44 protein-coding genes, 1 tRNA gene and 10 pseudogenes (1 of these 55 running past the window's edge) are annotated in these 57671 nt (G+C 68.7%); 25 read left to right on the forward strand and 30 right to left on the reverse strand.

The genetic code is table 11. The features are described from left to right. The coding region (gene ychF, locus BW737_RS01085) for a redox-regulated ATPase YchF (protein WP_086614915.1) at positions 1–870 on the reverse strand (870 nt) is incomplete at its 3' end. A gap of 69 nt (positions 871–939) precedes the next feature. On the opposite strand from ychF, the gene BW737_RS01090 reads away from it, so the two are divergent. After that, entirely contained in the window at positions 940–2223 is a 1284-nt protein-coding gene (locus BW737_RS01090; protein ID WP_086614858.1) for a DNA recombination protein RmuC, read from the forward strand. Between the two features lie 159 nt (positions 2224–2382). Next, complete coding sequence (locus BW737_RS01095; RefSeq protein ID WP_180271973.1) at positions 2383–2886, forward strand: hypothetical protein; 504 nt, start codon at positions 2383–2385, stop codon at positions 2884–2886. A gap of 258 nt (positions 2887–3144) precedes the next feature. On the opposite strand, the gene BW737_RS01100 is transcribed toward BW737_RS01095, so the two are convergent. Beyond that, positions 3145–4209, reverse strand: a complete 1065-nt coding sequence (locus tag BW737_RS01100; RefSeq protein WP_086614859.1) for a 4-hydroxy-3-methylbut-2-enyl diphosphate reductase — start codon at positions 4207–4209, stop codon at positions 3145–3147. A gap of 78 nt (positions 4210–4287) precedes the next feature. On the opposite strand from BW737_RS01100, the gene xseA reads away from it, so the two are divergent. The 3 genes and pseudogenes from xseA (at position 4288) to BW737_RS01115 (ending at position 7105) form a co-directional block, all read left to right on the forward strand. Further along, a complete protein-coding gene (xseA, locus tag BW737_RS01105; RefSeq protein ID WP_180271984.1) occupies positions 4288–5613 on the forward strand; it encodes an exodeoxyribonuclease VII large subunit in 1326 nt (441 codons plus the stop codon). Between the two features lie 184 nt (positions 5614–5797). Continuing rightward, complete coding sequence (locus BW737_RS01110) at positions 5798–6088, forward strand: exodeoxyribonuclease VII small subunit (RefSeq protein WP_086614861.1); 291 nt, start codon at positions 5798–5800, stop codon at positions 6086–6088. Between the two features lie 61 nt (positions 6089–6149). Beyond that, positions 6150–7105, forward strand: a pseudogene (locus tag BW737_RS01115) (carbohydrate kinase family protein). Between the two features lie 109 nt (positions 7106–7214). Here the strand turns inward: BW737_RS01115 and BW737_RS19700 are convergent. The 4 genes from BW737_RS19700 to uppS form a co-directional block, all read right to left on the reverse strand. Continuing rightward, positions 7215–7943 carry a PhoH family protein gene (locus tag BW737_RS19700; protein ID WP_257210326.1) on the reverse strand — a complete coding sequence of 243 codons (729 nt, stop codon included), beginning with the start codon at positions 7941–7943 and terminating at the stop codon, positions 7215–7217. Then, entirely contained in the window at positions 7934–8068 is a 135-nt protein-coding gene (locus tag BW737_RS19705; protein ID WP_257210327.1) for a hypothetical protein, read from the reverse strand. Before BW737_RS19705 ends, BW737_RS19700 begins: the two co-directional genes overlap by 10 nt. Before the next feature lie 50 nt (positions 8069–8118). Next, a complete protein-coding gene (locus tag BW737_RS19710) occupies positions 8119–8547 on the reverse strand; it encodes a PIN domain-containing protein (RefSeq protein ID WP_257210328.1) in 429 nt (142 codons plus the stop codon). A 198-nt stretch (positions 8548–8745) separates the two neighbouring features. Beyond that, a complete protein-coding gene (gene uppS / locus BW737_RS01125) occupies positions 8746–9618 on the reverse strand; it encodes a polyprenyl diphosphate synthase (protein ID WP_086614862.1) in 873 nt (290 codons plus the stop codon). A 177-nt stretch (positions 9619–9795) separates the two neighbouring features. On the opposite strand from uppS, the gene trhA reads away from it, so the two are divergent. The 4 genes from trhA to msrA all read left to right on the forward strand — a co-directional run bounded on the left by trhA (position 9796) and on the right by msrA (position 13483). Further along, complete coding sequence (gene trhA, locus BW737_RS01130) at positions 9796–10494, forward strand: PAQR family membrane homeostasis protein TrhA (RefSeq protein WP_086614863.1); 699 nt, start codon at positions 9796–9798, stop codon at positions 10492–10494. Between the two features lie 242 nt (positions 10495–10736). Then, positions 10737–11771, forward strand: coding sequence for a PPK2 family polyphosphate kinase (locus tag BW737_RS01135; protein ID WP_086614864.1), 1035 nt, complete (start codon positions 10737–10739; stop codon positions 11769–11771). Between the two features lie 82 nt (positions 11772–11853). Further along, positions 11854–12348: a GreA/GreB family elongation factor gene (locus tag BW737_RS01140; RefSeq protein WP_086614865.1), complete on the forward strand. Its 495-nt coding sequence runs from the start codon at positions 11854–11856 to the stop codon at positions 12346–12348. A 388-nt stretch (positions 12349–12736) separates the two neighbouring features. Then, entirely contained in the window at positions 12737–13483 is a 747-nt protein-coding gene (gene msrA, locus BW737_RS01145; protein ID WP_086614866.1) for a peptide-methionine (S)-S-oxide reductase MsrA, read from the forward strand. On the opposite strand, the gene BW737_RS01150 is transcribed toward msrA, so the two are convergent. Beyond that, positions 13390–14346, reverse strand: coding sequence for a LysE/ArgO family amino acid transporter (locus BW737_RS01150; RefSeq protein WP_257210329.1), 957 nt, complete (start codon positions 14344–14346; stop codon positions 13390–13392). The two genes, msrA and BW737_RS01150, sit on opposite strands and share 94 nt — an antisense overlap. A 213-nt stretch (positions 14347–14559) precedes the next feature. Between BW737_RS01150 and BW737_RS19270 the strand changes: the two genes are divergently transcribed. The 3 genes and pseudogenes from BW737_RS19270 to BW737_RS01160 all read left to right on the forward strand — a co-directional run. Then, positions 14560–15204: a hypothetical protein gene (locus BW737_RS19270; RefSeq protein WP_086614867.1), complete on the forward strand. Its 645-nt coding sequence runs from the start codon at positions 14560–14562 to the stop codon at positions 15202–15204. After that, a pseudogene (locus BW737_RS19275) lies at positions 15174–15302 on the forward strand (hypothetical protein); the annotation flags it as partial. The gene BW737_RS19270 and the pseudogene BW737_RS19275, both read left to right, overlap by 31 nt. A gap of 501 nt (positions 15303–15803) precedes the next feature. Then, positions 15804–17110 (forward strand): annotated as a pseudogene (locus BW737_RS01160) (P-loop domain-containing protein); the annotation flags it as partial. Between the two features lie 290 nt (positions 17111–17400). On the opposite strand, the pseudogene BW737_RS01165 reads toward BW737_RS01160, so the two are convergent. Next, a pseudogene (locus BW737_RS01165) lies at positions 17401–17957 on the reverse strand (NADPH-dependent FMN reductase). 165 nt (positions 17958–18122) lie between these two features. Here BW737_RS01165 and ilvA point away from each other — a divergent pair. The 3 genes from ilvA to BW737_RS01180 all read left to right on the forward strand — a co-directional run bounded on the left by ilvA (position 18123) and on the right by BW737_RS01180 (position 22088). Continuing rightward, positions 18123–19697 (forward strand): threonine ammonia-lyase, biosynthetic, encoded by a 1575-nt coding sequence (gene ilvA / locus BW737_RS01170; RefSeq protein ID WP_086614868.1) that lies wholly within the window; start codon positions 18123–18125, stop codon positions 19695–19697. 608 nt (positions 19698–20305) lie between these two features. Continuing rightward, complete coding sequence (locus BW737_RS01175; RefSeq protein ID WP_086614869.1) at positions 20306–21001, forward strand: ABC transporter ATP-binding protein; 696 nt, start codon at positions 20306–20308, stop codon at positions 20999–21001. A 19-nt stretch (positions 21002–21020) separates the two neighbouring features. Next, positions 21021–22088: a hypothetical protein gene (locus tag BW737_RS01180; RefSeq protein ID WP_086614870.1), complete on the forward strand. Its 1068-nt coding sequence runs from the start codon at positions 21021–21023 to the stop codon at positions 22086–22088. A gap of 72 nt (positions 22089–22160) precedes the next feature. On the opposite strand, the gene BW737_RS19715 is transcribed toward BW737_RS01180, so the two are convergent. Beyond that, positions 22161–23249: a dihydroxy-acid dehydratase domain-containing protein gene (locus BW737_RS19715; protein ID WP_420835690.1), complete on the reverse strand. Its 1089-nt coding sequence runs from the start codon at positions 23247–23249 to the stop codon at positions 22161–22163. Next, positions 23246–24054 (reverse strand): annotated as a pseudogene (locus BW737_RS19720) (dihydroxy-acid dehydratase domain-containing protein). The gene BW737_RS19715 and the pseudogene BW737_RS19720 overlap by 4 nt, the downstream one beginning before the upstream one ends. Positions 24055–24401: 347 nt before the next feature. On the opposite strand from BW737_RS19720, the gene BW737_RS01190 reads away from it, so the two are divergent. Next, positions 24402–25037, forward strand: coding sequence for an amidase family protein (locus tag BW737_RS01190; protein ID WP_086614871.1), 636 nt, complete (start codon positions 24402–24404; stop codon positions 25035–25037). Between the two features lie 5 nt (positions 25038–25042). Next, positions 25043–25459, forward strand: a complete 417-nt coding sequence (locus tag BW737_RS01195; protein ID WP_086614872.1) for an amidase family protein — start codon at positions 25043–25045, stop codon at positions 25457–25459. A gap of 210 nt (positions 25460–25669) precedes the next feature. Here the strand turns inward: BW737_RS01195 and BW737_RS01200 are convergent, their stop codons facing one another. Next, positions 25670–26077 (reverse strand): FKBP-type peptidyl-prolyl cis-trans isomerase, encoded by a 408-nt coding sequence (locus BW737_RS01200; protein ID WP_086614873.1) that lies wholly within the window; start codon positions 26075–26077, stop codon positions 25670–25672. 152 nt (positions 26078–26229) lie between these two features. Then, positions 26230–27217 (reverse strand): annotated as a pseudogene (locus tag BW737_RS01205) (Bax inhibitor-1/YccA family protein). Positions 27218–27477: 260 nt separating this feature from the next. Here BW737_RS01205 and BW737_RS01210 point away from each other — a divergent pair. From BW737_RS01210 to BW737_RS01225, 4 genes are all read left to right on the forward strand, one after another. Beyond that, positions 27478–28419 (forward strand): ABC transporter ATP-binding protein, encoded by a 942-nt coding sequence (locus tag BW737_RS01210; RefSeq protein ID WP_086614874.1) that lies wholly within the window; start codon positions 27478–27480, stop codon positions 28417–28419. A gap of 86 nt (positions 28420–28505) precedes the next feature. Continuing rightward, a complete protein-coding gene (locus BW737_RS01215; RefSeq protein ID WP_086614875.1) occupies positions 28506–29438 on the forward strand; it encodes an ABC transporter permease subunit in 933 nt (310 codons plus the stop codon). Between the two features lie 148 nt (positions 29439–29586). Next, entirely contained in the window at positions 29587–31149 is a 1563-nt protein-coding gene (locus tag BW737_RS01220; RefSeq protein WP_086614876.1) for an ATP-binding protein, read from the forward strand. Further along, positions 31131–31880 (forward strand): response regulator, encoded by a 750-nt coding sequence (locus BW737_RS01225; RefSeq protein WP_086614877.1) that lies wholly within the window; start codon positions 31131–31133, stop codon positions 31878–31880. Before BW737_RS01220 ends, BW737_RS01225 begins: the two co-directional genes overlap by 19 nt. Positions 31881–31933: 53 nt before the next feature. Here BW737_RS01225 and pth read toward each other — a convergent pair whose 3' ends face one another. The 13 genes and pseudogenes from pth to BW737_RS15860 all read right to left on the reverse strand — a co-directional run bounded on the left by pth (position 31934) and on the right by BW737_RS15860 (position 47281). Then, a complete protein-coding gene (pth, locus tag BW737_RS01230) occupies positions 31934–32530 on the reverse strand; it encodes an aminoacyl-tRNA hydrolase (protein WP_086614878.1) in 597 nt (198 codons plus the stop codon). A 25-nt stretch (positions 32531–32555) separates the two neighbouring features. Then, positions 32556–33167: a 50S ribosomal protein L25/general stress protein Ctc gene (locus tag BW737_RS01235; protein WP_086614879.1), complete on the reverse strand. Its 612-nt coding sequence runs from the start codon at positions 33165–33167 to the stop codon at positions 32556–32558. A gap of 324 nt (positions 33168–33491) precedes the next feature. Then, positions 33492–34361, reverse strand: a complete 870-nt coding sequence (locus BW737_RS01240) for a type I 3-dehydroquinate dehydratase (RefSeq protein ID WP_180271974.1) — start codon at positions 34359–34361, stop codon at positions 33492–33494. Between the two features lie 148 nt (positions 34362–34509). Next, positions 34510–35564: pseudogene (locus BW737_RS01245) on the reverse strand (Ppx/GppA phosphatase family protein). A 65-nt stretch (positions 35565–35629) separates the two neighbouring features. Next, entirely contained in the window at positions 35630–36136 is a 507-nt protein-coding gene (locus tag BW737_RS16495; RefSeq protein WP_257210340.1) for a DUF501 domain-containing protein, read from the reverse strand. A 231-nt stretch (positions 36137–36367) separates the two neighbouring features. Beyond that, positions 36368–36823: pseudogene (locus BW737_RS19280) on the reverse strand (FtsB family cell division protein); the annotation flags it as partial. A gap of 480 nt (positions 36824–37303) precedes the next feature. After that, a complete protein-coding gene (eno, locus tag BW737_RS01255; protein ID WP_086614882.1) occupies positions 37304–38590 on the reverse strand; it encodes a phosphopyruvate hydratase in 1287 nt (428 codons plus the stop codon). A gap of 231 nt (positions 38591–38821) precedes the next feature. Further along, on the reverse strand, positions 38822–39376 hold the full coding sequence (locus tag BW737_RS01260) for a hypothetical protein (RefSeq protein WP_086614883.1): 555 nt from the start codon (positions 39374–39376) through the stop codon (positions 38822–38824). A gap of 188 nt (positions 39377–39564) precedes the next feature. After that, positions 39565–43325, reverse strand: a pseudogene (mfd, locus tag BW737_RS01265) (transcription-repair coupling factor). 43 nt (positions 43326–43368) lie between these two features. Continuing rightward, positions 43369–44649, reverse strand: a complete 1281-nt coding sequence (locus tag BW737_RS01270) for a Coenzyme F420 hydrogenase/dehydrogenase, beta subunit C-terminal domain (RefSeq protein WP_086614884.1) — start codon at positions 44647–44649, stop codon at positions 43369–43371. Positions 44650–44676: 27 nt separating this feature from the next. After that, a complete protein-coding gene (locus tag BW737_RS01275) occupies positions 44677–46134 on the reverse strand; it encodes a lipopolysaccharide biosynthesis protein (RefSeq protein WP_180271976.1) in 1458 nt (485 codons plus the stop codon). Between the two features lie 59 nt (positions 46135–46193). Next, complete coding sequence (locus BW737_RS01280) at positions 46194–47096, reverse strand: polysaccharide pyruvyl transferase family protein (protein WP_180271977.1); 903 nt, start codon at positions 47094–47096, stop codon at positions 46194–46196. Positions 47097–47104: 8 nt separating this feature from the next. Further along, positions 47105–47281, reverse strand: a complete 177-nt coding sequence (locus BW737_RS15860) for a hypothetical protein (RefSeq protein WP_180271978.1) — start codon at positions 47279–47281, stop codon at positions 47105–47107. A gap of 514 nt (positions 47282–47795) precedes the next feature. On the opposite strand from BW737_RS15860, the gene BW737_RS01285 reads away from it, so the two are divergent. Both BW737_RS01285 and BW737_RS01290 read left to right on the forward strand, forming a co-directional pair. Further along, positions 47796–48188: a YveK family protein gene (locus BW737_RS01285; protein ID WP_086614887.1), complete on the forward strand. Its 393-nt coding sequence runs from the start codon at positions 47796–47798 to the stop codon at positions 48186–48188. 111 nt (positions 48189–48299) lie between these two features. Continuing rightward, the gene (locus BW737_RS01290; protein WP_086614888.1) at positions 48300–49508 is read left to right on the forward strand and encodes a hypothetical protein; all 1209 of its coding nucleotides are present in this window, start codon (positions 48300–48302) and stop codon (positions 49506–49508) included. Between the two features lie 120 nt (positions 49509–49628). Here the strand turns inward: BW737_RS01290 and BW737_RS01295 are convergent, their stop codons facing one another. Both BW737_RS01295 and BW737_RS01300 read right to left on the reverse strand, forming a co-directional pair. Then, on the reverse strand, positions 49629–52727 hold the full coding sequence (locus tag BW737_RS01295; protein ID WP_338063825.1) for a LamG domain-containing protein: 3099 nt from the start codon (positions 52725–52727) through the stop codon (positions 49629–49631). A 182-nt stretch (positions 52728–52909) separates the two neighbouring features. After that, on the reverse strand, positions 52910–53533 hold the full coding sequence (locus BW737_RS01300) for a hypothetical protein (protein ID WP_086614890.1): 624 nt from the start codon (positions 53531–53533) through the stop codon (positions 52910–52912). A gap of 140 nt (positions 53534–53673) precedes the next feature. Between BW737_RS01300 and BW737_RS01305 the strand changes: the two genes are divergently transcribed. Both BW737_RS01305 and BW737_RS01310 read left to right on the forward strand, forming a co-directional pair. After that, the gene (locus BW737_RS01305; protein WP_180271979.1) at positions 53674–54660 is read left to right on the forward strand and encodes a glycosyltransferase family 2 protein; all 987 of its coding nucleotides are present in this window, start codon (positions 53674–53676) and stop codon (positions 54658–54660) included. Between the two features lie 2 nt (positions 54661–54662). Continuing rightward, positions 54663–55295, forward strand: a complete 633-nt coding sequence (locus tag BW737_RS01310; protein ID WP_218961724.1) for a polysaccharide deacetylase family protein — start codon at positions 54663–54665, stop codon at positions 55293–55295. Positions 55296–55417: 122 nt separating this feature from the next. Here the strand turns inward: BW737_RS01310 and BW737_RS01315 are convergent, their stop codons facing one another. The 3 genes and pseudogenes from BW737_RS01315 to BW737_RS01325 all read right to left on the reverse strand — a co-directional run. Then, positions 55418–56392, reverse strand: a complete 975-nt coding sequence (locus BW737_RS01315; RefSeq protein WP_086614892.1) for a ribose-phosphate diphosphokinase — start codon at positions 56390–56392, stop codon at positions 55418–55420. 65 nt (positions 56393–56457) lie between these two features. Further along, positions 56458–57452 (reverse strand): annotated as a pseudogene (locus BW737_RS01320) (bifunctional UDP-N-acetylglucosamine diphosphorylase/glucosamine-1-phosphate N-acetyltransferase GlmU). Between the two features lie 157 nt (positions 57453–57609). Next, a tRNA-Gln gene (locus tag BW737_RS01325) sits at positions 57610–57671 on the reverse strand (it continues 10 nt past the right edge of the window).

Consider the following 57671-nt stretch of genomic DNA (forward strand, 5'->3'; position numbering starts at 1 on the left):
GGCGCGCGACTCCTTCTCCCCCGCCGTCAGGAAGGTCTGCAGGCCGAGGGTGTCGAAGCCGACGCGCGCCAGCTTGTCCAGGCCGGACTCGTCCTGGCCGTTCTCGTGCAGCATCTCGGCGGCCTCCTCGGGTTCCAGCTCCACCAGCTCGGCCTCGAACTGGGCGTCCAGGAATACCGCCTCCGCCGGCGCCACCAGCGCGCCGAGCTCCTGCTGGCGGGCGGCGTCGTGCATGCCGGCGTCGTCCATGTTGAACACGTAGATGAAGGGCTTGGTGGTCATCAGCTGGAACTCGCGCAGAATCTCGGTGTCCAGCCCCTTGCCCGCCGCGGCGGCCGACAGCAGCTCGCCGTCCTCCAGCACCTTCAGCGCGGCCCGCGCGGTCTCCAGCACGGCGGCGTCGGTCTTCTTGCCCCGCACCTCCTTCTCCAGACGCGGGATCGCCTTCTCCAGGGTCTGCATGTCCGCCAGGATCAGCTCGGTGGCGATGGTTTCGATGTCCGAGGCGGGGTTGATCTTGCCGGACACGTGGACCACATCGGGGTCGTCGAAGGCGCGGGTGACGATGCAAATGGCGTCGGCCTCACGGATGTTGGCGAGGAACTGGTTGCCCAGACCCTCTCCCTCGCTGGCGCCGCGCACGATCCCGGCGATGTCCACGAAGGAGACGGTGGCGGGCACGATCTTCTGGGAGTTGAACATCTGCGCCAGCGCATCCAGTCGCGCATCCGGCAGGGGCACCACACCAACGTTCGGCTCGATCGTGGCGAAGGGATAGTTCGCCGCGAGTACGGTCGCCCGGGTCAGGGCGTTGAACAGGGTTGACTTGCCGACGTTGGGCAGTCCAACGATTCCAATAGTGAGTGCCACGGGGCGAGTGTAGCGGCCCACCGTTAAGCAGCCGGAATTCGTGTCGGCGGCTCGTGACATGGTGGAACCATGTCCACAGCGCTCCCCATCCTGCTCCTGCTCATCGGCCTGCTCGTCGGGGCGGTTTCCGGCTACGCCCTGGCGGTAGCCGCTCGGCTGCTGCCCGCGCCGGCGGCCGCGATGAGGTCGCCGCCCTGCGCGCTGAGGGCGGCCCAGTGGCGGGCGCGCGCCGAGGAGCTGACCGCCCGCACCGCCGCGGCCGAGGAACGCGCCGAGCGCGACGGCTCGGTGCTGCGCGCCCTCGCACCGGTCCGTTCCCAGTTGGAGCAGGTTGGCGCCCGGGTGGAGCAGATGGAGCAGCAGCGCGCCGCCGAGCACGCCACGCTAACCGAGCAGCTGCGGGCAGGGGCCGAATCCGATCGCGAGCTGCGCCGCACGACGACGGCGCTCGAGGGTGCTCTGCGCTCGCGTTCCTCCCGCGGGGTGTGGGGCGAGGTCGAGCTAGCCCGCGTGCTCGAAGCCTCCGGAATGATGCGGCATATCGACTTCTCCGAGCAGCGTTCGGTGGCCGCCGTGGTCGGTCGCCGCAACGGCGCCAGCGGCACAAGCGCCAACCCGAAGTCGCGGCCCGACGTCGTCGTGCACCTGCCCGGCGACGGATTCCTGGCGTTGGATGCCAAGGTGCCGCTGGACTCCTATCTCAGGGCCTGCGCGGTCGAAGCGGATCCCGACGGCGCCGCACCCGCCATGGCCGCCTCGCCCGGCCGCCCCTCCCCCGAGGGCCGCGCCCCCGGCGGGCCCGCACCGCAAGAACTCCGAGCCCGACTGCTGGCCAAGCACGCCAAGGCGCTGCGCGCGCACGTCGACGCCCTGGCCGACCGCCACTATGCGCGCACGCTCCAGGACTCTCCGGAATTGGTGGTGTTGTTCGTGCCGGCCGAGCCGATCCTGGCCGCGGCGCTGGAGGCCGATCCCACGCTCATGGAACACGCGCTGGACCGCGGGGTCGCCTTGACCACGCCCGCCTCACTGCTGGCACTGCTGCGGACCTGCGCGACCGCGTGGGCCCGCACCGCCGTCAACGATGACGCACGCGAGCTGGTGGAACTGGGTCGCACGCTGTACGAGCGCCTCGGCACGGTCGCCAAACACCTCGACGCCCTGGGCGCCGCTCTAACGCGCTCCGTGATCGCGTACAACCAAGCCGTTGGGTCCATCGAGTCGCGGCTGCTGGTAACGGCCCGCTCCTTCGAGACCTTCGGCGACGGCCTGGCCGCACCGCAGCCGGTGCCGCCGGATCATGCGCAGGTCAGACGCTTCGCCAGCGCCGAGTTGACGACGCCCTCCGAGTAGCGGCAGGATTCCACCGCACCGATGATTCGCAACGATGGGGTTACATATACACTTTCATTCGCATAAACTAGTTGCACATGATATCTCACAGCAACCTTCCAGGCGCGCACCCTAGCGTACCTGGCAATCTCTGAACCTACCCGTGGAGGTCCTTCCTACATGGCAGCCGCAACCACCAGCAGTCCCCCGTCCAGCGTCGACGCCGCCCACCGCAAAGCCTCCTCCGCACCCGGCGCAAGCGCGGAGGAGGTGCTCGATCACCTGGACGCACTCGCCTCCAGGCAGCAGCAGCTGCAGGACCAGCTCAACACGCTGCGCGATGAGCGCGACAGCCTCATCCTGCGCGGACTCGCCAACGGGCTGAGCTCAACCGAGTTGGCCGAGACAGCCCACCTGACCGGCGCACGCGTACGCGCCATCGCCGACGCCGCGGCGGACTCCTCCGCCCGTGAGCGCATCTCGCGCGCAATGTCCATGCTGGTCGCCCACCGTCCTGCAGTCTGCACCACCTACGGCGCGCTCGCAGAAGCCGTAGGCATTGGTTCGGCGAAGGGAGTCGCCTCCTCACTGGCTACCAACCCGAGGTCCCGGCGCGCGCCGGCGCCCGCGTCCTCCTGCTGCGCTGGGCGAACCCGGCGCTGGGAGCTACGTCATTCCCAGTGAGGAACCCTCATGGCAGACACAGGGCAACGACACCGCCTCGCGTCTGGACTGCCTTAAGGCCGAGCACCTGGTGGTGCAGGTTGGCTCCCCGAGCGGCCCGGTATGGCTGGTCCCCTTCGATCGGGTCGTGGCCGACGCCGAAGCCCTGGCCGGCATCATCGGCTGACCCGCGAGCCGAACCCGACGCCCGGTCACGAGACAACCGCGCACTTAACCGCTGAAGTACCGACCGCACCCCTCACCGGCACGGTCGGTGCTTCAGCGAGTGTGGTCATGCGTGGGACGCTCTCGCTCTGGGGCGCGGCCACCGGCAGCGGCCTTGAGGTCGGCACGCAGGTTCTTGGGCAAGGAGAAGGCGATCTTCTCCGTCGCGGTACGCACCTGCTCGACGTCGGTAAAACCCAGCTCCCCCAGGCGCTCGATCACTTCGCGCACCAGAATCTCCGGTACCGAAGCCCCAGAGGTCAGTCCCACGGTGTTCGCGCCGTCGAACCAGGAGGGATTCAATTCGCGGGCGTAGTCGACCCGATGCGCGGCGGGCGCGCCGGCCTCCAGAGCGACTTCCTTCAACCGCACGGAGTTGGAGGAGTTGCCGGAGCCGACCACGATCATCACGTCCACCTGTGGGGCAATGTTCTTGACAGCCCCCTGCCGGTTCTGGGTGGCGTAGCAGATGTCATCACCGGGCGGGTCGATCAGGCTCGGGAAGCGCTCCCGCAGACGCCGCACCGTCTCCATCGTCTCGTCCACGGACAGGGTGGTCTGACTGATCCACACCACCTTGTCGGGGTCGCGCACCTGTACGGAGCCGACCTCATCGGGCCCATTGACCACCTGGATATGGTCGGGCGCCTCCCCCTGGGTCCCCTCGACTTCCTCATGGCCGGAGTGACCGACCAAGATGATGTCGTAGTCCTCCTTGGCGAAGCGGATTGCCTGTTTGTGCACCTTGGTAACCAGCGGGCAGGTCGCATCGATCGTCTGCAGGTGGCGGGCGGCCGCCTGCGCGTGTACGGCTGGGGAAACGCCATGGGCGGAGAAGACCACCCGCGCCCCCTCGGGCACCTGGTCGGTCTCGGAGACGAACACCGCGCCCCGCTTCGACAGCGCCTCCACCACGTACTTGTTGTGCACGATCTCCTTGCGCACGTAGATCGGCGCCCCATACAGGGCCAGAGCCTGCTCCACGGCGTCAACGGCGCGATCCACGCCGGCACAGTAACCACGCGGAGAGGCCAACAGAATGCGCTTTCCGGGCCGGCCGGCAGGATCCGGCGCACCCGCAGCAGCTTGAGCAGTCGTCACGCTCCCACTGTGCCACATGAGCCTGCCCGGCGAACACGCACGGGCAGCGTTTAACGTGGCACAGTGGAGCCCGTGACCGACCCCTCGCCCCGCCGCATACCCGCGCAGGCGCCACCGAACCCACCCGCCGCCCAGGCCGATGGCGCCGGCACGAGCCGGCCCCTGGCCCGTCTGGCGCGCGAGACCACTCCGGAAAACCCCTGGCCGCTGCGGCTGCTGTCCACCAAGATCGACGAGTACGTCAACAAGATGACCTTCGTGTGGGTCGAGGGACAGATCGTCCAGTTCAACCGCCGTCCCGGTTCGGGCATGCAGTACCTGACCCTGCGGGACGCAGACGCCGACATGTCCATGTCCGTATCCGTGTTCACCCGTGAACTGACCGCCATCGAGCGAGCGACCGGCACGCAGGTCACCGAGGGGGCCCGCGTCGTCGTCCACGCCAAACCGCGCTTCTGGACCAAGCGCGGCAGCCTGGAGTTGCGCGCCGATGACATCCGTCCGATCGGCATCGGCGACCTGCTGGCCCGCATCGAGCAGCTGCGCCGGATCCTGGCAGCCGAGGGCCTGTTCGACGCCGAGCGCAAACACCCGCTGCCGTTCCTGCCCCGCAAGGTCGGGCTGATTTGCGGCCGCAACGCCAAGGCCAAGGACGATGTCGTCGTCAACGCGCGTCTGCGCTGGGCCGGACTGCCCTTCGAAATCCGCGAGGTCGCCGTGCAGGGGGCGCAGGCGGTGCGGGAGGTCACCGCCGCCATCCGCGAACTCGACGCCGACCCGGGCGTGGACGTGATCGTCGTGGCGCGCGGGGGCGGGGCCGTAGAGGACCTGCTGCCCTTCTCCGATGAGGGACTGGTGCGGGCCGCGGCCGCCGCCCGCACCCCGATCGTCTCCGCAATCGGACACGAGACCGACTGCCCGCTGCTGGACCTGGTGGCCGACTATCGGGCCTCCACCCCCACGGACGCGGCCCGTCGCATTGTGCCGGACCTGGCGGAGGAAGTGATGGGCCTGGACCAGGCCCGCGAGCGCATGCGCTCGGTGCTGCGCGCTCGCCTGGACGCCGAGCAGCGGGGCCTGGACCAGGTACTGGCCCGTCCGGTGATGGCCGATCCGACGCTCATCGTGCGCGACCGCATTGCCGAGTTGGAGCAGGCCCGCGCGCGCATGCGCCGGGCACTGTCCGCCACTTTGTCCCTGGCCGACGCCGAACTGCGCGCCGACCGCGCCCACCTGCGGGCCCTGTCCCCCCAGGGCGTGCTCGACCGCGGCTATGCGATCCTGCGCAGCCCGAGCGGCGGCATCATCACCTCCGCCCAGCAGCTTAAGAAGGGCGACCTGATCGAGGGCGTGCTGGCCTCGGGCCGCCTGGTGGCGCAGGTTGTGGGCACCACCAAGCCCACCTCCGGCTCTCCCGAATAACGGGACGCGACCCGCGCCGGCGCGAGGCGCACCGGCGCGGAGAGCCTGCCTCATCAATTGGGATGCAGCGCGGCGGCAAGCCGGTTCCCGGGGTGACTGCGCCCGAATCCGATATGGAGCTGCCGCCGCTAACTGGGCGCGCAGACCCGGCGCGTAGCGAGCGCACGCATGTAAGAATCGGGGCATGAGCGTGTCCTCCCCCGCTGAGCCAATCGGTGCCGCAGACGCCAACGCCGACGTTGCCTCCCTGCCCTACGAGCAGGCCCGCGAGCAACTGGTCGGCGTCGTCCAGCGCCTCGAGGCAGGCCAGGTGCCTCTGGAGGAGGCGCTGAAGCTCTGGGAGCGCGGCGAAGCCCTGGCCGCCCGCTGCCAGTCCTGGCTCGACGACGCACGCGCCCGTCTGGCCGCCGTCGCCGGCGATAGCGGCGAGTCCGCCGACTCCGCCGGTCCCGACACCGACTCCACACCCTTCTGACCCGTACTGGCTCATCTCCGTCCATTGTCGCCACCGCCTATCAACCATGAGGAGCCCCAACATGTCCGCACCCGGCCCCGCAGGCACCGCCTCGTCATCGGCGAGGCGCTCGTCGACGTCGTCATCCACCCCGGCCAGCCCGCCCAAGACATCCCCGGCGGCTCTCCCGCCAACGTCGCGCTCGGACTCAGCCGCCTGGGCCGCGACGCCGAATTGGACTGCTGGATCGGCACCGACCCGCGCGGTCTGGCGGTAAAGGCGCACCTCGAGGCCTCCGGGGTGCGGTTGACGCCGGGCTCCGACGGCGCCGAGCGCACCTCGACGGCACAGGCCACCATCGGCGCCAACCGGGCCGCCACCTACGTATTCGACCTGGACTGGAATCCGCCCTACCCGCAGCGTGATGAAGGCACGGCGGCGCCGCTACTAGTGCACACCGGTTCGATCGCCGCGATCCTGGAGCCCGGAGCCGCCACGGTCGAGCAGGTGCTATCCGACTTCCGGGCCACCTCCACGATCTGCTATGACCCCAACGCCCGGCCACAGCTGATGGGCACGCCCGAGCAGGCGCGCGCCCAGGTCGAGCGGCTGATCTCCCTGGCCGATGTGGTCAAGTGTTCCGATGAGGACATCGAGTGGTTCTACGGCGAGGACGCGGATGTCGAGGCCGTGGCGCGCGGCTGGCTGCAGCTGGGCGCGGCCGTCGTCGTAGTCACCCGCGGCAAGCAGGGCTCGCTGGCCGTGACCGCCTCAGGGCTGCGCATGGAGGTGCCCGCCGACCCCACCGTGGTGGTCTCCGACACCGTCGGCGCAGGCGACTCCTTCATGGGCGGACTCGAGGATGGCATCTGGACCGAGGGCCTGGTGGGCGCCGAGCAGCGCGAGGCACTGCGCAACATCAACGCCGCCGCGCTGGAGCGCGTCCTGCGGCATGCGGCCGCCATCGCCGACATCACCGTCTCCCGCGCCGGCGCCAACCCGCCCACCCGCGCCGAGTTGGAGTCGTACGGCGCCTGACCCGGGCTGCGGTGCCCCGCTTATGGGCGGCGCGGCAGCCGAAATGTCTGCCGGTCTCGGCGCGTCACTAGTGCCGGTCTCGGCGCAGGGGGCAGCGGCCGGTGATCAGTCAGTACAGCGGCACCTCGTCGAGCATGCGCGTAACCAGCTCGGCGATCTCGCTGCGCTCGGTGCGCACCAGGTCCACGTGGGCGAACAGGTCCCGGTCCTTAAGCGACTCGACCACACTGACCACGCCGTCCCAGCGTCCCACCCGCAGGTTGTCCCGCTGAGCGACATCGTGAGTGAGCACCACCTTGGAGTTCTGACCGATCCGGGACAGCACCGTCAGCAGCACGTTGCGCTCCAGCGACTGGGCCTCGTCCACGATTACGAAGGCGTCGTGCAGGGAGCGGCCGCGCACATGCGTCAGCGGCAGCACCTCCAGCTGCCCGGCGGCAACGATGCGGTCGATCCGATCCGTGGGAACCACCGAGCTGAGGGTGTCAAACACCGCGTCTGCCCAGGGAGACATCTTCTCCGCGGAGTCGCCGGGCAGGTAGCCGAGGGTCTGCCCACCCACCGCGTACAGGGGCCGGAACACCATCACCTTGCGGTGCTCGTGTCGGTTGACGACGGCGTCCAGGCCGGCGCTCAGCGCCAGGGCGGATTTACCGGTGCCGGCGCGGCCGCCGAGCGACACGATGCCGATGTCGGGATTGAGCAGGTGATCGATGGCGATACGCTGTTCGGCGCTGCGCCCGCGCACGCCGAAGACCTCGCGTGAAGGGTCGACCAGGTGCAGGGTCCCGCCGACCACGGTGGCGAGCGCCGAACCGCGCGGGGAAGTCACCACCACGCCGGTGTGGGTGGCTGGGCGGCCAGGTCGTCGGCCGCCTCTTCGTCCGCCAGCCCGGACAGGTCCAGAACGCCGTCGCCCCATAGCCGGGAGATCTCCTCCTCGGTGATGGTCATGGCGGTCATACCGGAGTAGATGTCCTCGCTGGCGAGCTCGGCCCGGTACTCCTCTGCGATCAGGCCGACGGCGGCAGCTTGATACGCATGGGCAGGTCCTTGGAGACGACCACCACCTCGCCGTCGTCGTCACTGCCTTGACGGGCGCGGCGGGCTAGGGTCACGGCCACCGACAGGATGCGGGAGTCGTTGTCGCCCAGGCGCATGGCGGCGGGCAGTACGTGGTCGTCGGCACCGTTGAGTTCTACCCGCACCGTGCCGCCGCGGTCACCGACGGGGATGGGGCGGTCGAGCCGGCCGTGCTGTTCGCGCAGACCGTCGAGCAGCCGCAGCGCAGAGCGGGCGAAGTAGCCCAGTTCGGGATGGTGCCGCTTGCCCTCCAACTCGGTGACCACCACGACCGGCAGCACTACGGCGTGTTCGTCGAAGCGCAGCACGGCGCGGGGGTCGGACAGTAGGACCGAGGTGTCCAGGACGTAGGTTCGCATAGCTGTCTCCGTCTGTGCTCGGCGGGCTGCGCCCGACTCCGGACCAGACCCGTCTGTGATACCGCTCACCATACCCGCTGTCACTGTCGGAACGCTGAGCACGATGGGCGTGGTGGCCGCGCAACCGTCGGCATGGACGTACGGTCGGCGCAGACGCGCCTCGCCGACAGCGCGGCCCGGCGCCCGGAGGATCCTCGGCTACTTGCCCAGCCTGCGCTCGCGTCGGCCGTAGTCGCGCAGCGCCCGCAGGAAGTCGATGCGGCGGAAGTCCGGCCAGTACACCTCACAGAAGTAGTACTCGGAGTGAACCGACTGCCACAGCAGGAAGCCGGACAGGCGCTGCTCACCCGAGGTGCGGATGACCAGCTCGGGATCGGGCTGCCCCTTGGTGTACAGGTGCGCGGTGATGTCCTCCTCGGATAGGGAGTCGGCCACATCTTCCAGCGTGGCGCCGGCGGCGGCACGCTCTCGCAGCAGGGAGCGCACGGCGTCGGCGATCTCCTGGCGCCCGCCGTAGCCGACGGCAACGTTGACCTGCATGCGCAAATCTCCGTCGGCGTCCGCCGCCGCGCCGGGGGTGTCTGCGGGTCCCGCCGCATCCACCTGGGCCTCGCCGTCGTCGGCGCCCGCAGGACCGCCCTCACCGGCGGTGCCGTCGGCGGGAGCGGTGGATGCTACGGCCGCACGCAGCCGCTCGGCCACGGGCGCTGGCAGCAGGTCGACGGCGCCCACCAGGCGCAGCCGCCAACGGCCGGTGGCGGCCAGTTCGTCTACGGCGTGGGCGATGATGTCCAGCAGCGGGGAGAGTTCCGCCGGGTCCCGAGAGAGGTTGTCGGTGCTCAGCAGCCACAGGGTGACCACCCCGACCCCGGCATCCTCCGCCCAGCCAAGGAACTCCTCGATCTTATCGGCGCCGCGCTTGTGTCCCTGGGCGGTGCCGATCCCCATGGCCCGCGCCCAACGGCGGTTGCCGTCGAGGATGACGCCCACGTGCTGGGGCACACGTTCGGGTTTGACCTGGGCGGCAAGGCGACGCTCATAGATGTTGTAGAGGAGGTTGTCGCCCGCCATGTCTCGTCTCTTTCCTTTGCGCGCCGGCCCACTATGACGCCACCGCACCAGGGCCGGTGGGAGCGCCTGGCTCCGAGGGTACGCGAGTGAGCCCTAGCCCACCCTCTCCCTGAACCTACGGAGGCGTAAGTTACGGTAGCGTAGGTTAGTGGGACGTCCACGTGAGGAGAACCGTCGATGCGTACTTCCGTCCAGTCGCGCGGCGCGGCCGCAATCAGCGCCGCCAACGACCTCGCCCGCGCCGTCAAACCCAAGCTACGCGGATGGATCCACGCCTGTACCGCGCCACTGGCGCTGGCCGCCTGCATCGTGCTGACGGCGCTGGCACCGGGCGCAGGACTCAAGTGGGCATGTGCCGCCTACCTGGTCTGCTCGCTGCTGTTATTCGCCAACTCGGGCGTGTATCACATCTCCAACGGCCACTTCCCCGGCGCCGTGTCCACGGTGCTGCAGCGCTTCGACCACGCCAACATCTACCTGCTGATCGCCGGCACCTACACGCCGCTGTCGGTGGCGCTGCTGAACGCCAACACGGCCCGTCTGGTGCTGGGAATCGTGTGGGGCGGGGCTGTGCTCGGCATCCTGACCACCCTGCTGTGGCCGACGGCGCCGCGCTGGCTGTCGACCCTGTTCTATATACTGCTCGGCTGGGTGGCATTGTGGTTCCTGCCTCAGTTCTGGGTCACCGGCGGCCCGGCAATCGTGTGGCTGCTGGTGGCCGGCGGCGTTGTCTACACGGTCGGCGGCATCATCTACGCGCGCAAGCGCCCCGACCCGTTCCCCCGCTGGTTCGGCTTCCATGAGATCTTCCACGCCTGCACGGTGGCCGCCTGGGCCTGCCAGTGCACGGCCTGCTACCTGGCCGTGCTGGGTTGAGGGAGCAGGAGCCGCACCCCTCCACCGGCCTCGCAGACCCCGGACCGGCGAAACCACCGCGGCGCGCGCTCACCTCATAGACACGCGATCCCGCCACGAACACGTGTTTTGGAGTTCTACACGCGCTAAGCACCCGCAAAGCGCCGAAAACGCGTGTCTCAGAGGCAAAGTCGTGTGCGAGAGGCAGACCCGCGCACAGCTACGCTGTGATCCACGCGACCGGTACAGGACGGGGAACCGAGATGCCCAAGAAGAACGGCAAGAACGGCAGTTCCGCACACGACCACCTTCGCCGCGGCCCGCTGCGCGATGTGAGCCGCTGGTCCCTCGATCCGCGCGCGGCCCTGCGCGTAGAGCCCTCCTTCGTCCTGGCGTCCTTCGAACACGCGGCCACCCCCGGATGGGATGGCGGCGAGGCGGAGGCGGCCGTCTACGTGGAGGCAGCCACACCGCTGCTGGCCTCGTTGCAAGAGCGCCTGTTCGCCGCCTCTAGGGAGGGCTCCCCCAAGCGCATCCTCGTGGTTGCCCAGGGCCTGGACACCTCCGGAAAGGGCGGGCTCGCACGGCACGTCATGGGACTGGTCGATCCGCAGGGCGTGCATTTGAAGGCCTTCAAGACCCCCACCGAGGAGGAGCTGGCGCACGACTTCCTGTGGCGGATCCGCATGGCCGTGCCGGGACCCGGCATGATCGGCTTCTTCGACCGCTCCCACTACGAGGACATCCTCGTTCCCGGAGCCAGTGGCATGCTCGACGACAACGCCTTCACTGAGCGCGTGGAGCAGATCCGCGGCTTTGAGGAGGAACTCATCGCGGCGGGCACCACGATCCTGAAGGTAGCGCTGATGATCTCGCACGAGCAGCAGGGGCTGCGTCTGCTGGAGCGCATTGACCGCCCGGACAAGCGCTGGAAGTACTCGCCGTCGGACCTGAGCACGCGCGCCAAATGGTTCGACTACCAGGCGATCTACCAGCGGATGCTGCCGGCTACCTCCTTCGAGGCGGCTCCATGGTATGCGGTGCCTGCGGATTCCAAGTGGTACGCGCGGCTAGTGCTCACCGAGCTGCTGCTGCGCGCCCTGGCGGAGCAGCAGGTCTCCTGGCCACCGGCGTCATTCGACGTCGAGGCGGAGCGGGAGCGTGTTCGTTCCACCCTTTCCCCCGGCTCGCTCGCCCGCTACGACGCCCGCCGCGAGGAGCGGCTGAGGCGGGCCAACAGCAAGGACGCCGTCGTCGATGCCGCGGCTGCCGAGGCGCGATCCGACCGGAGCGTATAGACTCGCTCTTTATATCCAGACAGCACCTGAGGATTTCTGAGGATTTCTGACGGTTACTGCCGCCCGTTCGCAAGGAGGAACCATGGCCGAAGAGACCACCGAACAGCAGGGCACCTGGCTCACCCAGGAGGCGTACGACCGACTCACCGAGGAACTCGAGCGTCGCAAGAACGTTGACCGCAAGGCGATCGCCCAGCGCGTGGAGGCCGCCCGCCAGGAGGGCGATCTGCGCGAGAACGCCGGTTACCACGCGGCTCGCGAAGAGGCGTCGCTCAACGAGGCCCGCATCGTCACACTCACCGAGATGCTGGAGCACGCACAGGTCGGCGCCGCCGCCTTCGATGGCTCCGTCACCGCGGGCACGGTCGTAACCGCGAAAGTCGCCGGTCGCGAACAGACCTTCGCCCTGGGCGGGCAGGAGATCACCGAGGACGTCCCCGAAGGGGTCAAGGTCTTCTCCCCCGACGCCCCTCTTGGCCGCGCCCTCATGGGCCACCGCGCCGGTGAGACCGTCACCTACAACGCCCCCACCGGTAAGGAGATCTCCGCGGAGATCATCGACGTCAAGGCTCTCTGACACATCTGCTCAGCTGCGTGTCCCGTTCCCGCCCGTGCGGTGAGAACGGGACACGCCCATACCTCCCCGAATCCGCGCTTGGGGCTTGCCCCGCCAGCGTGGAGGTCCAGCACTGGTCGAGCCGTCACGGATCATTCCGGACCGCATACCACGCCTAGCGGCTGGCTAGTTCAAGGGATGCCGAATCGCACCCCGCCCCGATCAACATCGACCTTCTTCCACCATTTCAACGAACAACCCCACTGCCACGCATACACGCTCACGCCGATGACTCTCTTGCTTCACATCTCATTCGACATCTTGTTCCATGGCGTTGCGCACATACGCCCCCGGCGTACTCCCATGGATCATTCTTAACGCGCTCGGCTGCCCCAAGTACGGTGGTCCCATGACAGCATCCACGCAGTCCACCCCGCACACCGGCGCGACGCCGACGCGCCCCCGCCCGGCCCGCAACCCCGAAATCCCCGGACGGGAGAACACGCTTCTGCCCGACCCGGGCGAGCACGTCGTCCTGGGCACTCCCCTGAACGGCCCCTGGCCCGAAGGCACCCAGGTGCTCTATCTGGCGGGCGGCTGCTTCTGGGGCGTGGAACGTTTCCTGTGGCGCCAGCCCGGCGTGGTCGCCACCGCCGTGGGCTACATGGGCGGCACCACCCCGAACGCCACCTACCGGGAGGTGTGTACCGGCGCCACCGGCCACGCCGAGACGGTGCGCGTCGCCTACGACCCGGCCGTGTGCGGCGCGGGCGGAGAGACCCTGCTGCGCACCTTCTGGGAGAACCACGACTCCACCCAGCTGAACCGACACGGCAACGACATCGGCACCCAGTACCGTTCAGCGGTGTGGACCACGACGTCGGCGCAGGCAAATGCCGCCCTGGCCATCCGGGCTGCCTTCCAGGGGGAGCTGACCCGGCTGGGACGCGGCACCTGCGTGACCACCATCGCCCCGGCCACGGAGCTGTACGACGAGTTCGGCGGGCCGTTCTACCTGGCCGAGGACTACCACCAGGGCTACCTGGACAAGAACCCCAACGGCTACTGCAACCACGGCCCCAACGGCATCACCTGCCCGGTGGGGATTGCAAATGTGCCCGCGCAGACTGACGTGCTGCCACCGGAGGCGATGTAAGTTGCGCGCTGAGGCCGGAAGGAGGCACCAAACGTCTCCTCCCGGCCCGCCGCACCCGCCATGGCGCGTCGCATCTGCCGGTCTCGACGCGTTATAAGTGCCGGTCTGGATGCGGTACTTGCGCCGGTCTCGGTGAGGACGGCCGCCGCCTTCAGGAGCCCAGGGCCAGGTTGAGGGCCACGCCCAGCATGACCAGGCCGACCAGCACGTCCAGTACCCGCCAGGTGCGCGCTGGACAGCGGCCCGGACAGCGTCCGCGCCCCGAGCCCGAGCGCCGTGAACCACACCACGGAGGCGGTACCGGCACCGGCGGCGGCCACCCACCGGGCCTCGCCGAAGCCGTTGGTGACCGTGCCGAGCATGAGCACGGTGTCGAGGTAGACGTGCGGGTTCAGCCAGGTCAGCGCCACCGTGGTCAAAGCCACCGACGACGCCGCACGCGCCTGGTCCTGTTCAAGCGCGCCCGGACGCATGGCGGAGCGGAAGCTGGAGACCGCAAAGCCGATCAGATAGAACACGCCGCCCCAGCGCAGTACCTCCGGCACCCAAGGCGCCAGGCGGGTAACCACACCGATCCCACCGGTGCCGATAACAATGAGCAGTAGATCGCTGAGCGCGCAGATCGCAATCACCAAGCCGATGTGTTGGCGGCGTACGCCCTGGCGCAGCACCCACGCGTTTTGTGCGCCAATGGCCACGATCAGTCCCAGCCCGGTGGCGAAGCCGGTGACGGCGGGGGCCAAGCCGGAGACAGCCGCAGAGACCGCCGGCGGAGCGGCGACCAGGACCGAAGCCGCGGGCGCACTTGAAGCCATCAATGAGCTGAACGCATTCAGGGACATCACGGGGGCCGGGATCGCCATGGGGTGACCCTACGCGTTCCAAGCAACGCGCCGAAAGCGGCCCCTGCTCGGGCCTCGTCCCGGCGCCACGGGTCCTGCTGTGCAGGGGAGGACGTGAGGAGTCCGGGACCACCCCTGCACCCGCACCGCACTCGTGCTGCACCCGGCCGCCCCGACCCGCCGTGGGCGGGCGGCGCGTCGGGGATCGCGCCGGAAATGTGCCAATATCAGGGCATGAGTGAGCGCAATGACTTCACAAACGACCGCGGCTACGGCGACCGTGGCAATCGGCGTGACCGATATGATCGTGGCGACCGACGCGACCGCGGGGACTATCGCGGCTCCGGCGGCTATGACCGCGGCTACCGCAGCAACTACCGGGGCGACGGCGATCGCGGCTACGGTCGGGATCGCGGCTACGGCGACCGACGCGAAGATCGGGGTTACAGCCGCGACCGCGGGTACGACCGCGGCGGCCGCGGCTACGGCCAGGACCGGGGCTACCGCAATAACCGGCAGGACCGGGACTATCGTGACAACCGCGGCTATGGGGACCGGCGCGGACGCGACTACCAGCATGATGACCGCGGCGGCCGGGGATATGACCGCGGTGGGCGCGGCTACGACCGGAGCGGCCGGGACCGCGACTACCGGCGCGAGAACCGCCGCCACGACAAGGGCCCGCGCACGGGGACGCTCAGCGATCTGGTGGATTACCTGCACGTACTCGACGGCCGCTCCTATGCCGCCTATCGCGACACGATCGGCCACTATCGTGCCCCCGAGGCTGGGTCCTGCACGTCGACTACGTCCAGCCTGATCCCTACGCCCCGCCCACGCGCATCCGCATTCAGGTTCCTGCCGACTTGCCGGCCCTGAGGCTGTTGCACGAGGAGGACCTGCTGTCCACCCACGACCGCCGTGTCGCGGTGGGCGACTTCCTCACCCGTGAACTACACCGCGGTTTCCGCGGCACCAATCTCTCGATCGCCGCCCCCGGTCAGGAGATTCTCGAACGCTGCTCCGTCATCGTCTCCGCCCCCGCCGCAGCCGATCCCGAGGCGCAGACCGACGACGGCGCCCCCTCCGCGGCACCCACCGCGGACGCGGAGGAAGCGCGCGTCCCCGAGGAACAGGCCGACGGAGTCGTAGACCTGTTCACGGTGCTGACCGAGGCGGAGGCCGACGACTCGGCCGGCCCCGAAGCGGAGGCAGCGAGTAGCCCCGAGGAGGCCGCCGCTGCGGTCGACACCGACGCGTCCGTTCCCCTCAAGGACGTGCCCGCCGCGGACGATTTCGCCACCGTCATCGGCTCCACCGAGCCCGTCGACGCCGCGGCTGCAGCGCCGTCGGCGCAGGTCACATTCACCGAGCCGGCCACCGACGTCGTCGACAGCGCCGACGATGCTGCGGACACCGCGGCTGCCGAAGCAGCGGACGCGCCCACAACGGCGGCCCGCCCTACCCCCGACTTCATCATCGAAATCAGGGCGCGTGTGGCGCTGCCGGCCCGGGGTCGCTCCATCCGCGGGCGGGAGGCCGCCAACATCTTCAGCCACGACCTGACCCGCGAGGTCAACGCGGCCCTGGACCTGACCGGTGAGCGGGCCGAGCGCCTGCTGGCGCACGTCGCCGCGCTGGAGGACCACCGGGCGCTGACGCGGGCGGTGTTGGACAACGGCTGGGTGTCCTTCCTCGCGGACGCCTCGATCCTGCCGCGCCGCTCCGGCGTCAGCGACGCCCCCATGGAGGAGGGCGCCATTCCACTGACGGCCCCCGATTCACTCGCCGCCACCGTCATCCTGCCCCACGCGGGTGAAGTGCGCGGAACCGTGATCGGTTCCGGGGTGACGCTTATCGTCGGCGGCGGCTACCATGGCAAGTCCACGCTGCTGAGCGCGATCGAGCGCGGCGTCTACCCGCACGTGCCGGGCGACGGACGCGAGCTGGTGGCCACGGTCCCGGATGCCGTCAAGGTGCGCGCCGCCGATGGGCGGTCCGTCACGGGTGTGGATCTGACCCCGTTCATCTCCCACCTGCCCGGCGGGAGGGACACCGTCTCCTTCACCACCACCAACGCCTCGGGCTCCACCTCCCAGGCGGCCTCCATCGTGGAGTCGATCGAGGCGGGGACTTCTGCCTTGCTGCTGGATGAGGACACCTCCGCCACCAACCTGCTGATCCGCGACGCGCGCATGCGCACGTTGGTGGCCGACGACCAGGAGCCGATCACACCCTTCGTGGACCGGGTGGGGGCGCTGGCAGAGGCCGGCATCTCCACGGTGCTGGTCATGGGCGGCTCCGGGGACTACCTGGACGTGGCCGACCGGGTGCTGCTGCTGGACTCCTACGTGCTGCACGACGCCACCGAGCAGGCCGCCGAGGTGGCCGCCGCCCAGCCGCGGGAGACCACGGCGCTGGCCGACTTCCCCATGCAGGCCCCGCGCGTGCCCCTGCCCTCGCAGCGCACGCAGCGCGGGCCGGTGCGCACGCGCTCGCGCGGCACCGACTCGCTCACGCTGGACCGAGAGGACATCGACATCTCCGATGTGGCCGGTGTGGTCGAGTCCGGGCAGGCGGAGGCGGTGGCCTACGCCCTGCGGGCGCTGCTGGAGCAGCGTTTCGACGGGGAGTCGACGCTGGCCGAGTGCCTGGAGGACCTGGACGCGCTGCTGGACGATGAGGGACTGGACGCCTGGACCGCCGCCCGGCCTTCCTGGTGCGCCCGCGCATGGTGGATGTGGCAGCCGCGGTCAACCGGTACCGCAAGCTCAAGCTGGCCTGAACCTGAGTGTGCGGCGCGGCGCCGCCTGACGCCGCGCCGCACACGCTGGATTCCAGCCCACTCAAGAAAACCGCGGAATCATGCGGTTCTTCCGTTGGAGACCAAATCGGTGAGGGGCTTCCCGTGTGCGGCCGAGGTCGCGGCGCACACGGGAAGCCCCTCATCTCTTCACAGGCGCGGTTCAGTGAGTCTCCACTTTCGCCCGCCATTGCAATGTTTAGTTGGGAACGCTCCGGCCGAGGGAGCCGACCTCCGGTGTGCGGCGGACGGCCGCCCCGTCCAAGTCCAGTTCAGCGCAGCGCGGCCAGGGCCTGGTCCTGGGCGACAATGGCCTGCACCATCGCGGGAACCTCGACGTCGTGGAAGGCGGCGGGGGCGAAGCTGGACATGTTCTCGAAGTCCGTGGCCAGGTGCAGGTTGACCTGTGCGCCGACGACGCCAGTGGTGAAGTTCGCCAGGATCAGGCGCAGGGCCTCGATCGGGCGGTGGCCCGCGGAGAAGGAGTAGCCGACCAGGCCGACGGCCTTGTGGGCCAGGACGGACGGGGTGATGAAGTCGATCGCGTTCTTCAGTGCACCCGGGATGGAGTGGTTGTACTCCGGGGTGACGAAGATGTAGGCGTCGTAGGCGGCCAGGGTCTCGTTCCACTTCACCGCGGCCGGGTCCTTGGCGGGAGCATCATCGGGGGAAGCTCTTCAGCGAAGATGGGCAGGTTGAAGGAGGCCAGCTCGAGGACAGTGGCCTCCACGCCCTCAACCGTGTTGGCCTTGTCGGCAACCCACTGGGCGACGGGGCCGCCCACAGAAGCGGGGCGGACGGAACCGGAGATCACGGCGATCTTGGTCATGTAGCACTCCTTAAAAGCGCGGTTGAAAGCAAATCAAGCAAGCCGGACTTTAGGCCATAGGTCCCGCCGTGCATATAGCTCAATCAATGACCTTGCTCATACTCATCGAGGCATCCTCTAGAACCGTGTGCGATCCCAGCAGGCGGCCCCGGTTAGGCTGAGGGTGTGAGTGACGCCGGAAGCAATGGAAACCACATAGGTGACGACGCCCCCTGGGACGGCGCCCGCTACCTGCGGGAGATCCTGCTGGCCCCCGTATACGAGGCCGCCGAGCACACGCCGCTGCAGCCGATGCCTGCACTGTCCACCCGCCTGGGCAACACGGTCGAGGTCAAGCGCGAGGACCTGCAGTCCGTGCATTCTTTCAAGATTCGCGGCGCCTACAACGCCATGCGCTCCCTGTCCGGCGCCGAGCGCGAGCGCGGCGTGGTCACCGCCTCCGCCGGCAACCACGCCCAGGGGGTAGCGCGCTCCGCCGCCCTGCTGGGCGTGCGCGCACTGATCGTCATGCCCACCGTCACCCCGCGCATCAAGGTCGACGCCGTAAGCGCCCTGGGCGGCGAGGTGCTGCTGAGCGGCGACAACTTCGATGCCGCCAAGGCCGAGGCGCTGCGCCTGGCCGAGGCGGAGGGACTGACCTACATCGCTCCCTTCGACGATCCGCGCGTCATCGCCGGCCAGGGCACAATCGGACTGGAGATGATCCAGCAGGACGCCAACCTGGACCGCGTGTTCGTTCCCGTGGGCGGCGGCGGCCTGGTCTCCGGAATCGCCGTACTGATCAAACAGTTGCTCCCGCAGGTGCAGGTGATCGGCGTCGAGCACGAGGAGTCGGCCTGCCTGAACGCCGCGCTGGCCGCCGGCGAGCCGGTCACGCTGGAGCACGTCGGCCTATTCGCCGAAGGCGTGGCCGTGCGCCGGATCGGGGACGAGACCTTCCGCCTGTGCGCCGAGCTGCTCGACGACGTCGTCACCGTGTCCTCGGACGAGGTCTCCGCTGCCGTAAGGGACCTGTTCGAGGACCTGCGGGCCGTACCGGAGCCGAGCGGCGCCGTCGCCCTGGCGGGCCTGAAGCAGTACGTCGCCGCACACAGTCTCACGGGAGAGCGGCTGGCCTGCGTGCTGTCGGGGGCGAACCTGAACTTCCACCAGCTGCGCTACATCTCCGAGCGCGCCGAAATCGGCGAGCAGCGCGAGGCCATCCTGGGCGTGACCATCCCGGAGGTGCAGGGCGAGTTCCTGCGCTTCGCCTCCGTGCTGGGCGGCCGAGCGGTCACAGAGTTCAACTACCGGGTCTCCGCCTCGGCGCCTCCCGGCGCGCCGGCGCGGATCTTCGTGGGCGTGCGGCTGACTCGTGGGCGTGCGGAGCGGCGCGAGATCGTCGCCGATCTGGAGGCCGCCGGCTACGGCGTGGTGGACCTGACCGACGACGAGCTCGCCAAGGTGCATGTGCGCTCCATGATCGGCGGGCGCGCTCCGGAGGGCCTGGTGGAACGGCTGTTCAGCTTCGAGTTCCCCGAGTCCCCCGGGGCGCTGACCCGGTTCCTGGAGATCCTGGGGACCCGCTGGAACATCACCCTGTTCCACTACCGCACCGACGGCGCCGACTACGGGCGCATCCTGACCGCCTTCGAGGCCGGCCCGGATGACGCCGAACTGACCGAGCACATGGACCGGCTCGGCTACGCCTACCACGAGGAAACGGAAGACCCCTCCGCCCGCTTCTTCCTGGCCCGCTGAACTGGCTCGTCGCACTCGCAGGCGTGGCGGTTCGCGTGTTCCGGTGACGGTTCGTCAGGTAGCAGCGACGATTCGCCATGAACACACCACCTATCGCGCCGCGCCACCGGGACCGGCACCCATCAGCCCACCACACCCCAAGCACGAAGAGCCGCTGAATTCCGCTGTCAGCAGGCCCCTCCTGAGATCGCACACCGCCGGGACCGGTAGACGCTACGCACCGCGACCGGTAGAAGTAACGCACCCAGTCCACTCGAACCATAAACAGCACCTTATTAGGCTTTAATTGCGCTCCTTGCAGGCGAATTACATATCTGCTACATTCATCACGAGCGGCACCCCAACCTGAAAGGCGCGACCAATATGTCCTCCGAACCCGCCACCCGCTCCCGGCGCGTTCTGCGTTTAGTAATTGGCCTGCTAGCACTGGCAGTGGCGGCGCGAGCATTCATCATCGGCAACACCCTTGAAGCCGCCGCGACCCTTGTTTTAGGAGCGTTGTTTATAGCCGCCGCACTCTTCCTCGGCCGTTCCGGATCATCAAGACACTGACCCACACAAAGACGGTCCGGTTCACTGCTCCCCTCGGCCGGGCCCAGGAGGGATTCATGGAACACGTCTTCGAGATCGATGGACTGCGGTCCTGGTACGACCGCACCAGCCCCGTCCTGACCGATGTGTCACTGACACTCGAGGCAGGCGAGGCCGTGGGGCTGCTGGGCGTGAACGGCGCCGGAAAGACCACCATGCTAAAGGCGCTCTGCGATGCGCACCGGGGCTACGAGCTTCGCTCCATGAGGTACCGCGGACGCAGATGCAAGCCGGATACGCTCGCTTTCAAACGTCAGCGCTATTTCGCCCTAACCAGTGACACCTCATTCCCCGCCTGGTCGCTGGACACCTTCATACGTTTCCTGGACCGCGCCTATGGGGAGAGAAAACACCCGCAGTTGCTCGACGACCTCATCGACGGATTCAGCTTCGGCGGCTACAGGTCAACTCCATTCGGACAGCTGTCCAGCGGCTCCCGAAAGAAGGCCGCACTAATTGCCGCTTTCCATACGCCGGTCGATATCTTGTTCCTTGACGAGCCGGTGGACTTCCTCGACTTCGCGGCAACGGAATATCTCTACCATTGCATAGTCGCTGCCGCCGAGCGCGGACAGGCGGTACTGCTGAGCTCCCATATTGCCGAGTCCTTCACCAGGTGCACCACCCGGATCTACGTGCTTTCCGCGGGCCGACTTAGCGGCCCCTTCGACACTCCTGGGGATTCTGATGCGGTCGCAGCCCTCATCAAATAGCGCTCTGGCCGTTCAGGCCGTGACGGGAGAGTTCCTCAGCAAACGGACCATATGGTCCGGCCTGATCCTCGCGGCAGCCGCGGCGTGGGTCGGTGCGCACCTGGAGGTCGCGGTCAGCACGCAGGCCGTCTCCGCCGGGGTCTTCCTGGCCACGGCGGCAGCCATGTCCTCAATCGCCTGGACCTGGGTCCACAGTGAGCGGTGGCCGGGCCTGACGCGTTTCCCGCTCTCCGCCAAGGACCTGGCTCGCGCCGCCTACCTCATCGGTTCGCTGGTGGTGCTCCTTGAGGTAGTCCTGCCCGTATTCGCATTCATTTCCGCGGCTCGCAGCATCACGCACGCTGGCGCCGTCACGGTGATTCTGCTTGCGCTCGGAACGGCACCACTGATCCTCTTACTTTGGAGCGGCCCCACGCGCTGGCATCGTCTGGGAGCGTGCTTCGCGTTGGTGACCGGGATCCTGATCGGCATCGTCCTCAATCCACTCTTGGCGGCCATGGCACTCGCCATCGAGGGCATCGCCTGTTTCCTCCTCGGCTTCGAGATGACGGATGCCGCGGCGCGGAGACGGGGAACCGGACCGCGCATTTCCAGCCTCGTACTCGGCGAGCTGATGAGTTCCCGGATGACACAGATCAACACCGTCGCGCTGGTCGCGTTCGGCTGCCTGCTCAACACCATGCTCCACGACCACGGCGCCGCGCTGCCCCTCGGGGCCGTCATGGTGGTGCAAAACACCCCGCTCAATGCCTACTTCTCCCGGCATCCGAGCACCTGGCTCGTGGTCAAGACCTGTCCGCGTACGTGGCGAACGCTCGGCATGTACGCCGTCGAGCTTGCGGCCATGTACACGGCCTGCGGAGTGCTCGTCGTCGCTGCTGAACCAGTCCCCGCACGCCTTGCCCGCGACATCGTCTTCGTGGTCACCGCGGCTTCGTCAGCGGCCCTGGCCGCCACGCTCATGGAGTGGCGCTGGCCGCTGCTCGAATGGAAATCGGAGCGCGAGGTGATTCGTCACCCGCGCAAGTACGTTCCCGCACTCGTCGCCTGCGCGGTTTCCATCGCATTCTGGATACTCACGCACTGAGCGGCGCACCTGCCCGAGCACCGGACACGTGCACCGCTCAGCCGCGCTGGGAAGAACCGACCGAACCGCCCCCTAGTATCGCGGCAGCTTGGACAGGTCGCGCACGGCACCGAGGTCGGCGCTGGTGGCCAGCATGGCGTAGGCGCGCAGGGCGGCCGACACGTGCCGCTGGCGCGGGTTGTGCGGCGCCCACGCGTCCTCACCCCGGGCCTCCTCCTCGACACGGCGCCGGGCGATCTCCGCCTCATCCACATCCAGCTCAATGGAGCGGTTCGGGATGTCGATGACGATGCGATCGCCGGTACGCACCAGCCCGATGAGCCCGCCCGCAGCCGCCTCCGGGGAGACGTGCCCGATGGACAGCCCGGAGGTGCCGCCGGAGAAGCGCCCGTCGGTGAGCAGCGCGCACTCCTTGCCCAGGTGCATGGACTTGATGTAGGTGGTCGGGTAGAGCATCTCCTGCATGCCCGGGCCGCCGCGCGGGCCCTCGTGGGAGATGATGACGACGTCGCCGGCCTTGACCTTGCCGCCGAGGATGCCCTCCGCGGCCTGTTCCTGAGACTCGAAGACGACGGCGGGCCCGGAGAAGGTCAGGATCGACGCATCCACCCCGGCGGTCTTGACGATGCAGCCCTTCTCCGCAATGTTCCCGAACAGGACGGCCAGGCCGCCGTCGGCGGAGTAGGCGTGGGCGATGTCGCGGATGGCGCCGGCCTCGCGATCGGTGTCCAGGGCCTCCCAGCGGGAGGCCTGGGAGAACATTTTGGTGGTGCGCACGCCCGCGGGGGCAGCCAGGTAGCGGGTGCGGATAGCCTCATCGACGCGGCTTGCCTGCAGGTCCCGCACGCCGTCGGCGTCGGGGCGGCCGATGTCGTACTGGTCGAGTTCGTCGGCCAGGGTGCCGCGCAGCACCGTGCGGGTGGTGGTGTCGAGCAGGCCGCCGCGGTCGAGCTCGCCGAGGATGCCCATGATGCCGCCGGCGCGGTGGACGTCCTCCACATGCACGAGGTTGGTGGAGGGAGCCACCTTGCACAGGTGGGGGACCTTGCGGGAGAGCCGGTCGATGTCGGCCATCTTGAAGTCCACCTCGGCCTCTTGGGCGGCGGCCAGCAGGTGCAGCACCGTGTTGGTGGAGCCGCCCATGGCGATGTCCAGGCTCATGGCGTTCTCGAAGGCGGGCTTGGTGGCGATCGAGCGCGGCAGGACGGAGGCGTCGTCGTCCTCGTAGTAGGCTTGGTGATCTCCACGATGCGGCGGCCGGCCTCCTGGAACAGGGCCTTGCGGTCGGCGTGGGTGGCCACCAGTGTGCCGTTGGTGGGCAGTGCCATACCGAGGGCCTCGGTCAGGCAGTTCATGGAGTTGGCCGTGAACATGCCCGAGCAGGAGCCGCAGGTGGGGCAGGCCAGGCGCTCGATGGCGGAGATGGTGTCGTCGGAGACGGTGGGGTCGGCGGCGTCCATCATGGCGTCGATCAGGTCGAGCTTGCGGGTGGTGCCGTCGGCGGCGACCAGCTTGCCGGACTCCATGGGGCCGCCGGAAACGAAGATGGTGGGGATGTTCAGGCGCAGCGAGGCCATGAGCATGCCGGGGGTGATCTTGTCGCAGTTGGAGATGCACACCAGGCGTCGGCGCAGTGGGCGTTCGCCATGTACTCCACGGAGTCGGCGATCAGCTCGCGGCTGGGCAGGGAGTAGAGCATGCCGTTGTGCCCCATGGCGATGCCGTCGTCGACGGCGATCGTGTTGAACTCCTTGGCGATGCCGCCGGCCGCCTCGATCTGCTCGGCGACGACGCGGCCGACGTCCCGCAGACCCACGTGCCCGGGGACGAACTCGGCGAAGGAGTTGGCGATGGCGATGATGGGTTTGCCGAAGTCCGAGTCCTTCACGCCGGTGGCGCGCCACAGGGCACGGGCGCCTGCCATGTTGCGGCCGGTGGTGGAGGTTGCGCTGCGATAGCGGGGCATGAGCGTCTCCTTGGATCGGACTTGGGACGAAGAGTTGTGAATGGGCCTCAGCCTAGTTGTCGCAGTGTCACCTCAACGGGTGTCTCTGGTCACTGATCCGGCCGCCACCCACGGCATACCGCGGTTTCGACGACGGCGCCCGGCGTCCGCCCGGGGCGATATCGCAGACCTCGAGAGGGCGATTTAGCGCACGCGCCCCTTACGCGTCACCTCCCGGCTCCCACCCACCCCCTCTCACCGAGATCGGTAGAAGATGCAGCAGTGCTCCCTGCGAACGAGTGAGTCCGCCCGCGGGCGCCGACAACAACGCCCCGTACTCTCTTGAGCACCGGTTCAAGGGAGGCCGCATGACCATTCCGCGCGACGCCGTCGACATCGCCCGTGCCGTAAGCGCCGGGCGCACCAACATGCCCGAGTTCGGCCAGTTCCCGGTGGGAGAGTCCGCGCATCACGGCGCCTGCCTGAACCCCTGGGACCCCACCCGCTCCCCCGGCGGCTCGTCGTCCGGCTCGGCCGTCGCCGTCGCCACCGGGGCGGTTCCGGTGGCGATGGGCTCCGACGGCGGGGGATCCCTGCGCATCCCGGCCTCCGCCTGCGGAGTGCTCGGGCTGAAGCCAACACGCGGCCGGGTCAGTTCGGCACCGCTGGCAAAGCACTGGTTCGGCCTGGCGAGCTTCGGCGCGATCACCCGCACCGCCCGCGACCTGGCTGCAGTGATGGATGTCATCTCCGGTAACGAGCCAGTGGACCGGTGGCGGCTGCCGCACCCGCCGAAGCGATTTGTCGACGCCATCAGCACCCCACCACGCCGACTGCGGATTCTGGCGGCCACCAACACGGTCATGCCCGGTGCGCGCCCGACGCCGCCGGTCGCTCAGGCCGCGCATGACCTGGCAGCCCGCTTGCGTGAGCTGGGCCATGACGCGCGCACGGCCCGGGTGCCTGGCCGGTGCCGACGACACCGTTCCTCACCCTGTACCTAGCGGGCATGCATGCCGAGGCACAACAGGTTGAACATCCGGAACGACTGGAGCCGCGCACCCGCACCTCGGTGCGGCTGGGCTCACTCATTCCGCGGCCCGCGGTGCACGCGGCGCAGCGTCAGGCCGAGCGGATTCGCGTGGACGTCGAAGCCGCCTTCGGGCGGGCCGACCTGCTGATGCTGCCCACGCTGCTGGATCTGCCGGGCGGTGCGCACGATCTGCGCGGGCGGAGTTGGGTGGCAGCGATGCTCGCCTCGACGCCGACGGTTTCCAACACGGCGATCTTCAACGTCTCGAGGCATCCGGCGCTCTCCGTGCCAGCGGGAGTGTCGCGGGGGCTTCCCATCGGCGCCCAGCTCGTAGCCCGCACAGGGCGTGACGATCTGCTGCTGGCGGTGGCGGCGCAGTTGCATACACACTAGGCGGCGACGACTCATTCCAGAAGGACGCCGACTCGTCCCCGCCAGCTGTGCCCCGTCCCCCACTACGAACTTTTGCCTTCTACTACGAACTTTTGCACCCTGGTGTACGCCATATTGCCGCACACCAGGGTGCAAGAGTTCGTGTCTGGGGACAAAAGCTCGTACGAGGGCACGGTTCCGTGCCTCATGCCGGGAAGCAGAAGGCCCGTGTCACATGGTGCCGAGGATCTCGGTGACGAACACCAGGGTGTCGCCGCCCTTGATGCCGGCCTGCGGCACGCCGCGCGAGCCGTAACCAAGCTCGGAGGGAATGGACAGGATGACGCGGCTGCCGACGCGCTGGCCGACCAGGCCGTCGTCCCAGCCCCGGATGACCATGCCGACGCCGACCTGGAAGTTGAAAGGCTGGCCCCGGTCGTAGGAGTTGTCGAACACCCGGCCGTTCCAGGTCTGGCCGAGGTAGTGGCACACGACGGTGTCGCCGACCTCGACGACCTTGCCGTCGCCGGCGTCGAGCACCTGTACCTGCAGACCCTCCGGCGCCTCCGGGCCGGGGAAGGTGAGAGTGGGCTTGGCACCCTTGGCGCCTTCAACGGTGGGCATGTTGCTGTTGATCATGCGGGCCAGGCTACGGCAGGAAGGGCCGGTTCAGCCAAAACGCGCCCATGGCCCGACGCCGTCGCCTCGCACGCTCAAGACGCGACGGCGCCTGCGGCACCGGAAACCGAGCCGCGGGCGCCGTCGTCGACACCGTGAGGGCGACCGAAGTGTTAGTTGTCCCGCAGAATGGCGAGGATACGGAGAAACTCCACGTACAGCCACACCAGGGTGACCACCAGACCGAAGGCGCCGGACCAGGCGTACCGGGTAGGCAGACCCCGCTCCACCCCGTTCTGAATGGACTCGAAGTCCATAGCGAGACTGGCGGCCGCCATGACTACGGCAAGCACACCGACGATCAGGCCCAGCGGAATGCCCATAACCGTGGCGCCGCGCAGGCCCCACGGATCGGAGACCACTCCGGTGAGCATGAGCACGAAGTTGACCAGGCTGAAGATCAGGTAGCCGCCCATGGCGGTGAGCAGGATGCGCTGCGCCTTGGAGCCCAGGCGGAAACCGGCGAACTTGTAGGCCACCAGGACCACGCCGAAGGTCGTCACCGAGGCGAGCACCGCCTGCATGACGATGCCGTCGTACCACTCTCCATGACGCCGGAGAAGGCGCCGAGCATGGCACCCTCGAAGACGGCGTAGGCCATGATCAGCGCGGGGCTGGGCTCGCGCTTGAAGGAGTTAATCAGGCCCAGGATCAGGGCGCCGATCGCACCTCCGAGCAGGGCCAGCATGCCGAGCCCCGCCGTAGCTCGGTGGTCGCCAGCATCCAGCTGACGGCACCGGCTGCGAGGATCACGGCGAAAATGCCGAAGGTGCGCACGATGACGTCGTCGTAGGTCATGCGGCCGCGGTCCACGTTGATGGCCGACGGCGCGCCGTACTGGGCCTCCAGATCGGAGAGCTGCTGCGGGGAGAGGCTGCCGTAGCCCGTTTGCTGGCCGTAGGCTGGCGCCTGCCCGTATGCCTGACCGGTCTGGTAGCCGTAGGCGGGTGCCTGGCCATACGACTGGCTGGACTGCGGGCCGGTCTGACCGGGCTGATAACCCGGCATGGTCGGATAGCCATTGGGGGTGCGCTGCGCGGACGACGCCGAGGCGGCGCTCCCGTTGAATACGGGGCTGCGGGAGAAATACGGGTTGCTCATCGCATGCATTGTTCCCAATGTTCCTGAAGAAGTCCTGTGTATTGACGCCACCCGTAAGCGGAACCTGGGCCGAGCACGCGGACTCCTCCTCCAGGAGGACCCTTTTCCTCCGCCAAGCCCACTCCCCCGGCTCTCGGATTCCCCAAGCGGGCCGATGAACGCCTACCGCACGATTCCTAGCCTGGAATTGTTCGGGCGCAGGTCGGTATCCCCGACCGCAGCCGCCGCGCATTCGCAAGCATCCGAAAGAGTTGATCCCGTTGATCGAAGCTGTCGATCTCACCAAGCGCTACGGCTCCAAGACCGCCGTCGACCACATCTCCTTCACGGTTGAGCCCGGCACCGTGACCGGCTTCCTCGGCCCCAACGGCGCCGGCAAGTCCACCACCATGCGCCTGATCATGGGGCTGGACAAGCCCTCCGCCGGCAGCGTCAAGGTCAACGGCCACGCCTACCGGGACCTGTCCGCGCCGCTGTGCCAGGTCGGCGCCCTCCTGGACGCCAAGGGCCTGCACGGCTCCCGCAGCGCCCGCGCCCACCTGACCCAGCTGGCAGTCTCCAACGGCATCCCCACGCGTCGCGTGGACGAGGTGCTGGAACTGACCGGGCTCACCCCTGTGGCCAAGAAGCGCGTCAAGGGCTTCAGCCTGGGCATGGGCCAGCGCCTGGGCATCGCCGCCGCCCTGCTGGGCGACCCCCAGGTGCTCATCTTCGACGAGCCCGTCAACGGCCTGGACCCCGAGGGCGTCAAATGGGTGCGTGACACCTGCCGTCACCTGGCCGACCAGGGGCGCACCGTCTTCATCTCCTCCCACCTCATGAGCGAGATGTCCCAGACCGCCGACCACCTGCTGGTAATCGGACGCGGCCGCATCCTCACCTCCGGCCCGGTGGACGAGGTAATCGCCTCCGCCACCAACGACGTCGTTCGTGTCGCCTCCCCGCAGGCCACCGACCTGGCCGCCGCCCTGAACACCGCCGGCATTGACACCAGTGTCCCCGAGCCCGGCGTGCTGACCACCACGATGGCGCCCGCCGCCCGGGTCGGGGAGATCGCCGCCGCGCACGGCATCGTCCTGCATGAGCTGGCCACCCAGCGCGCCTCCCTGGAGGAGGCCTACCTGGAGCTGACCGGCAACGACGTCGAGTACGCCACCGGCGCGTCCGAGTCGGCGTCAGCCCCGGTCGCCGCCCACTCCTGAGCGCCGAGTTCGCCGCCCCCACCCGCGGACGCCCAGCGGACCGACCCGAGCAGCCCACAAGTCTTCAGACACACGAAAGCAGTCTCATGTCCACCACCACCCTTTCCGAGACCACCGGCCCCGCCATCTCCACCGACTCCGCTGCCGCTCCAGGCAGCCGGGAACAGTCTCCTGCCACCACCCACACCCGTTCCGGAGGCGACTCGCCCCGTCACGTCGGCAATGCCGACGGCGGCCAGCAAACCTTCGGCCGCGCCGTACGCGCCGAATGGATCAAGGTCCGTTCCCTACGCTCCACCTGGATCACCTCGATCATCGCCATTGGCATCACCGTGCTGCTGGGCGCCGGCATCGCCATCGGCTACGCCAGCAGCCCCGAATTCGCCGACCGGGCCGCCGACGCCATCATCTCCGGCAACCAGTTCGGCCAGATCGTGGTGGCGGTGCTGGGGGCACTGGTCATTACCGGCGAGTACTCCTCTGGACAGATCCGCTCCTCGCTGGCGGCCGTTCCCCACCGGGGGCGGCTGCTGGTCGCCAAGGCCCTCGTGGTCGGGGTGCTGAGCTTCCTCATCGGCTCCGTATCCACGCTGCTGACCTGGGCGGTGTCGGCGCCCTTCATGGACGGCCACGCCGGCTCACTGGCCGACCCCGAGTACCTGGGCTTCGTGTGGGGCACGGGCCTGTCCTTCACCGGGATCGCGCTCATGGCCCTGGGACTCGGCTTCCTGCTGCGCTCGACGGCGGGGGCCATCACCCTGGCAATGACGCTGATGTTCGTCATCGACCTGCCAATCTCACTGATGGCCATGAAGTGGGATTGGGCCGCCAGATTGCAGGGCTTTGAGCCGCTGCAGACGGCGGTTGCGGTCTACGATCCGTTCCACCACATGGTGACCTGGGGCGTGGCCGACTCCATCTACTTCATGCAGCAGTGGCAGGCCGCCCTCGTCTTCGGGGCCTGGGCGATTGTGCCGCTGGCGCTCGGATGGCTGGTCTTCGCCCGGCGCGACGCCTGAGCGCGCCCGCCCCGGTGGTGATGCCGAGCCGATTCCGGCCGACATCACCACCGCGGCGCTTTCCTCCTCCCACCCCACGCCCGTCCACATCGATCAACAGTCCGCCGCGGGGCACAATTGGCCCTGTGAAGCAGAGGGGAGCCACGCGATGAGTACGCCGTCGACCGCCGCTCACCTACTGCGCTGGCAATCCGCCCACCCCTACCTGGCCGACGCCGCCATGGCAGCAGTGGTACTGGTTCTCGACCTCTTCATGGGGTTGTGGCCGCTGCGTCAGGCCGGCATCCCCTCGGTGCACTCCTGGCTGCCACTCACGCTGGGCGCATGCCTGGTGTGCACGCTCTCCCTCGTTTTCCGCCGCCGTCACCTGGTCGTCACATGGGTGGTACTCACCTTCCTGCCCATCCTGCACGAAGCAGTAATCACCAGGGGCTTCGACGACATGGGCGTCGCCGAGATCGGCTACGTGGCCGATGCGCTGCGTGCCTTCACTATCCTGGGTGTCCCCTTCACCCTGGCCACTCTGGCCCTGCACCACCGGGCCGCCTGGGTGTGGGTCGCATGCGCGGTCTCCACGCTCACCACAGTGATCGGCCAGGCCCTGCTCGGCGGCTATGCGGTCGACACCCTCAGCGGCCTGCTGATGCCCTACGGGCTGATCAACATCATCGGTGTACTCGTCGGCACCGTCATCCGCATCCAGGCGACCCAACTGCGCGAGGCCGAGGCGCGGTCGGCACGTCTGATGCTGGCCCGCGAGCAGGAGACGGCACTGGCGGCCGCCAATGAGCGCTCCCGCATCGCCCGTGAAATGCACGACGTCGTCGCCCACTCCCTCGCCGTCATGATCACCCTGGCCGACGGCGCCGCCGCCGCCGTCGACCGCAACCCCGCCATGGCCAAGGAGGCATTGACCACGCTGGCGGAGACCGGACGTTCCGCCCTGGCCGACACGCGTCGGCTGGTGGGGGTACTGCGCGAGGACCCCGCCTCCTCCCCCGCTGCCCCAGCCGATGCCGACATCCGTCCCGCCCCAGCAACCCGGACTGCACCCACAGAGACGGCGGGCGCATCCACTGCCGTCCGCGAGCGCGCCGTCGGCGGACCACCCGCGCCGACTGCCCCGGAGGGCGCCACCGTGCGTGAGCTGCCGGTCCCCGAGTTCGCCCCGCCCGGAACCGTCGCCCCGGTCGAGCCCAGCCAGCAGATCGCCGACCTGCGCCGGCAGGCCACCGACACAAACGCCGACGCCTCCAGCGGTCAGACGCCACTCGCCCCCGCCCCCGAACAGGCCGACCTGGAGGTGCTCGTCGAGCGCTTCCGCACCGCGGGCGTACCCGTCACCTACCGGTGGACCGGCCACAGGCTGCCCGCGGATAAGGGGCTGCAGCTCACGCTGTTCCGCATCGCCCAGGAGGCGCTGACCAACGTGCTGCGCTACGCACCCACGACCCGGGCGGTCGCCGTCACCGTCGACCGGCACGCCGGCACCGCCGTACTCACCATCGACAACGACGCCGCCCCGGGTTCAACGCCGCTGCACGGCTCCGGCAAGGGGCTGATCGGCATGCGCGAGCGGGCCGCAGTCTATGGTGGCACCGTGCAGGCAGGACCGACCGCGACCGGCTGGCGCGTGCGGGCCGTACTGCACTGGGATGAGAGCCTGGAAGACAACGACGAAGGGACAGCGCCGTGGCAGATGCCGCAGTGAACGACGCAGCCGACCCGATCGAAGACACCGGAGCGGTGCCACCCGGGCAGGCGGCCGCCGGCCGCGGGCGGCCCATTACGGTGGTGCTGGCCGACGACCAGGCGCTCATGCGCATGGGCTTCCGCATGGTGCTCGACCCGGCCGAGGACATCGAGATCGTCGGGGAGGCTTCCGACGGCGCCACCGCCCTGGCGCAGGCACGCGCCCTGAAGCCCGACGTGATCCTCATGGACGTGCGTATGCCCGGTATGAACGGCATCGACGCGACCGCGGCCATCACCCAGCAGTGCCCAGACACCAAGATTCTCATCCTGACCACCTTCGACCTGGACGAGTACGCCTTCGCGGGCTTGCGTGCCGGGGCCAGCGGCTTCCTGCTCAAGGACACCCGCCCGGGCGAGTTGGCCGAGGCGATCCGCACGGTCGCCAGCGGTGAGGCCGTGGTCAGCCCGCGCATCACCCGGCGCATGCTGGAGATGTTCGCCTCGCATCTGCCCGAGAACGGCGGCTCGCAGTCACCAGAGGATCCGCGCATCGCCGCACTTACACCGCGCGAGCGCGAGATCCTGATGCTGATGGCACAGGGGCTGAGCAACTCCGAGATCGCCGACCGCCTAGTCGTCTCGGCGACGACGGTCAAGACGCACGTCGGCAACGTACTGGCCAAGCTGGACGTGCGCGACCGGGTGCAGGCGGTGGTGGTCGCCTACGAGACCGGCCTCATGCGCTGAAACCGGCACCGCCGCACTCCGAGGTCGGTAGCCATGGCGCGGCGGCGGGCGACTCAGGCGGAGTGCAACCGCTGCTGGGCGGCCACGAACCCGTCCGCCACCACCTGCTCGACCACGTCGGCCGCCTGCTCGAGGGTGACAGCCAGTTCCGCCTGCTCCCGCCCGGGGAAGTCGCTGAGCACGAAGTCGGCGGGGTCCTGCCGCCCGGGCGGCCGCCCCACACCGACGCGCAGCCGCGCGTAGTCGCGGGTGCCGAGAGCCTGGGAGATGGAACGCAGGCCGTTGTGCCCACCTTCGCCACCGCCGCGCTTGAGGCGCAGAACATGCGCGGGCAGGTCGAGGTCATCATGAATGACCAGTAGCCGAGTGGAGGGGTCGACGTCGTAGAAGCGCGCCAGTGCCTGGACCGGACCGCCGGACTCGTTCATGTAGGAGGTGGTGCAGGCGAGAATGACACGTGGCCCGGGAGCGCCACCGGGCAGGACGCCCAGACGTACATCGGCGACCCGGGTGCGGGTTTTGTGGCTGGAAAGGCGGGACCCGGCGCGCCCGGCCAGCACATCGATGACCATTTGTCCGACGTTGTGGCGGTTGTGGGCGTACCGGGTCCCGGGGTTCCCCAGCCCGACGACGAGCCAAGGAGAGTTCATAAGCGCGTGACTGGGACGACGAGCGTCACTCGGCCTCGGCGGGCGCCGCGCCCTCGGCGCCCTCGGCCGGGGCCTCCTCCTCGGCGACCTCGACGGCCTGCTGAGTGACATTGACGACGTCGGTGTCGGCCTCGGTGATCGCCTCCACGCCGTCGGGCAGAGTCAGGTCGGACACGCGGATGGCGGTGCCGGCGGCAACACCAGTGAGGTCGACGTCGATGGACTCCGGGATGGCGATGGCTGGGGCGGAGACGAGCACGTGGGCCAGCTCAATGATGTGGATGGTGCCGGGCTCGGGCTCGCCGGTCACGACGACGGGAACCTCGACCTCGACCTTCTCGTTGCGGTTGACCAGCAGGAAGTCGATGTGCTGCACGCCCGGGCGGATGGGGTGGCGCTGGACGTCCTTGGCGAGAGCCAGCAGGGACTCGCCGTCGACGTTCAGCTCGATCAGGGCGTTCTCGTTGCCGCGCAGGGCCAGGCGGGCGGCGTGCTCGTCCAGCAGCAGGTGGCGGGGCTCGGTGCCGTGGCCGTAGACGACGGCGGGGACCTGGCCGGCGTGGCGGGCGCGGCGGGCGGAGCCCTTGCCGAACTCGGTGCGGTCGGTGGCGTCAAGCTTGATGGCGTTGGCGGGCATGCGTTCTCCTTGATTGTGGCGGGGAACGTGCCCCGCGGTTCGGTGGTCCGGCGGGCGCGACGACGCGCAGCACCTTCCGGCACCACCACGTCGATCACGGATGCTGTACGCATCCCTCGCCGGGGCAATGCCGCCACTCTACGCGATGACGGCGCTTCCCGACGACGTAGCCGACGGTGACCCTGCCCACCGTGCCTGTCCGCGACACCCGCATCCCCGCACCGAGAGCGGCACTTGTTACACACCGAGACCGGCACTAATGACGTGCCGAAACAATCGCGATTATGCTCGACAGCCGCAGACCGGCCTGCGAGAAAAAGGACGTCAGGGGTGAAGCACGGCCAGGGCCGCGCGCACCTGGGCCAGGGGCAATTGACCGGGGGCTGAGGCCGCCGATCCCGCGGTCGCAAAGGTCAGCGCCGAGCCGAACACCCCGCCCGCCAGCCGGGTCACGGTGCCGGCCTGCCCCATGGCGATGGCCACCACCGGGATGTCCAGCTCCCCACGGGCGCGCGCCGCCGCGCCCGCAAGCCGTTCCACATCCGCCGGCCCCGCCGGAGTGACGGCGATCTTGGCGACGGCGGCACCCGCGTCCTGCATGGCGTGTAGACGGCGCAGCATTTCGACGTCGTCCGGGGTGGCCATGAAGTCGTGGCTGGAGGCAACCACGTCGAGCCCCGCCCGGCGCGCCAGCCGCACCAGCCGCGGCAGGTCGCCGCGGGCCAGTTCGACATCAACCGCCGCGGCGGCACCGCGTTCCCGGCCGAGCCGCTCGATCACGTCCGCGAGCGCGGCCCGGTAGGTGACGTCGTCGGTGTCGAGCCCGCCGCCCTCCGCGGCGGTGCGTACGGTCAGCAGCACCGGCACGCCCGAACCGTGAAGCTCCGCCGCTACCGCCCGTACGGCCGCCAGCCACAGTCCCGCCAGCTCCTGCGGCGCCCACCGCACCGGCTTGGTAATGGCGGCCGGCGTATCCTCTGGGCCTGACGCAGGGGTCGTATCCGCCGGCACGGCCAGCAAGTCGGCGCGCAGCTCAATCAGATCTGCGCCGGCCCGGCGGGCGGCCCGGGCCTGGTCGGCGCAGGCGGCGACAGTGTCCCCGGTGATGGCGACGGCGACCGCGGGCACCGGCCCGCCCAGCGTCAGCTGCTGCCAGGTGACCGGCCGCGGGCACACCGGCGACCCCGGCACCACAATCCCGCTCCCCTCCAGGCGGGCGCGCAGGTCTCGGACCTCCCGGAGTATTGCCTGACCCGTGGGGACAGCTGCCGGCGACGAGCTCCGGGTGCGCCCGTTGGGCCGTCCTCGGCCGCAAGCCCCCGCTCCTGTGCGCCGTCGGTGTTCACGCCTGTGCCCTCACGGGGATGAGCGAGATGGCGATGCCATCCAGGATGTCTGACAGGCTGGTGACGGTAGCGGTCAGCGGGTGCCCGGCGGCGGCCGTGTCGGTGGCGACCCGGGACACCACCTCGCTCCACACCAGTGCCCCGGCGGCGATGACGTCGCGGCGACCCGGCAGCAGGTACCCCCAGGACTCGCGCTGCGCGGCAGTGGAGTGCACGATGGCGTCGCAGGATGCCAGCACGCGCTCGATGCTCAGCTCGGCGCCATCAATGGCGTCGCGGTCGAAGGAATCCAGGCCGAGAGCGTGCGCGGTGACGGTGCTGATGGTGCCGGCAAGCCCGACCAGCCGGGTGGCGGCGCCAGATCGACGGCGTCGGCGGCCCGGTCCAGCAGGGCACGCACCTCCGCACGGGCCGCCTCCTCCGCGGCGGGGGTGACGCCGTCGGCGAGATAGCGCTCGGTTATGCGCACCGAACCGGTGTTCAGCGAGCAGGCGGCCTGTGGGGCATCCACGCCCAGGACCAGCTCGGTGGAGCCGCCGCCCAGATCGACAACCAGACGCGGCCCCCGCGGATACCCGGACCCCTGCTCGACAGGCGCCTGCCCGGCCCGATCGGTGTTGTCCGCCTCGGCCGACGGCGCGCCGTCGTCGGCCCCGAGCAGGGAACCGGCAAAGGACAGGCGGGCCTCCTCCTCGCCGGAGACGACCTCGGGGGCGATACCCAGCACCGCAAGCACGCCGCCGACGAACTCGTCGCGGTTCTCGGCGTCGCGGGTCGCGGAGGTGGCGACGAAGCGCACGTGCTCGGCGTTCAGCGGCACCTCCAGGTTGTCACAGGTGTCGGCGTACTCGCGGACCACCGCCAGGGTGCGGGCCAGCGCATCGGGATCGAGGCGCCCGGTGCGGTCCACGCCCTGTCCCAGGCGGACGATGGTGCTCGAACGGTGCAGGGGGTGCAGGCGGGCGCGGCCGGTGCGCTCGTCCCGGGCAGCGTCGGCGACCAGCAGCCGGATGGTGTTGGTGCCGCAATCAACGGCGGCGACACGGGTCATGTGTGACTCCCCTCGGATGGGTGTACCGGCGGCTTCAGCGGCAACTCTACGGCGGTGGTGGGCGCTCAGCAGGCGCAACGTTCGGGGTCCCACAGGCCGCGATCGCGCAGCGCGTCCAGGGTCAGGTCACCGATCGGGTTGATGCCGCGGCCGACGGCGAGTGTGTGTGCCAGCAGGGCGTGCAGGCACTTGACCCGAGTGGGCATACCACCGGCCGATACTCCGGCGATCTCCTCGGGGCTGCCCAGTTCGGCGCGCCGCATCAGGTAGTCGGTGTGGGCGGCTGCGTATGCCGCAGCCAGCTCGGGCTCAGCGGCCAGGCGCCGGTTGAAGTCCTCCATCAGGTGCTCCGCCTCCAGGGTGGAGCAGCCGCGTACCGCCGCCGGGTGGGTCAGGTAGTACATGGTGGGGAAGGGCGAGCCGTCGGGCAGGCGGGGCGCGGTGCGCACGACCGTGGGCCGGCCGCACACGCAGCGCGCTGCAATGTCGACCACGCCGCGCGGCACACGCCCCAGTTGCGCGCGCAGGATCTCCAGGTCGGCTTCGCTAACGGTCACTGCTGGTCTCCTGATTCGGTGTTGGCGTCGGTCGACGGCGTGGCCGACTGCGGCGTCGCGGTGGACTGCGGGGAGGGGGTGGACCAGCCCGGCGGGCGGGTCGTCGGCCTGTTCCCGTTCGACTTGTCCGGCCACACGCGCCGACTCGCGCAGCTCCTCATACCAGGGCTTTCGCTCCTCGACGTCGGCCGAGGCGGTGTCGGACCCATCCTCATCCTCGAATTCGTCGGCCCCGACCACGACGTACGTAGTCTCACCGGGCATGACGTAGGACAGGCGTTCGCGAGCCTGGGCTTTGACGTACTCGTCGTCGTCCCAGCGGGCCAATTCCTCCTCCAGGGCCGTGGAGGTGGAGCGGGCCTCGTCGATCTGCTCTAACACGGCGTCGTACTGGGCACGCTGGGTTAGGTAGCCACGCAGCGAGGGGAAGACCACGACGAATGCCAGCGCCACCACGCCGGCGAGGATGAGTAGGCGCATGGGCAGGGACAGGCCTTCAGCGCCGCCCATGCGGGGAGCCAGGTTTTCCGAATCGTCGTCCGCGGAGGCGGAGGCGCCGTTATGGCCGGCATCTGCAACAGCGGCGCGGGCGGTATCGGGCCTGTCGGCGTGTTTGCCGGCGCTGGCGCGGGCGTCACGGGAGGGGCCGGAATGAGGTCTACGGGCGCCTGGGCGTGCTGGTACAGGTCGGCGCGGCGTCATGGAACCGATCCTGCCTCACAGGCGTGCGCATGGCGAGCGTGCGACGCCGGTGCGTCGGCCACGAAGCGGTGCGCATGCCGAAGACGACCCCGACACCGTGAGCCGGGCAGCGGGTTCGCCGGAAACGGCCCGACGCCTCGGCCGGGACGGCGCCGAACCGCTCATATCCATTCGGACCGCCATCCCCTGTTTGGACCGCCATCCCCTGTTTGGACCACCGTAGAGTGCCGCGCAGGCGGTCCAAACCGACGTAAGGGGTCCAAACCGACGTAAGGGGTCCAAACCGACGTAAGGGGTCCAAATAGCGCAGTCCCGGGGTATGCACACGATCACCGCGTGCATACCCCGGGACGAAACCGGGACAGCGGGCTTCGGCTCAGGCCCTATTGGGCGCCGTGCCCGCCCCGAGCCTCCGCTACCGCTTCGGCTCAGGCCCTATTGGGCGCCGTGCCCGCCCCGAGCCTCCGCTACCGCTTCGGCTCAGGCCTTGAAGCGGGGGAAGGCGCTGGTGCCGGCATAGACGGCGTCCTCGCCCAGGGCCTCCTCGATGCGCAGCAGCTGGTTGTACTTGTTGATGCGCTCGCCACGGGCCGGGGCACCGGTCTTGATCTGGCCGGAGTTGGTGGCCACCGCCAGGTCGGCGATGGTGACGTCCTCGGTCTCACCGGAGCGGTGCGAGGTCATGGTCTTGTAGCCGGCGCGGTGTGCCATCTCCACGGCCTCCAGCGTCTCGGTCAGCGAACCGATCTGGTTGACCTTGACCAGCAGGGCGTTGGCGGCACCGAGCTCAATACCCTTGGCCAGACGCTCGGGGTTGGTGACGAAGAAGTCGTCGCCGACCAGCTGGACGCGGTCACCGATCTTGTCTGTCAGGGCCTTCCAGTCGTCCCACTCGTCCTCGCTCAGCGGGTCCTCGATGGAGACGATCGGGAAGTCGGTGATGAGCTTCTCGTAGTAGGCGACCATGAAGTCGTTGTCGCGGGCCTCGCCCTCGAACTGGTAGGTCTTGGTCTCGGCGTCGAAGAACTCGGTGGAGGCGACGTCCATGGCCAGGGCCACGTCCTTGCCGGGCGTGTAACCGGCCTTCTCGATGGCCTCAACGATCAGCTCGAGCGCCTCACGGTTGGAGTCGAGGTTCGGGGCGAAACCACCCTCGTCGCCCAGACCGGTGGACAGGCCCCGGCCCTTCACGACGGCCTTGAGCGAATGGTAGACCTCCGCGCCCATGCGCAGCGCCTCACGGAAGGTGGGGGCGCCGATCGGGGCGATCATGAACTCCTGAATGTCCACGTTGGAGTCGGCGTGGGAGCCGCCGTTCATGATGTTCATCATGGGAACGGGCAGGGTGTGGGCGTTCGGACCACCGAGGTACTGGTACAGGTCGAGGCCGGCGGAGTCGGCGGAGGCGGCCGCGGCGGCGAGGGACACGCCCAGGATGGCGTTCGCGCCCAGCTTGCCCTTGTTGGGGGTGCCGTCCAGCTCGATCATGAGGCGGTCGAGGCCGCGCTGGTCGGCGGCGTCGTAGCCGATGATCTCGGGGGCGATGGTGTCGTTGACGTTGGCGACCGCCTTCTCGACGCCCTTGCCGAGGTAACGAGCCTTGTCACCATCGCGGAGCTCGACGGCCTCGAAGGCTCCGGTGGAGGCGCCGGAGGGGACGGCTGCGCGGGCGGAGGAGCCGTCCTCCAGGAGGATCTCGACCTCGAGGGTCGGGTTGCCGCGGGAGTCGAGGATCTCGCGCGCGTGAACGTTCTCGATGAGGGCCACTTGATGCTCCTTGCTGAAGTTGTGTTGCCTGGGACAGGCACATGCGGACCCAGCCTAGCGGCCCTCGGCCCTCACCACGAGCGCATTGACCCCGTCACTTCCGCAGTTGTTCACGTCCGGCGAGATCGTGCACCCGGCACATGGGCGGTTCCGGCCGACGCCACCGCCACAGCCGCGCGCCGCACCCACCCCGGTCAGAGGCGCACGACCCACCCATACACGCCGTCGCTGTCAGCCCAGCTGCACCTGAGTGTCATCCTGCAGCAGCCAGGCGTCGGCGCTCTGGTAGCGCGGCGAATACTTGATGCTCATGGCGCTCACCAGTTCCTGGTACCGGGCGCTGGCCGCTTCCGGGTTGTCCAGCGCGTAGACCTCGTTGGCGATCAGCACGTAGCGAAAAACGTCAACGGCGGCTGGCGAGTAGTCGATGTCCCTCTGCGCCTGCAATGCGGCCAGAGCATCCGCGTCTGAGACCTCGATATCGAATTCGGCGGCCAGCTGTTCAACCGCCGGCATGTCCGAGAGTGCGGTTACAACGAAGGCGCTGGAGACTTCTTCCCCACCGCTGGCCAGGGAGTACTCGCTGAGTTCTTCGGCAACCTCCTGCGCCTCCTGTTCGGAGATCGTGAAGGTCTGCGGGACGCCGTCGGCGTCGGTGTAGTTCACGACGGCGGCCTGCCCCGGGTGAGCGGAGCAGCCGGCGAGGGCACCAACACCGAGCAGCAGGGCCGCGCCAGCTCCCAGTACGCGGGCACGCCGGGTGAGGCTTGTGGTGGGTCGAGTCATGGTCTGCTCCTTGCGGGGTCGACGTCGATAAGGGCTTCAGGCGCAGCAGCCGGGCTCCGAGGCGGGCACCATGAGGACCTGGTCGGCTCCCGGACGGCTGCGCACGACAGTTCATCACCCTACGCCAGCGCGCTCCGGCAGCCTGGCAGGTCATTGGTGCCGGTCTCGGTGCGTTATTAGTGCCGGTCTCAGCGACGACGGCGGTACTTGGTCGCCTCGGTCTCCCACTCGGTCTCCCCGGCGACGACGGCGTGCAGCAGCACCTCCGCCCAGCGCAGTAGCTCCTCCCCCTCGATGGCTCCTCCGCCCATGCGGGCGGTGCCTGGGGCCGGGACCACGATGGTGCGGGTGGCGGGCTTGAGCACCGTGCCCGGGTACAGGCGGGTGACCTTCATGCGCGCCGAGTCGGGCAGGTCCACCGGTGCGAAGCGGATCGACTTGCCCTGGGCGACGATCTCACGCACACCGAGCTGGGCAGCTAGCGACCGCAGCCGCGCCAGGGCCGCCAGGCGGCGCACCGGCTCGGGCACTGGCCCGTAGCGGTCGGTGAGCTCGTCTAGCACATCGTCCACATCCGCCTGACTGCGGGCGGCGGCGAACTTGGTATAGGCCTCCAGGCGCAGCCGCTCGTGGGGCACGTATTCCTCGGGGATGGTGGCGTCCACGGGCAGGTCCACCCGCAACTCCACGTCCTCCTCCTCGGTCTCCTCCGCGCCCGAGCCTCCGACCTGGAGGGCCTTCTTGTAGGCGGCCACCGCCTCGGAGACCATGCGCACGTACAGGTCGAAGCCCACCCCGGCGATGTGCCCGGACTGCTCGCCGCCCAGCAGGTTGCCGGCGCCGCGGATCTCGAGGTCCTTCATGGCCACCTGCATGCCGGCGCCCAGGTCGGTGTTGGTGGCGATGGTGCGCAGCCGCTCCAGCGCCGTCTCCGTGAGCGGCTTGTCCGCCGGGTACAGGAAGTAGGCGTAGGCGCGCTCCCGGCCGCGCCCCACCCGCCCGCGCAGCTGGTGCAGCTGGGACAGGCCCATGCGGTCGGCCCGGTCGACGATCAGGGTGTTGGCGTTGGACACGTCCAGACCGGTCTCCACAATGGTGGTGCACACCAGGACGTCGATCTCCTTGTGCCAGAAGTCGTCGATGACCTTCTCCAGCCGGGACTCGTGCATCTGCCCGTGGGCGGTGGCCACGCGCGCCTCCGGCACCAGTTCCGCCAGCCGGGCGGCCACAGACTCGATGTCCTCCACCCGGTTGTGCACGAAGAACACCTGCCCGTCGCGCAGCAGCTCGCGGCGAATGGCGGCACTGACCTGCTTGGTCTCGTAGGCGCCCACGTAGGTGAGGATGGGGTGGCGGTCCTCCGGCGGGGTGGAAAGCGTGGACATCTCCCGCAGGCCGGTCACCGCCATCTCCAGGGTGCGCGGGATGGGGGTGGCGGACATTGACAGCACGTCCACGTCGGTGCGCAGCGCCTTGAGGGTCTCCTTGTGCTCCACCCCGAAGCGCTGCTCCTCGTCGATGATCACCAGCCCCAGGTCCTTGAAGCGAACCTGCCCGGTGATCAGCCGGTGGGTGCCGATGACGACGTCGATGGTCCCGTCGGCCAGGCCGGCCAGCACCCGCTCGGATTCGGCGGCGCTCTGGAAGCGGGAGAGCTGAGCGACGTTGACGGGGAAGCCCGCGTAGCGCTCGGTGAAGGTCTCGGCGTGTTGGGAGACCAGCAGGGTGGTGGGCACCAGCACCGCCACCTGCTTGCCGTCCTGAACGGCCTTGAAGGCGGCGCGCACGGCGATCTCGGTCTTGCCGTAGCCGACATCGCCGCAGATGAGCCGGTCCATGGGCTGGGTCTTCTCCATGTCGGCCTTGACGTCGTCGATGGTGGCCAGCTGGTCGGGGGTCTCGGTGTAGGGGAAGGCCTCCTCCAGCTCGGCCTGCCAGGGGGTGTCGGGGCTGAAGGCATGCCCGGTGGTGGCCGAGCGGGCGGCGTACAGGCGCACCAGCTCCCCGGCGATCTCCCGCACCGCCTTGCGGGCGCGCTGCTTGGTCTTGGCCCAGTCGGCACCGCCCATGCGGTTCAGGGCGGGGTTGTCGGAGCGACGTACTTGGTGACCTGGTCCAGGGCGTCGGTGGGCACCAGCAGCCGGTCACCGGGCTGGCCGCGCTTGGAGGGGGCGTACTCGATGACGACGTACTCGCGGGTGGCCCGCTCCTTGCCCGCGCCCCGCCCGGAGCCGACGTCGCGGCGCAGCAGTTCCACGAAGCGGCCGACGCCGTGCTGGGCGTGTACCACCAGGTCACCGGGGTGCAGGGACAGCGGGTCCACGCTCTTGCGGGTGCGGCGTGCGGGCAGGGTCTTGGCGGAGCGGGCGGCGGCGGGAGCCCGGCCGGTCAGGTCGGACTCGGCCACCAGGGCCAGGCGCAGTCCCTCGGCGACGAAGCCGTGCCCGGCGGAGGCCTGGGTGACGCGCACGACGCGTCGGGCTCCCGGTAGGACAGGGATTCGGTGTCGTCCAGGCCGGTGACGATGCGGGCGGGCACGCCGCCGTCGGCCAGCAGCTGGGCCATGCGGCGCCCGGGTCCGGGGCCCTCGGTGGCGACGACGACGCTCCACCCGCCCCGGGTCAGCTCGCCGATGTCCTTCACGGCCGCCTCCAGGCGGCCCCGGTAGCTCTCGGGGTCGCGCAGGGGCAGTTCTGCGGTCTCCGGGGAGGCCTTCAGGGAGGTGAAGGACCACCAGCCGCGGTTCGTGGACAGGGCAAGGGCGCGCGCCTCGGCCAGGTGGGCGAAGGCGGCGGCGGAAAGGTCAATCGGGGCGGTGCCGCCGGAGGCGGCCGAGGTCCAGGCGGCGGCGAGGAACTCCTCGGTGGTGGCCGCCAGGTCCTCGGCGCGCTTGCGCACCTTCTCCGGTTCTGAGAGCACTACCAGCCGCTCCCCCACCAGGTCCAGCAGCGGCACCATGCGTTCGGTCAGGACGGGGGCCAGGGACTCCATGCCCTCCACCGGGATGCCGGCGGCCAGCTTCTCCAGCATGTCGGCGGCGGCGGGAATCACGTCCACTAGGGTGCGGGCGCGCTCGCGCACCGGGGCGGTGAGCAGCAGCTCCCGGCAGGCGGTGGCGGTGACGGCGCCGAGGTCGGCGATGGTGCGCTGGTCGGTTACGGCGAAGGAGGAGACGGACTCGATCTCGTCACCGAAGAAGTCCACGCGCACCGGCCGCGGCTGGGTGGGCGGAAAGACGTCGAGGATGCCGCCGCGCACGGCGAACTCGCCACGGGCGGTGACCATGTCCACCCGGGTGTAGGCGGCCTCCGCCAGGCGCGTGGCCAGCTGCTCCAGGTCGGCGCGCATCCCTGCGGCCAGGTGGATCGGCTCCAGCTCCCCCAAGCCGTCCACCACCGGGGCCAGCAGGGCGCGCACGGGCATGATCAGCACGCGGATGGGTCCGCGCCACGGGTCCGGCGCGGCGTCGGGGCCGTCCGGGTCGCCGTCCTCGGGGTGGGCCAGGCGCCGCAGCACGGCCAGCCGGGTGGCAACGGTATCGGCACGCGGGGAGAGCCGCTCGTGCGGGAGGGTCTCCCAGGCGGGGAAGACGGCGACGTCGGGGTCGGGCAGGTAGCAGCGCAGGGCGGCGGCGAGCTCGTCGGCCTCCCGCCCGGTGGCGGTGACCACCAGCAGGGGCGTGCCGTCTCCGGGCGCTTCGGCTCCCGGGGCGCGAAAGACGAGGCCGAGGCGTTCCCGGGGCGGCGCCGGTGGCGCGGGCTACGCCGGTCTCTCCCAGGGCCATGGCCGCTAGCACGGCCGGCCGGGCGCCGGGGGCGACGACGACGCTGCGGTCGGTGCGCGAGCGGCTGCCGGCCGCCGTCACCAGGGCGTCGATGGCGGGGTCGGTCAGCAGCGGGGGTAGAAGAGCAGTCAGACGCACGGTGGGGAGTGTACGAGGCCAAGGCATGCGGTGACGCGGCGGTATGCGCGCAGCGGGGAAGCCGCCCGCGTCAGTCCCGTCCTCTTCCCGCCATAAGCCTGTTCCAGGGCCAGTCGACGGCGAACTTACGGCGCAGCCTGCTCACCGAGCCGCGCAGTTGCCGCCAGGAGTCCCGGGGACGGCGCAGCGCCCGCCTCCTGAGCCCGAATCCGGTCATCTGCGGAGGGCGCAGTCCCATGAGTCGGGCCGCCGCTCGGCGGGATACCAGGTAGTCCCTGCGCTCGTGCTGATAGGGCTGGACCGAACGCAGATCATCCAAATCGAGTGGGGTCACCGCAATCACACCCGCATCCGCCGCGTCCCGGATGATCTCCAACCCCTGCGGGGTACGCGCTAACAGGGCGCTGATACCCGCTCCCTCCGTGAAGTCCGGGTAGCCGTCCGGGGTTGCCCGCCAGAAGTCGGAGGCGGTGACGTCGGAGTACTCCCCGACACCGTCGGGACACAGCCGACAGCGCCACTGCACGGTCGGCCCCAGGGCCCGGCCCCAGGACTCGGAGTAGGAGGTGCTCACCGTGGTGCCGTCGGCGGCGACCGCGGTGAATTCACCGGGCCAGCCGTGCCCGCGGTAGCGCATATCGCACAGGGGTCGGCTTCGGTCAGCCTCCGTCTCTTTGAAGAGCTCGTCCAGAAGCCTGTAGGTGGCCCGCTGGTCGGGGGTGCCCGCGCAGAAGAAGCTCAGGATGATCGGGCGTTGCCCGCGTTCCTGACTCAGCCGACGGACGGCCTGAGCCTCGCAGGGCTTGCCGACAAATGCCGTCCCGTTGCTTGCCGCCTCCGGCGCAGCGGCATTAGCGGCGGGCGCGTACCGGCTGCCGGCGAGGGAAAGAACCTCGTGCGTCGCTTCGACGGTCTGAGTCCGGGTGCGGGAGGGATCGTCTTGGTCCTTGCGCGCGCCGACGACGCGACAAGCCCGCCCAGATTCGAGCAGCCAGCCGGCAATGGCAGTGAGCACACCGCCGGAGCTGCCCTCGTGCCGAATGGTCTCGTCGGTGGCATAGGCCTCCCAGGCTCCCAGCACAGGGCCGAAGTCCGGATCCCAGCGAGCTCCCGCAGGTCGCTGCGCCTGAATGCGGATGCCCGGGCAGGATGCGTGGAAGTGGCGTAGCTCGTCTGAGTCCGTACGGGCGCAGGCTTCGGAATCCACGATGGGACGCATGAATCCGCCTCGCAGCTGCATAGTGACGCCCTCGAACTGGGCGCACAGGCCGCATCCCGAACAGTTGAGCGAGTCAACCACACGATTGATCTCGGTGGCCACGTTCACTGGGCGCAAGATGCTTCTGGTCATCTTCTCTTCCGAGTCGAGTAGGAACTGTCAGCGCTTGACCATCATGCGCGTCATCCGGCCCAGTTCGTACATGTCCACGCGGACGCTGGGCAGCACCAGCCACAGCAGCGCCATGGCCAGGCTCATGCCGACGACGGCTACCAGGCAGACGATGAATGCGGGCAGGCCGGATACCAGTGCGCACAAACCCCACGCGGCGAGCGTAGCGGCGCCGGACATGGCGAGAATCCGCAGCCCGTTCCACACCAGCGGCACGGTGTTGAGTCCGGAGGCGCGCCCGGCCCACAGCAGGGAGACGGGCCACAGGATCAGCGGGCTGGCCACGTAGGCGTAGGCGACGCCGAGGGCCCCGAAATGCGCCCCAATGATGATGGCGGCCATGCGCACCACGGCGGAGAGCATCGTGTAGCGCAGGTATGCGCGCCCGAGCGCGCGTGAGGTGTAGATCCAGCCCCCGACCATCGACAGTGTGGTGAGCCCCTCCCCGACCGCCACCAGCCGCATGTAGGGGACCACCCTGAGCCAGTGATCGCCGAGCACCACGGAGACCACCGCCGGGGCAGCGGCAACCACAATGCCCATGGACAGGAACACCGGGTACCCCAGTCCCAGTTGCCCCCGGCGCAGGTAGGCCAGGGTGCGCTCGTCGTCGTCCTGAAGTTTGGCGACCACGGAGAGTCCGAGCGTGGTGACCTGGGGGCGGAACTGGTTCAGCGGGGTGCGCAGTGTCTGTACGGCGCGGTTGTACAGCCCCAGGGTGCCGGCGCCGAAAAGCCGGCCCATGAGAATCGAGTCCAGGTTGGAGGCGAGGTAGGAGACCATCTGGGTACCCGCCATCTGCACGCCGAAGCCGAGCAGGGCACGCATTGGCTCGTATCGGTCGTACCACCGCGGCAGCCAACCCGCGATAAGCGGCAAAGCGATGAAGGGGACGAGTGCCGTGACGATTCGCTGCACCACTAGCGCCCAGTAGCTCCAGCCCCAGGCTGCGGTGAGAGCTCCCAACGCGAGGGCCAGGGCCGCGGCGATCAGATCAACAGTCAGCACCCGTCCCACCAGTAGTCGGCGGTTCAGGTCCGCCCGGTACTGGTTGACCATGCCTGCCATAAGGAAGGTGGGGGCTATAGCAGCGCATACCCCGGCGACGGCGGGCTCGTGGTAGAAAGTCGCCAGCAGCGGGGAAATGGCCGCACCGATACCAGTCAGCACCAGACCTGCGATGGTGTTCAACCACCACAGGTTCGAGCGCTGTCCGTGGCTCAGCGTGCGTCCCTGGATTGCGGCGGTGGACAGGCCGAAGTCCTGGAAGATGGTGGCCACTCCGACCACAGCGGTAACCATGCCGACCACGCCGTAGGCGCGGTCGTCGAGCAGGCGCGCAAGCACCACGACGTTGCCGAGCTGGAGCAGAATGCGCAGGCCCTGGGTCCATACCGTCTGCCCAGCCGCCTTGGCGGCGCGTTTGCCGAGGCCGCTTCCCTCCACGCCTTGCAGTCGCGGGTGGGGCGGCGACGAGGAGTCTGTACGTTCCGCCTCGGCACCACTCACAGCAACTCTCCCAAAGCATCGCAGAAGCGGGCGAGGTCCTGGTCGGCGCGGCGCCGCACCTCGACCACATCCTCCTGCAACCGGGGGGATGCAACCGCCTCCAGAGCGCGGCTCACGACGTCGTCGCCATGCAGGTCGACGACGTGGTCCCAGCCGAGTCCTGCTAGCAGTGGCGCGAACTTGCGCGAGTAGGCCAGCGGGATGGCGGGGGTACCCATGGACAGGGCGTTGAGGCAGGCGTGCATGCGCGAGCCCAGCACCACTCGGGCCGAGCCGACCGCCTCACGCACCTGGCCCAGCGCATCCGCTCCCCTGGGCACGATCACTTCCACGTCCCCGAGCTCGCGTTGCAGGTCTGCCAGCGGGTAGCGGTCGTTGTCTCCCGCCGAGTCATCGGGACCGACGACGTGCGCCAGCAGGGTGATGGTGCGGCCCTCCGCCTGCAGGCGTCGAGCGACCTCAAGCACGTCGTAGCGGTAGCGGGCGGCGTCAACGTGGGGGTTGCCGTCCCACAGCAGACCGGAGACGTTGAGAATCACGTCGCGAGTCTTGGGCACCGGTGAGTGATCGATGGCGAAGACCACGTCGGTGGACTCCACGTCCACGGGCCGTCCCAGCTGCGCCGCGCAGGCGGCCGAGCTGGCGTCCCGGCTGGCCACCAGCCGCGCATGCTGCAGGGCGCGGCGGGCCAGGCGGGTGCCGCGCCGAGTGTTGAAAGGGCCGATGGTCTGGGGGGTGAGCACCAGGGGGACACCCAGATGGTGCAGGAGTTCAGGGAAGCGGGACATGTCGCGCATCCGGTCCAGCCCATAGATGTCGGCGAAGGAGTCCCCGGAGCGGGTGTCCAGCACCAGGTCGAAGGATGCGAGCCAGTCGAACAGGCCGTGCGCGCCAGTCACGCGTTCCTTCAACAGCCCTCTACGGCTGGTGAACAGGGACATGGGGGCGTCACCGCGACAGTACCCTGGATCTGGATCTCCGCGTCCGGGTACACCTGTGCGGCGACCGCCCGGGTTCCGACGGCGAGAGCCCTGACACCCAGGTTGGGCTGGTCGAGCGAGGCCCAGAGGATCAGGATGCGCATCGGTTCCTTCACAGTCGGTAAAGAGCTAGGGGCCGCAAGCGCAAACCGTTATCGCTGGAGGGCCGGTACCAGGCTACCCCGAAGAGGCAGGACAATGGCGTTGCGGCCAACACATGAGAACTCAAACACCGACCAGACCGTCAGTGATGTTACACACACATCCGGGGATCGCTACGACTCAATGGCCGCGACCGGTAATGTGCCAGGCGAATGAACAAGTCCGTCATCGCTGCCGCATCCGGCAGCAGGATCCTGCGCCGACCGAAGGCATGCCGGTGACCCCAGACCACATCATCCGTGCAGTAGGCAGGCACTGGCGCCTGATCTGTATCTTGTCCGTGGCAGCGGCCGTGCTCGGAGTGCTGAGCGCGACTGTGACTGCTCCCGTCTACCGCTCTACGGCCACCAACGTCCTGACCGTGTCTTCTCCTGATGGACATAGCGACATCACGAGCACCGCTTCCATTATCGGCACCGTCGCACCCACCTGGCCGAGATCAGCACCTCAAGCTCAATGCTCGATTCTGTTGCCGCGGAAACTGGTATCCCTGCTGAGGAGGTCGCAGCGCACATCACCGTCTCCAACCCGACCGACACCCTGCTGGTCGTTGTACGGGCGACGAGTTCCTCGCCGGAGCAGGCCCAGGATCTCGCCGAAGCCGCGACTGCTGCGCTGGCCGAACGCACCTCGTCAGTCGGCTTCACCATGGACTCCGCCAACGGGTTCCTCTCCCTGTCGGAGGTCGACCCGTCTCCTGTGGCGCAACTCGTCTCCCCCTCCAAGTCGCGCAGCGGGGCCATTGGCCTGATCGCGGGAGCCTGGTCGGGGCTCCTGGCGGCACTTCGCCTCGAAGAGGTTCGGCGAACCACGAATGAGACCGCTGCTGAGCAAGCGGGACACGAATGATCGTTCTGCGGTCTACGCTTCTGATCTTGTGACAGCGATACGCCCGCCGCGCCCCCGGCGCTCGACGATTTCCGCAAGATGCAAGCCGCTCTGAATCCCACTTGGAGGAAGGTGCTCGCAGCCGCCGTGGTGGCCGCCGTGTCCTGGCGAACGAGCCTGGCGTTCGGCATCAACCCGGGCGACGTCGTCGCGATAGCGCTTCTGCCACTGACCTGGAGGGCATCACGGCATTCGCGGGTGATCGGCCTACTCATGCTGTGCTCGCTGACGGCGATTGCCGCGGGGCTGGTCCTGTCTCTGGCGGCCGCAGGCGAGTTCACCATCGTTCCGAGTAGCGCCATGTCCGTGCTGCTCGCAGCAGCCGCGATCCCCTCTGGAGCCGCTGTCATCATCTGGGCGACGCAACACCTGGGTCTGGATCTCGCCGCAGCCTGCTTCACCACCGGCCTGCTCATCGACGCTTCTATACGTGCACTCTCACTCGACAACCCCTGGAAGTTCGCCTACGGCCTGCCGACCAGTGTGCTCCTGCTGGCACTGGCGCATCGGAGAAGCCGCACGGCCGAGGTGCTCGCAGCTGTGGTACTGGCCGGGATATATCTACTCAATGATGCCCGATCTGCTATCGGCTTCCTCCTGGTCACGGCCGCAATTGTCATCTGTCAGGCAATTGCCTCAGGAGCAGGCATACGGCCGGCGCCGAGAACCGCCTTCAGGGCACAGACGTCCCTTCTGGTCGCATTGGGTTTGCTCGCTGTTGGTGTCGTAATGGCCGCCTCATCGTCTGGTTACCTTGGAGATGCCGCGCAGGCGCGTACTGCGGCTCAGTCGGCCAGCTCAAACATCCTCACCGCTGCACGCCCGGAGATGGGCGCCACGCTTGCGCTGTTCCAGCACCGCCCCTGGGGCTATGGCGCCGGAGTAGCACCTCGCTACAGCGACACCCGTGTGGCCATGGATGGCATGCAAGCGCTCGGCCACACCCCGGACAACAATTACGTCCTGCACTACATGCTGGGAGGCGGACAGTTCGAGCTGCACTCCGGGCTGGGCGACCTTTGGGCGGCGCTCTCATTGCCCGGACTCACCCTCGGACTGCTCGTCATCGCGTTGTCCTTCGCGGCGTTGGGCCGCACGCTGGCCACGGTGCGCTCCCGAGGCTGGGTGGTCTTCACTGTCATCGTGGTGGTTTGGAACTGCCTGTTCGGGCCGCTCAGCACCATCGTCCCTTATATGGAGTTGGCTATCGCCGCCGCGGTTTGCCTGCCGTCAGTAGCCGAGCAGACGGCTCAGTACCGAACATCCACGCAGGTCCGGTAACTCGGGCACTCCAGGCACCGCCAGCGACCGACGCCCGTACAGATCACGGGCCCCGTACCATGCACGCATGTTAGAGCATGTGGCCGAATACAGGGCCCGTGGCCGGAACTGAGCGGACGACTATGCGACCTTCTTTACCAGCAGGTTGTCCACGCGCAGCGTGAGCTCGGATGAGTCAGCCTTCCCCGAGGTGAAAGTGATGATTCCAACCGACCCTGGGTCAGCCAGCGCAGCGTCCTCGTCGGTGACCTCGATTCCCCAGTCCTGGGGCTCCTCGACCTCACCGATCCAGGCCTTGGTCCGCAGATCCGTGGATTCTGCCCCGTCCGCAACGAACCGCACATGAAGGGCCTGACCTGCACTGTAGGTTCCTGTGACACGAGCGGTGCCGAGCGTGGTCTGTGTCGCACCGATCTTCTTGGAGAGCGTCATCAGCACGCCGCCCGTTGGAGCGATGTCGAATTGCACCTGGTAGCGTCCGGCGGAGTTGGCGCGGGCCACATAGGTCACATAAGCCGCAGCCCCGGTGGGCATCTGGTCGAGAACGATATCAACAGTGGAGTCGGTGGATGTCGAATCAACGACCGGCGATGATACCGAGTTCGCCGTGCCCGCACCGGTCATTGTCATCAGGCCGGCTGATCCGTCCACCGACATACGGCTCACACCGTAGTTGGCAGTCCAGACGGCCCCGGAATCCGTGGTGCCCCAGCCCCTGCCGGTCTCACGCGTGAACGAGTCGGAGATGAGCACGCCATCCGCCAACGCGCCCGCTGCGTCCTGCCCGCCGTCGGGATCGGTCTGCTCTGCGGGATCCTGGTTCGGCAGCTCACCGGTCGTCCCGAGGGTGTGGTGGGCGGCCACCTGCTGGGCGCTCAGTGCCTTCCCGTAAACGGCGACCTCATCGATCGACCCGGCCAAGTAACCGCTCGAGCCCGCATTGGGCAGCCCCGAGTTGGTGTCGCCACCAATACGCCAGTACCCGGTGTAGGACTGGCCCGAGGTCATCGCAGCATCCGATGCCACAGCCTCGCCATCTAGATAAAGTACGGAGCCAGTCGTTGGATCAGTGGTGGCGACGACGTGGTGCCAGGCATTGTCGTTATATCCCGCCGCGGAGGAGATCACCTTGGTGGAGCCCGGGTACAGCATGTAGGTGACGGTCCCGTTGTTGCTCAGGTAGAGCATGCGATCCTTGTTGCCGCTCTCGGCGTCGCTGCGGGAGGAGAATCCGACGATCTCCCCGCCACTAGTGCTACTAGTGCGGAACCAGGCCTCGACGGTGAATGCAGCCGGGGCTGTCGATGCGGAGGTCTGCGCCGCCCAGGACGAACTCTGCCCCCGGTTCCGGTTCCACCAGTTCCACCAGTTCCCGTTGCCGCTGCTGGGCGAGAAAGTGACCGATGCTCCCTGGGTGAGGAAGCTCTGCGCTCCAGTGGTATAGCTGGATCCGCGGTAAGTCATATTCTTGCCGCCCAAGACGTCAGCGGCCGTGTTAGCCCCTGAGGCGTCGTCAAGCGGCCAGTAGTTGACCGCTCCGTCACCGATCACTTGTTTGCCGTAGTCGGCCATTCCCTGCCCCTCACCGGCGGTGACGGTGACCCAGTCGGAACGGGTCGACGCCCCCCAAGGGTCAGTGACCACAACAACATACTGGTGGGTTGATCCCGGGTCGACGGTATCGGCCGCGGCCAGCGTAGGCAGCTCCCAGAAGCCCGCCGTCACGTCCTGCACGGAGATCGGCTCGCTGTCCAGGCTGTCGCGGTAGACGGCGTAGGAGAGTGTCTTGTCATCGCGGTCCCAGTTGGCGGAGAAGCTGAGACTGACCATGCCGGCAGCCGGGCTGCTCGCCGACAGCTTGTAGCTGCCGCCCTTGTTCACGGGTCCCTGCTCATTGGGAGCGAGGTCACGTCGCGCAAAGCGGGTCAGTCCTTGCTGGGACTCCCCGTTAACGGCGGTGAACTCACCTCCGTAGACAATGTAGTCATTGTTCCCGTCAACCGACCATGTTGCCTGCCCGAGCCCCGTGTAGGTGCCGGGGGTGAAGTCGGGGTACCAGTTGAGGTTCGTGGTGGCCGGCTGTCCGGCGAAGTTGTAGTAGCCGGAGGCCGTGTTGGTACCGACGACGCCCGTCGCATGGTTGGCATAGGCAAGCGCGTAATGGTAGTTCTTGGTGTTGTCGGGGAAACCGCCAATATTTGAGCAGTCATGCGCGTGGTTCGCCGCATAGACGACGTCACCGCTGGGGAACACGCTGTATGAGTCTCCATGGCAGTCGGCGATGTACGCCACATCTCCGGTTGTCCAGTCGGCGCGGAACACGCCCTCCAAGTTCCCGTGTGAACGGTTCTGGGTGTAGGCGGCGCCGTACAGCCCCTGCTCGTCCGCCTTCAGATCCATGATGCCGCCATAGGTATTGCCGGACTTGACCACGGAGGTGAGGTTGTTCTGGCGCACACTGCCGTCCTGCTCCAGGATGGCCATGCCGTAACCGGGGCTGGTGGAGCCGTTGACCGAGGTGAACGAGCCTCCGATGGCCACTCCGGTGCCGTTCGGCTCAGCGGCGATCGTACGCACGCTGAAGTCGGGGATGTCCGCCTTAAGGTCCAGAAGCTTCTTGGTCGTCAGATCCACGGCGGCGAAGCGCAGCCGCTCCTGGTTGTTCACCTGGGTAAAGGCCCCGCCGATGTACAGCGTCGAGCCGTCGGATGACACCTCCACGGCGAACACCTTGGCGTTCGCCGCCGCCGTGAGGGGCTTGCGCTCGGCCGTGACGGGATCTATCGCCGCGACCCTCCACACGGTCTCACCATTCACCTGAGAGAAGGCCCCGCCGATGAAGAGGCGGGAGCCGTCGGGCATAGCCGCGATCGATTGAATCGCTCCGTTGGTCTGCGGAGCCCAGTCGAGCAGATCCCCGGTGGTGATGTCATAGGCGAGAGCGTTCGCCCGGGTGACTGTGGAGTCGGAGCCCGCCGGTTGGACGGTGGTGAACTCGCCTACGACGTACACGGTGTTGCCGACGACAACCTGATCGCGTACGACCCCGTTGACGACCTGCGGGGTCGGGAGCGCATCGGCAGAGACGGTGTCCGACAGCACTTCCGCCGCATCACCCTCCGCGGCCTGAGCCGACGTTGAGGCCATTACCGGCAAGACCACTAGCGAAGATGTGACTAGCAGCGCCAAGGCACGGCGAAGCAGACCGACGTGTTTCACACAACCTCCAGAGTTGGGTGGGGAGAGACGGGCTGGCAAGTCTCGGCAAGGCATCCCGCCGGGTCCCGTCGAAGATGAAGTATGGGCATATGAAACGCCGTACGGAACCATTTCGTAACACGACCTCGTCCGACTGCGCCCCAACCGATACGTCGAGATATTCTCGACTCCAAACCGTGATTTTAGGAGGTGGGTGCGGCGCCCTGGAACACCGCCGCCCGGCTCTGCGCCCCCAGGTCGACCACGATACTGATTTCTCCGCGTAGTTCCTGCGGAACCACGAAGGCCATGTCGATAGTCACGGCCTGCCCCGGGGCAAGGGATGCCGGGATCTGGTCCGAGGCCGAGAGCATCTGTGACGCGGGGACATCCTCCTCACCCGCCGCCACCGTGACCACGAGCCCGGTGAGTGACAGCTCCTCGGCGCCGGTGTTCGCCACCGTAACGGGGATGATGATGCCGTCGCCGGAGACCTCGTCGGGAAGTGCGGCGTCGAGATGCCGACTGCTCAGCTCGCCGATGGCCACGGTGGCGGAGTCCTCGAGCGCAACCGGCTGCGTCAACTCAACCGGGTCGAGCCAGTCGGCACTCAGGTCGCCCTCGGCGAGCGCCTGCTCCTGATCATCCGGGGCCGGCGACGGGATTACGGCGCCGGTGGGAACCGCGGCTGGCCTTGCTGTGGACTGCGTCGGCGCGGCGGTGGATGCGGCCGACGCATCCGCCGATGTGGTGTCAGTGGAGTTGGAGCAGGCGGCTGCCAGCAGGAGGGGCAGAATCAGCGCTCCGGAGTAACGAATCATCTTCACGGGCTAAACGGTATAGGAATACGGGTGCATGTACCGTGTGAACGTGCGCCCCGGCCCGAGTCGCCCAAGGAGTTGAGTATGTACCTTGCCCGCCTTCTCCCCGCACTGCATAGGCACCCCTGGCGATGACGGAATCCAGCGTGCACGCTACGGTCGCGATCCTCACCTTCCACCGCCCGAAGCAGGTGCGCGAAACGGTGCGGCTGATCCACGACCAGACCGCTGCCGCTCCGCCGTGGTGCGAAGTTGACGTACTTGTGGTGGACAACGATCCGGCCGCTTCGGGCAAAGAGGCCATCGAGGCGCTGGGGCTGCCCGCGGTCCGCTGCGTCATCGAGCCGGTGCCGGGCATCTCCGCGGGCCGCAACCGCGCCCTGGACGAGGTATCAGCCTCGGGAGGTGATCTGCTGCTGTTCATCGACGACGACGGCACTCCCGCCCCGGGGTGGCTGGAGCGCATGTTGGAGCGGTGGCGGGAGACGGGCGCCGCCGCCGTCGCCGGATGGGTCGACACACGTTATCGGACTCGCCCCTCCCCGTGGATCCGTGCCGGGGGATTCTTCGAACGGCGTCGCTTCGCCGACGGCGCTGAGCGCCCGGCGGCCGCCTGTGGAAACCTCTTGCTCGATCTGCGCCAGCTCGGCGATCTCCGCTTCAGCACGGCCCTGGGGCTGTCCGGCGGGGAGGACACGCTGTTGACTCGCACCCTGGTGGCGCGGGGTGGGCGCATTGTCTTCGCCCGCGATGCGGTCGTCGTCGACCAGGTAGCGCCCGATCGCGTTACCCGCCGTTGGGTTCTCGCTCGCCAGCTCAGCCACGGCAATACCGCCGGCCTGCTCGACCTGCATTTCGGCGCTGGTCCGCTGACGCGAGCGCGTGTGCTGGCAGGCGGAGCGGGCAGGGTCGTCGTCGGCCTGGCCCGGGCCGGCTGGGGAGCGGTGACCCGCGATCTGCGCACGGATGCTAGGGGCTGGCGTCTGGCGGCCCGTGGGGCCGGCATGGCATTAGCCGGTCTGGGACTGTCCTGGAATGAGTACGCGCGTACTGTGCGACCGCTGAGCCGACTGGTGCGGGCGCCCCGCTCCCTTGCCCCAGGTTCCTTCCACCGCGAGGAGGACACACGATGACCATGAAATCAATGCTCAGGCGGCCTGCGGACGCCCTCCTCGGCCCCGCGCTCGGCTCGGTGATGAGCGTGCGCACCCGCACCCCGCAGGTGATTCTGACCTTCGACGACGGCCCCCTGCCGGGCAGCACCGAGCCGCTGGCCGCGGTACTGGCCGCTCACGACGCCCATGCCACCTTCTTCATGCTGCTGACGCGGGCGCGACGCAGCCCCGGCCTGGTTCAGGAACTTGTGCGGGCCGGCCACGAGATCGCGCTGCACGGCATGGACCACCGCCGGGTAACGACGCTCCGCCGCCGGGAACTCACGCCGTGGCTGCGGGACGCGCGCGCGGAGCTCGAGGACATCGCCGGAGTACCCGTGCGCTGGTTCCGGCCACCCCACGGCGCGCAGTCCCCGCGCAGCCGTCTGGCCGCGGCGGCGGCGGGGCTGACGACTGTTCTGTGGTCCGGCACGACTTGGGACTGGAAGGATGTCTCTCACGAGCAGCGCGTCGCGCGAGCCATGGGCGACGCCGTCCCCGGGGCGATCCTGCTTGCCCACGACGGCGCTGCTGACGCCACCGACCTGGCGACGGAGACGGCTGTGAGCGGGTCGATAAGGAGACGCTGCTGTCCGAGGTGCTGGCGGGCCTAGAGGAACGCGACCTGTCTGCGGTGTCACTGGGAACAGCGCTGGCTGGGGGCACCCCGGTCCGTCGGCTGAGTTTCTCGCACTAAGGGCGCTAAGACGCGCCGACTCCCGTCGGTCGGCCGCGTTCAGGACTCGAACAGGCTGGTCACCGAGCCGTCGTCGAAGACGGCCTTGATGGCGCGCGCCAGCAGCGGCGCGATCGGCAACACGGTCAGGGCGTCGAAGCGCTTGCCCATGTTGATGGGGAGGGTGTCGGTGACGACGACCTCGCGGGCCCCGCAGGTGGACAGGCGCTCGACGGCGGGGCCGGAGAGCACCCCATGGGTGGCGGCGACGATGACGTCCTTGGCGCCGGAAGCCAGCAGCACCTGCACCGCCTTGGCGATGGTGCCACCGGTGTCGATCATGTCATCCACCAGCACGCAGGAGCGGCCCTCCACCTCACCGACCACGCGGTTGGCCACGGATTCGTTGGGCCGGGTGATGTCGCGGGTCTTGTGGACAAAGGCGAGTGGCACCCCGCCCATGGCGTTGGCCCAGCGCTCGGCCACGCGGATACGTCCAGCGTCCGGGGAGACTACGGCGGCGTTGGCTACATCGATGCGACGGCGGATGTAGTCGACCAGCACGGGCTGGGCCCACAGGTGGTCCCAGGGGCCGTCGAAGAAGCCCTGCTCCTGGCTGGAGTGCAGGTCTACGCTCATAATGCGGTCGGCGCCGGCGGTCTTGTACAGGTCGGCGACCAGGCGCCCGGAGATGGGCTCCCGCCCCAGGTGCTTCTTGTCCTGCCGGGCGTAGGGGTAGAAGGGGGCGACCACGGTGATGCGCTTGGCGGAGGCACGCTTGAGTGCATCCACCATAATCAGCTGCTCCATGAGCCAGTCGTTGACCCGATCGCCGTGGGACTGCATGACGAACACGTCGCAGCCGCGCACGGACTCGTTGAAACGCACGTAGGTCTCACCGTTGGCGAAGTCGTAGGCCGTGGAGGACAGCACCTCCGTGCCGAGCTCTGCGGCCACGTCCTGGGCGAGCTGCGGGTGAGCCCTGCCCGAGACGATGACGAGCCGCTTCTCGCCCTTGGTGATGATGCCGGTCATGACGTGGTTCCTCTCTCGTGGCCGGTGCGGTACCGATATTCTGTGCGAGGATAAGCCGTTTCGCGTCACTGCCCGGTGACGGCGTCGCCGTCGAGCAGACTGAAGGGGGCGACGACGGCTCCCGCCGGGATGTCCACGTCCGTCAGCACTGAGTAGGGGCCGACGACGACGCCCTCACCGATGCGGGTGGTCCCGCACAGCAGGACACCGGGTTCCAGGCGGACGTCGCGGGCGAGTTCGACGGTGACGTCCACCCCAGGTGCCGGCCGGGTCGACCACGCCGACGCCCTGTTCCATCCAGTGCGAGAGCACGCGCCGGTTGAGCTCGGCGCCGAGAGAGGCGAGCTGGGCGCGGTCGTTGCAGCCCTCGACGAGCCAGTGGTCGGTGACAGCCAGGGCCGAGGTAGCGCGGCCCTCGCGGTGCGCATGGGCGACGACGTCGGTGAGGTAGACCTCGCCCTGGTCATTGTCGGTCCCCAAGGTGGCCAGAGCTCGACGCAGGTGAGCGGCATCGAAGACGTACACACCGGCATTGACCTCGTTGATGGCGAGCTGGGCCGGGGTGGCGTCGCGCTGCTCGACGATTCCGGTTACGGCGCCGTCGTCGTCGCGCAGTATGCGCCCATAGCCGGTGGGGTCGTCCAACACGGTGGTGAGCACGGTTACGGCATCGTCATGCCCTGCGTGCTGGCGCACGAGCGCCTGCAAGGTGTCGGCGTCCAGGAGCGGGACGTCGCCGCTGGTGACCACCACCGGCCCGGTCAGATCCTCAGGCAGGGCCGCCAGCCCGCAGGCCACCGCGCGGCCGGTGCCGGGAATCTCATCCTGATCGGCAGGCAGGGCGTCCGGGGCGAACTCGGCGAGCGCAGCCACTACCGCATCACGTTGGTGACGCACCACGACCACCAGATGTTCGGGCGCGAGCCGCGGGCGGCGACGACGGCATGCTCCAGCAGGCTGCGCCCACCAATTCGGTGCAGCACCTTGGCAGGGACGAGCGCATGCGAGTGCCCTTGCCGGCGGCCATAACGATGACGGCGGCGGGGGAGGTGGAAACCACGGGTCCTCTTCTCAGTGGATCTCAAGGTGGGGCTCAAGGCCGCTGGCGGCCCAGCGGGGCCATCCTACGTCGCCTGTCACCAGGCCCCAACCCGATCCACATACCGTCTATGCCGCCTATGCCGCCGACATGGCTATGTAGCGTCGCGTCAGCTCGGTTCCGCCCCCAGGATTCGAACCCGGCTCTCAAGGCTCCAAAGGCCTGCGTGCTGCCTCTACA

Source organism: Actinomyces ruminis, from assembly GCF_002154335.2.
Classification (GTDB): domain Bacteria; phylum Actinomycetota; class Actinomycetes; order Actinomycetales; family Actinomycetaceae; genus Actinomyces; species Actinomyces ruminis.

Coding starts and splice junctions, on each gene's coding strand:
- BW737_RS01140 (WP_086614865.1), top strand. CDS start 11,854: ATGGCCGAAGAGACCACCGAACAGCAGGGCACCTGGCTCACCCAGGAG.
- BW737_RS01285 (WP_086614887.1), top strand. CDS start 47,796: ATGCTCGATTCTGTTGCCGCGGAAACTGGTATCCCTGCTGAGGAGGTC.
- BW737_RS19710 (WP_257210328.1), bottom strand. CDS start 8,547: ATGCGAACCTACGTCCTGGACACCTCGGTCCTACTGTCCGACCCCCGC.
- BW737_RS01110 (WP_086614861.1), top strand. CDS start 5,798: ATGAGCGTGTCCTCCCCCGCTGAGCCAATCGGTGCCGCAGACGCCAAC.
- pth (WP_086614878.1), bottom strand. CDS start 32,530: ATGAACTCTCCTTGGCTCGTCGTCGGGCTGGGGAACCCCGGGACCCGG.
- msrA (WP_086614866.1), top strand. CDS start 12,737: ATGACAGCATCCACGCAGTCCACCCCGCACACCGGCGCGACGCCGACG.
- BW737_RS01220 (WP_086614876.1), top strand. CDS start 29,587: ATGAGTACGCCGTCGACCGCCGCTCACCTACTGCGCTGGCAATCCGCC.
- BW737_RS19715 (WP_420835690.1), bottom strand. CDS start 23,249: ATGAGCCTGGACATCGCCATGGGCGGCTCCACCAACACGGTGCTGCAC.
- BW737_RS01270 (WP_086614884.1), bottom strand. CDS start 44,649: ATGACCAGAAGCATCTTGCGCCCAGTGAACGTGGCCACCGAGATCAAT.
- BW737_RS15860 (WP_180271978.1), bottom strand. CDS start 47,281: ATGCGCATCCTGATCCTCTGGGCCTCGCTCGACCAGCCCAACCTGGGT.
- BW737_RS01260 (WP_086614883.1), bottom strand. CDS start 39,376: ATGACTCGACCCACCACAAGCCTCACCCGGCGTGCCCGCGTACTGGGA.
- BW737_RS19705 (WP_257210327.1), bottom strand. CDS start 8,068: ATGACCGCCATGACCATCACCGAGGAGGAGATCTCCCGGCTATGGGGC.
- BW737_RS01200 (WP_086614873.1), bottom strand. CDS start 26,077: ATGATCAACAGCAACATGCCCACCGTTGAAGGCGCCAAGGGTGCCAAG.
- BW737_RS01095 (WP_180271973.1), top strand. CDS start 2,383: ATGGCAGCCGCAACCACCAGCAGTCCCCCGTCCAGCGTCGACGCCGCC.
- BW737_RS01150 (WP_257210329.1), bottom strand. CDS start 14,346: ATGGCGATCCCGGCCCCCGTGATGTCCCTGAATGCGTTCAGCTCATTG.
- uppS (WP_086614862.1), bottom strand. CDS start 9,618: ATGGCGGGCGACAACCTCCTCTACAACATCTATGAGCGTCGCCTTGCC.
- BW737_RS01090 (WP_086614858.1), top strand. CDS start 940: ATGTCCACAGCGCTCCCCATCCTGCTCCTGCTCATCGGCCTGCTCGTC.
- BW737_RS01100 (WP_086614859.1), bottom strand. CDS start 4,209: ATGTGGCACAGTGGGAGCGTGACGACTGCTCAAGCTGCTGCGGGTGCG.
- BW737_RS01310 (WP_218961724.1), top strand. CDS start 54,663: ATGAAATCAATGCTCAGGCGGCCTGCGGACGCCCTCCTCGGCCCCGCG.
- BW737_RS01135 (WP_086614864.1), top strand. CDS start 10,737: ATGCCCAAGAAGAACGGCAAGAACGGCAGTTCCGCACACGACCACCTT.
- BW737_RS01190 (WP_086614871.1), top strand. CDS start 24,402: ATGACCATTCCGCGCGACGCCGTCGACATCGCCCGTGCCGTAAGCGCC.
- BW737_RS19270 (WP_086614867.1), top strand. CDS start 14,560: ATGAGTGAGCGCAATGACTTCACAAACGACCGCGGCTACGGCGACCGT.
- BW737_RS01235 (WP_086614879.1), bottom strand. CDS start 33,167: ATGCCCGCCAACGCCATCAAGCTTGACGCCACCGACCGCACCGAGTTC.
- BW737_RS01315 (WP_086614892.1), bottom strand. CDS start 56,392: ATGACCGGCATCATCACCAAGGGCGAGAAGCGGCTCGTCATCGTCTCG.
- trhA (WP_086614863.1), top strand. CDS start 9,796: ATGCGTACTTCCGTCCAGTCGCGCGGCGCGGCCGCAATCAGCGCCGCC.
- BW737_RS01175 (WP_086614869.1), top strand. CDS start 20,306: ATGGAACACGTCTTCGAGATCGATGGACTGCGGTCCTGGTACGACCGC.
- BW737_RS01195 (WP_086614872.1), top strand. CDS start 25,043: ATGCATGCCGAGGCACAACAGGTTGAACATCCGGAACGACTGGAGCCG.
- BW737_RS01215 (WP_086614875.1), top strand. CDS start 28,506: ATGTCCACCACCACCCTTTCCGAGACCACCGGCCCCGCCATCTCCACC.